The 56,470-nt window shown below is 73.9% G+C and carries 46 protein-coding genes (2 of these 46 cut by a window edge); 29 read left to right on the forward strand and 17 right to left on the reverse strand.

Annotated features, from left to right (window positions below; all coding sequences use genetic code 11):
• On the reverse strand, positions 1–1,498 hold the 5' portion of the coding sequence (recG, locus tag MFF56_RS13580) for an ATP-dependent DNA helicase RecG (protein WP_238230128.1). Its footprint begins 641 nt before the window's first position; 1,498 of the gene's 2,139 nt are visible here — the first part of the coding sequence; it begins with the start codon at positions 1,496–1,498; its stop codon lies off the left edge, out of view.
• Between the two features lie 388 nt (positions 1,499–1,886).
• On the opposite strand from recG, the gene MFF56_RS13585 reads away from it, so the two are divergent.
• The 3 genes from MFF56_RS13585 to MFF56_RS13595 all read left to right on the forward strand — a co-directional run bounded on the left by MFF56_RS13585 (position 1,887) and on the right by MFF56_RS13595 (position 7,357).
• The gene (locus MFF56_RS13585) at positions 1,887–2,180 is read left to right on the forward strand and encodes an FAD assembly factor SdhE (protein WP_066921853.1); all 294 of its coding nucleotides are present in this window, start codon (positions 1,887–1,889) and stop codon (positions 2,178–2,180) included.
• Positions 2,181–2,289: 109 nt separating this feature from the next.
• Entirely contained in the window at positions 2,290–5,886 is a 3,597-nt protein-coding gene (gene mfd / locus MFF56_RS13590) for a transcription-repair coupling factor (RefSeq protein WP_238230146.1), read from the forward strand.
• A 265-nt stretch (positions 5,887–6,151) separates the two neighbouring features.
• Entirely contained in the window at positions 6,152–7,357 is a 1,206-nt protein-coding gene (locus MFF56_RS13595) for a UbiH/UbiF family hydroxylase (protein ID WP_066918362.1), read from the forward strand.
• 128 nt (positions 7,358–7,485) lie between these two features.
• On the opposite strand, the gene MFF56_RS13600 is transcribed toward MFF56_RS13595, so the two are convergent.
• A complete protein-coding gene (locus MFF56_RS13600) occupies positions 7,486–7,830 on the reverse strand; it encodes a hypothetical protein (protein WP_066918360.1) in 345 nt (114 codons plus the stop codon).
• 352 nt (positions 7,831–8,182) lie between these two features.
• Positions 8,183–9,607 carry an AMP-binding protein gene (locus tag MFF56_RS13605; protein WP_238230129.1) on the reverse strand — a complete coding sequence of 475 codons (1,425 nt, stop codon included), beginning with the start codon at positions 9,605–9,607 and terminating at the stop codon, positions 8,183–8,185.
• Between the two features lie 371 nt (positions 9,608–9,978).
• Here MFF56_RS13605 and MFF56_RS13610 point away from each other — a divergent pair, with 371 nt between their 5' ends.
• On the forward strand, positions 9,979–10,731 hold the full coding sequence (locus MFF56_RS13610) for an invasion associated locus B family protein (protein WP_066918290.1): 753 nt from the start codon (positions 9,979–9,981) through the stop codon (positions 10,729–10,731).
• Positions 10,732–10,931: 200 nt separating this feature from the next.
• Here the strand turns inward: MFF56_RS13610 and hspQ are convergent, their stop codons facing one another.
• A complete protein-coding gene (hspQ, locus tag MFF56_RS13615) occupies positions 10,932–11,303 on the reverse strand; it encodes a heat shock protein HspQ (RefSeq protein ID WP_066918292.1) in 372 nt (123 codons plus the stop codon).
• Positions 11,304–11,524: 221 nt separating this feature from the next.
• Positions 11,525–12,574, reverse strand: a complete 1,050-nt coding sequence (locus tag MFF56_RS13620; protein WP_066918294.1) for an HpcH/HpaI aldolase/citrate lyase family protein — start codon at positions 12,572–12,574, stop codon at positions 11,525–11,527.
• Positions 12,575–12,835: 261 nt separating this feature from the next.
• Here MFF56_RS13620 and MFF56_RS13625 point away from each other — a divergent pair, with 261 nt between their 5' ends.
• A complete protein-coding gene (locus tag MFF56_RS13625; RefSeq protein ID WP_066918296.1) occupies positions 12,836–14,077 on the forward strand; it encodes a patatin-like phospholipase family protein in 1,242 nt (413 codons plus the stop codon).
• Between the two features lie 31 nt (positions 14,078–14,108).
• On the opposite strand, the gene MFF56_RS13630 is transcribed toward MFF56_RS13625, so the two are convergent.
• Both MFF56_RS13630 and MFF56_RS13635 read right to left on the reverse strand, forming a co-directional pair.
• Positions 14,109–15,065, reverse strand: coding sequence for a D-2-hydroxyacid dehydrogenase family protein (locus MFF56_RS13630; protein WP_066918298.1), 957 nt, complete (start codon positions 15,063–15,065; stop codon positions 14,109–14,111).
• A 19-nt stretch (positions 15,066–15,084) separates the two neighbouring features.
• Positions 15,085–15,513: a carboxymuconolactone decarboxylase family protein gene (locus MFF56_RS13635; protein WP_066918300.1), complete on the reverse strand. Its 429-nt coding sequence runs from the start codon at positions 15,511–15,513 to the stop codon at positions 15,085–15,087.
• Between the two features lie 125 nt (positions 15,514–15,638).
• Between MFF56_RS13635 and MFF56_RS13640 the strand changes: the two genes are divergently transcribed.
• From MFF56_RS13640 to MFF56_RS13650, 3 genes are all read left to right on the forward strand, one after another.
• Entirely contained in the window at positions 15,639–16,613 is a 975-nt protein-coding gene (locus MFF56_RS13640; RefSeq protein ID WP_066918302.1) for a quinone oxidoreductase family protein, read from the forward strand.
• Between the two features lie 106 nt (positions 16,614–16,719).
• Positions 16,720–17,346 carry a bifunctional nicotinamidase/pyrazinamidase gene (gene pncA / locus MFF56_RS13645; protein WP_066918308.1) on the forward strand — a complete coding sequence of 209 codons (627 nt, stop codon included), beginning with the start codon at positions 16,720–16,722 and terminating at the stop codon, positions 17,344–17,346.
• 81 nt (positions 17,347–17,427) lie between these two features.
• Complete coding sequence (locus MFF56_RS13650) at positions 17,428–17,628, forward strand: hypothetical protein (protein ID WP_066918304.1); 201 nt, start codon at positions 17,428–17,430, stop codon at positions 17,626–17,628.
• Positions 17,629–17,635: 7 nt separating this feature from the next.
• Here the strand turns inward: MFF56_RS13650 and rimO are convergent, their stop codons facing one another.
• The gene (gene rimO / locus MFF56_RS13655) at positions 17,636–18,976 is read right to left on the reverse strand and encodes a 30S ribosomal protein S12 methylthiotransferase RimO (protein WP_066918306.1); all 1,341 of its coding nucleotides are present in this window, start codon (positions 18,974–18,976) and stop codon (positions 17,636–17,638) included.
• Positions 18,977–19,935: 959 nt separating this feature from the next.
• On the opposite strand from rimO, the gene pabB reads away from it, so the two are divergent.
• From pabB to MFF56_RS13675, 4 genes are all read left to right on the forward strand, one after another.
• Positions 19,936–21,321 carry an aminodeoxychorismate synthase component I gene (pabB, locus tag MFF56_RS13660; protein WP_238230130.1) on the forward strand — a complete coding sequence of 462 codons (1,386 nt, stop codon included), beginning with the start codon at positions 19,936–19,938 and terminating at the stop codon, positions 21,319–21,321.
• 178 nt (positions 21,322–21,499) lie between these two features.
• On the forward strand, positions 21,500–22,111 hold the full coding sequence (locus MFF56_RS13665) for an anthranilate synthase component II (protein ID WP_066928204.1): 612 nt from the start codon (positions 21,500–21,502) through the stop codon (positions 22,109–22,111).
• Positions 22,098–22,964: an aminotransferase class IV gene (locus MFF56_RS13670; RefSeq protein ID WP_066928207.1), complete on the forward strand. Its 867-nt coding sequence runs from the start codon at positions 22,098–22,100 to the stop codon at positions 22,962–22,964. Before MFF56_RS13665 ends, MFF56_RS13670 begins: the two co-directional genes overlap by 14 nt.
• Positions 22,965–22,987: 23 nt before the next feature.
• Positions 22,988–23,392 (forward strand): DoxX family protein, encoded by a 405-nt coding sequence (locus MFF56_RS13675; RefSeq protein ID WP_066928202.1) that lies wholly within the window; start codon positions 22,988–22,990, stop codon positions 23,390–23,392.
• Positions 23,393–23,461: 69 nt separating this feature from the next.
• On the opposite strand, the gene mazG is transcribed toward MFF56_RS13675, so the two are convergent.
• Positions 23,462–24,301 carry a nucleoside triphosphate pyrophosphohydrolase gene (gene mazG / locus MFF56_RS13680; protein WP_066928200.1) on the reverse strand — a complete coding sequence of 280 codons (840 nt, stop codon included), beginning with the start codon at positions 24,299–24,301 and terminating at the stop codon, positions 23,462–23,464.
• A 628-nt stretch (positions 24,302–24,929) separates the two neighbouring features.
• On the opposite strand from mazG, the gene MFF56_RS13685 reads away from it, so the two are divergent.
• From MFF56_RS13685 to MFF56_RS13700, 4 genes are all read left to right on the forward strand, one after another.
• Complete coding sequence (locus tag MFF56_RS13685) at positions 24,930–26,036, forward strand: replication protein RepA (RefSeq protein ID WP_066928198.1); 1,107 nt, start codon at positions 24,930–24,932, stop codon at positions 26,034–26,036.
• Positions 26,037–26,256: 220 nt separating this feature from the next.
• A complete protein-coding gene (locus MFF56_RS13690) occupies positions 26,257–27,099 on the forward strand; it encodes a hypothetical protein (protein WP_066928206.1) in 843 nt (280 codons plus the stop codon).
• A gap of 391 nt (positions 27,100–27,490) precedes the next feature.
• Positions 27,491–28,021 (forward strand): Ros/MucR family transcriptional regulator, encoded by a 531-nt coding sequence (locus MFF56_RS13695; protein ID WP_238230131.1) that lies wholly within the window; start codon positions 27,491–27,493, stop codon positions 28,019–28,021.
• A 301-nt stretch (positions 28,022–28,322) separates the two neighbouring features.
• Complete coding sequence (locus tag MFF56_RS13700; RefSeq protein WP_066921443.1) at positions 28,323–29,528, forward strand: MFS transporter; 1,206 nt, start codon at positions 28,323–28,325, stop codon at positions 29,526–29,528.
• Between the two features lie 166 nt (positions 29,529–29,694).
• On the opposite strand, the gene MFF56_RS13705 is transcribed toward MFF56_RS13700, so the two are convergent.
• Entirely contained in the window at positions 29,695–34,545 is a 4,851-nt protein-coding gene (locus tag MFF56_RS13705) for an NAD-glutamate dehydrogenase (protein ID WP_066921445.1), read from the reverse strand.
• Between the two features lie 658 nt (positions 34,546–35,203).
• Between MFF56_RS13705 and MFF56_RS13710 the strand changes: the two genes are divergently transcribed.
• The 4 genes from MFF56_RS13710 (at position 35,204) to MFF56_RS13725 (ending at position 37,939) form a co-directional block, all read left to right on the forward strand.
• Positions 35,204–35,596: an MAPEG family protein gene (locus MFF56_RS13710; RefSeq protein ID WP_066924651.1), complete on the forward strand. Its 393-nt coding sequence runs from the start codon at positions 35,204–35,206 to the stop codon at positions 35,594–35,596.
• A 179-nt stretch (positions 35,597–35,775) separates the two neighbouring features.
• Positions 35,776–36,033, forward strand: a complete 258-nt coding sequence (locus MFF56_RS13715) for a hypothetical protein (RefSeq protein ID WP_066924653.1) — start codon at positions 35,776–35,778, stop codon at positions 36,031–36,033.
• A gap of 131 nt (positions 36,034–36,164) precedes the next feature.
• Positions 36,165–36,608 (forward strand): MarR family winged helix-turn-helix transcriptional regulator, encoded by a 444-nt coding sequence (locus tag MFF56_RS13720; protein WP_238230133.1) that lies wholly within the window; start codon positions 36,165–36,167, stop codon positions 36,606–36,608.
• A 38-nt stretch (positions 36,609–36,646) separates the two neighbouring features.
• Positions 36,647–37,939 (forward strand): MFS transporter, encoded by a 1,293-nt coding sequence (locus MFF56_RS13725; protein ID WP_066924858.1) that lies wholly within the window; start codon positions 36,647–36,649, stop codon positions 37,937–37,939.
• A 169-nt stretch (positions 37,940–38,108) separates the two neighbouring features.
• On the opposite strand, the gene MFF56_RS13730 is transcribed toward MFF56_RS13725, so the two are convergent.
• Positions 38,109–40,196, reverse strand: a complete 2,088-nt coding sequence (locus MFF56_RS13730; RefSeq protein WP_238230134.1) for an OPT family oligopeptide transporter — start codon at positions 40,194–40,196, stop codon at positions 38,109–38,111.
• A gap of 194 nt (positions 40,197–40,390) precedes the next feature.
• Complete coding sequence (locus MFF56_RS32115; protein WP_066923510.1) at positions 40,391–41,626, reverse strand: GGDEF domain-containing protein; 1,236 nt, start codon at positions 41,624–41,626, stop codon at positions 40,391–40,393.
• Between the two features lie 266 nt (positions 41,627–41,892).
• Here MFF56_RS32115 and MFF56_RS13740 point away from each other — a divergent pair, with 266 nt between their 5' ends.
• The 4 genes from MFF56_RS13740 (at position 41,893) to MFF56_RS13755 (ending at position 45,346) form a co-directional block, all read left to right on the forward strand.
• Positions 41,893–42,231: a hypothetical protein gene (locus tag MFF56_RS13740; protein WP_066923507.1), complete on the forward strand. Its 339-nt coding sequence runs from the start codon at positions 41,893–41,895 to the stop codon at positions 42,229–42,231.
• A gap of 76 nt (positions 42,232–42,307) precedes the next feature.
• On the forward strand, positions 42,308–43,267 hold the full coding sequence (locus tag MFF56_RS13745; protein WP_066923504.1) for an aldo/keto reductase: 960 nt from the start codon (positions 42,308–42,310) through the stop codon (positions 43,265–43,267).
• On the forward strand, positions 43,257–43,979 hold the full coding sequence (locus tag MFF56_RS13750) for an NADPH-dependent F420 reductase (RefSeq protein ID WP_066923501.1): 723 nt from the start codon (positions 43,257–43,259) through the stop codon (positions 43,977–43,979). The genes MFF56_RS13745 and MFF56_RS13750 overlap by 11 nt, the downstream gene beginning before the upstream one ends.
• 47 nt (positions 43,980–44,026) lie before the next feature.
• Positions 44,027–45,346: an NTP/NDP exchange transporter gene (locus MFF56_RS13755; protein ID WP_197430611.1), complete on the forward strand. Its 1,320-nt coding sequence runs from the start codon at positions 44,027–44,029 to the stop codon at positions 45,344–45,346.
• A gap of 314 nt (positions 45,347–45,660) precedes the next feature.
• Here MFF56_RS13755 and fliP read toward each other — a convergent pair whose 3' ends face one another.
• The 3 genes from fliP to MFF56_RS13770 form a co-directional block, all read right to left on the reverse strand.
• On the reverse strand, positions 45,661–46,458 hold the full coding sequence (fliP, locus tag MFF56_RS13760; protein ID WP_066927461.1) for a flagellar type III secretion system pore protein FliP: 798 nt from the start codon (positions 46,456–46,458) through the stop codon (positions 45,661–45,663).
• Positions 46,455–47,507 carry a flippase-like domain-containing protein gene (locus tag MFF56_RS13765; protein WP_066927463.1) on the reverse strand — a complete coding sequence of 351 codons (1,053 nt, stop codon included), beginning with the start codon at positions 47,505–47,507 and terminating at the stop codon, positions 46,455–46,457. Before MFF56_RS13765 ends, fliP begins: the two co-directional genes overlap by 4 nt.
• 68 nt (positions 47,508–47,575) lie before the next feature.
• Positions 47,576–48,073: a hypothetical protein gene (locus tag MFF56_RS13770; protein ID WP_238230135.1), complete on the reverse strand. Its 498-nt coding sequence runs from the start codon at positions 48,071–48,073 to the stop codon at positions 47,576–47,578.
• 244 nt (positions 48,074–48,317) lie between these two features.
• Here MFF56_RS13770 and MFF56_RS13775 point away from each other — a divergent pair, with 244 nt between their 5' ends.
• Positions 48,318–49,625, forward strand: a complete 1,308-nt coding sequence (locus tag MFF56_RS13775; RefSeq protein ID WP_066920804.1) for a KpsE/RkpR family capsule polysaccharide export protein — start codon at positions 48,318–48,320, stop codon at positions 49,623–49,625.
• Positions 49,626–49,667: 42 nt separating this feature from the next.
• Here MFF56_RS13775 and MFF56_RS13780 read toward each other — a convergent pair whose 3' ends face one another.
• Positions 49,668–50,531, reverse strand: coding sequence for a substrate-binding periplasmic protein (locus MFF56_RS13780; RefSeq protein ID WP_373324070.1), 864 nt, complete (start codon positions 50,529–50,531; stop codon positions 49,668–49,670).
• A gap of 5 nt (positions 50,532–50,536) precedes the next feature.
• The gene (pedF, locus tag MFF56_RS13785) at positions 50,537–50,965 is read right to left on the reverse strand and encodes a cytochrome c-550 PedF (RefSeq protein WP_066918594.1); all 429 of its coding nucleotides are present in this window, start codon (positions 50,963–50,965) and stop codon (positions 50,537–50,539) included.
• Between the two features lie 265 nt (positions 50,966–51,230).
• On the opposite strand from pedF, the gene pedA1 reads away from it, so the two are divergent.
• The 4 genes in view from pedA1 to MFF56_RS13805 are tightly spaced (each overlapping or abutting the next) and all read left to right on the forward strand, a layout consistent with a single transcriptional unit that may run on beyond the window.
• On the forward strand, positions 51,231–52,466 hold the full coding sequence (gene pedA1, locus MFF56_RS13790; RefSeq protein ID WP_156453477.1) for a lanthanide ABC transporter ABC transporter substrate-binding protein PedA1: 1,236 nt from the start codon (positions 51,231–51,233) through the stop codon (positions 52,464–52,466).
• Positions 52,463–53,467, forward strand: a complete 1,005-nt coding sequence (locus MFF56_RS13795; RefSeq protein WP_066918590.1) for a YVTN family beta-propeller repeat protein — start codon at positions 52,463–52,465, stop codon at positions 53,465–53,467. The genes pedA1 and MFF56_RS13795 overlap by 4 nt, the downstream gene beginning before the upstream one ends.
• Entirely contained in the window at positions 53,464–55,551 is a 2,088-nt protein-coding gene (locus MFF56_RS13800; protein ID WP_238230136.1) for a 4Fe-4S binding protein, read from the forward strand. The genes MFF56_RS13795 and MFF56_RS13800 overlap by 4 nt, the downstream gene beginning before the upstream one ends.
• A protein-coding gene (locus MFF56_RS13805; protein WP_066918358.1) for an FAD:protein FMN transferase crosses the window boundary here: on the forward strand, positions 55,548–56,470 show its 5' portion. It continues 58 nt past the right edge of the window; the window shows 923 of its 981 coding nt (coding positions 1–923); it begins with the start codon at positions 55,548–55,550; its stop codon lies off the right edge, out of view. Before MFF56_RS13800 ends, MFF56_RS13805 begins: the two co-directional genes overlap by 4 nt.

Below are 56,470 nucleotides of genomic sequence, written 5' to 3' on the forward strand. Positions count from 1 at the left end.
TCCAGTAGGCGCGCTCGCCCCGCTCGAAGGCGCGCCCGAGCCCGGCCACCACCTCCTCGATCCGGTCGACGGAGAGCGTCACGGTCTTGATCGGCTGGCGGCCCGCGGGCTTCTCGTCGAGGACCGAGACGTCCATGTCGCCGAAGAAGGTGAGCGCGAGGGTCCGCGGGATCGGCGTCGCGGTCATCACCAGGAAGTCGACCGCCTCGCCCTTGGCGCCGAGCGCGAGGCGCTGGTGCACGCCGAAGCGGTGCTGCTCGTCCACCACCGCGAGGCCGAGATCGCGGAACACCACCGCCTCCTGGAACAGCGCGTGGGTGCCGACCAGCACGTCGATCTCGCCCGCCGCGAGGTCCTTGAGCGTGGCGCGGCGCTCGGCCGCCCGGTCGCGGCCGGTGATCAGGCGCAGCCGCAAGGGGCCGGCGAGGGGCGCCAGGCGCTCGTAGTGCTGGCGGGCCAGGATCTCGGTGGGCGCCATCAGGGCGGCCTGCCGCCCGGCCTCGACGGCCGACGCCATGGCGAGCAGCGCCACCGCGGTCTTGCCCGAGCCGACATCGCCCTGGAGCAGGCGCAGCATGCGCCGGTCGGCGGCCAGATCCGCGCGGATCTCGGCGACCGCGCGGGCCTGCGCCCCGGTGAGCCCGAAGGGCAGGCCGGCCTCGATATCCGCGCTCAGGCGCCCGTCGCCCGCGTTGACGCGGCCGGCCTTGCGGCGCTGGCGGGCGCGCAGCAGCGCCAGCGCCAGCTGCGAGGCCAGGAGTTCGTCGTAGGCCAGTCGCCGCCGGGTCGGCGTGGAGGGTGGCGGCTGGAGCGGGTCGGTAGCCTTCGGGGGCGCTTCTCTCGGCCGGTGCTCGGCCGAGAGCGCCTCGGCGAAGGGCGGCCAGGTGTTGCGGGCGAGCCAGGCGGGGTCCTGCCACTCGGGCAGGACCGGCAGGCGCTCCAGGGCGGCCACCGCCAGCTTGCCGATGGCCCGCGAGGTCAGGCCTTCGGTCGCGCCGTAGATCGGCTCGACCGGGGGGAGGGCGGCCAGGCCCTCCGCGTCCATGATGCGGGCGGGGTGGACCATCTGGCGGTGCCCGTCCCAGAGCTCGATCTTGCCCGAGACGTAGCGGTGGCTCCCCAGCGGCAGCATCTTGGCGATGCGGGGCGCGGGCATGCCGAAGAACACCAGGGTGATGTCGCCGCTCTGGTCCTCGGCCAGCACCCGGTGCGGGCGCCGCCCGGCGCCGGGCTGGGGCGGGCGGTGCTCCACCACGGTGACGCCGAGCGTCACCGGCTCGCCCGGCGGCGCCTCGGCGATCGAGCCCTTCATCTGCCGCGACACGCCCCCGTAGGGCAGGTGGAACAAGAGATCGACGATGCGGGCGGGCTGCTCCGGCGTGCCGAGCAGCCGCTCGATCATCGGCGCCATCTTGGGGCCCACACCGGGCAGGCCGCGGGCCGGGGCGAAGAGCGGGTCGAGCAGGCTCGGGCGCAGATCGGGCGTGTCGTCGGTCATCGAGCGGGAAGGGTAGGGCGGGGGTGTTACGATCCGGTCTTACGGGCCGGTCTCGCGATCCGACACAGCACGCCATAGCGGCACAAACGCGACGCGCCCCCTCTCCCATAGGGAGAGGGTTGGGGTGAGGGGTATGCCGTCCCAGACTGCGCACGTGGTCGACGCGCGTTCAGCTCAGCGTCTTACTCTGAAACCTCATACCCCTCACCCGGCTTTCTGCGAAAGCAGACCTCTCCCTATGGGAGAGGGGACCCGCGCTTTCTCGGACAGCGCGGCGAGGCGGCACGGCGCGCAGCGCTGCCCCGTCCCGGTGCCGACGCGTCGCGCTCGCATCTGGCGGCCGGAGACTCTACATGAGCGGGCGACCACCATTGCCCAGGATCGTCCGATGTCCGGCACCACCCGCTCCAGCGCGGATCTCGACCCGCGCCGCCGCCGCACCCTCTACCGCGCCTGGCACCGGGGCATCCGCGAGATGGACCTGATCATGGGCCGCTTCGCCGACGCGGAGATCGGCACGCTCTCGGACGAGGAGCTGACCGCGTTCGAGGCGCTGATCGAGGTGCCGGACCGCGACCTGTTCGGCTGGCTCACCGGCGAGAGCGCGGTGCCGGAGAACTACGACACCGCGGTCTACCGGCGCCTCAAGGCGTTCCACAAGCACGACGCGCCGATCCACTGATCGGGCGCGACCGACGACGGCGCGCGGCCCCGGCTGCGCGCTCCCTCCCCCTCTGCGGGGGAGGGAGACGGCGCGGGTCTTGAAGAACAGAATCGACAGCACGATCCAGATGGCTAAACCCCAGCCCAAGCCCCCGGCACCCGCACCGAAGCCGCAGGTCGCGCGCTTCGCCCTGCCGAAATCCGCGCCGCTCACCAAGGCGATCGACGCCCTCAAGGCCGGCGACAGCCCGGTCCTGGCGGGCGTGCCCGAGGGCTTCGACGCCCTCGTGGTGGCCGACCTCGCCCGCGCCCTGTCGCGCGGGCACGAGGGCCCGGCGGTGCTGGTCCACGTGGCGCGCGATTCCGGGCGCTCGGCGGCCTTCGCGAGCGCGCTGCGCTTCGTCGCCCCCGAGATCGAGGCGATGAGCGTGCCGGCCTGGGACTGCCAGCCCTACGACCGCACCTCCCCGACCGCCGCCGTCTCGGCCCAGCGCATGACCGCGCTCTCGCGCCTCACCCGGTCGCGCTCCACGGAAGAAGCGCCCCGCATCCTCCTCACCACGGTCAACGCCCTGGTGCAGCGCGTGCCCCCGCGCGACCGCATCGCGGTCGAGACCTTCTCGGCGGCGATCGGCAACGTCGTGTCGATGGACAAGGTGGTGGCCTGGGTCGAGGCCAACGGCTTCCTGCGCACGGGGACGGTGCGCGACACCGGCGAGTACGCGGTGCGCGGCGGCATCCTCGACCTCTCGCCGCCGGGGCTGCCGAACCCGATCCGCCTCGACTTCTTCGGCGACACGCTGGAATCGATCCGCGCCTTCGATCCGGAGACGCAGCGTACGGTGGGGCAATTGCGCTCCCTCGACCTCGTGCCGATGAGCGAGGTGCAGCTCACCACCGAGACGATCCGGCGCTTCCGCCAGGGCTACATCACCAGCTTCGGCGCGGTGACCCGCGACGACCGCCTCTACGAGACGGTGAGCGAGGGCCGCCGCTACAGCGGCCTCGAACACTGGATGCCGCTCTTCTACGACAAGCTCGACACCCTGTTCGACTACGTGCCGGGCGTGCCGCTCGTCTTCGACCCGCAGGTCGAGGACGCGGTGTCCGAGCGCATCGCCCTGGTGCAGGACTACTTCCAGGCCCGCGAATCGGCGCTCAAGACCCCGCAGGCGGGCGTCGCGCCCTACAAGCCGCTGCCGCCGCGCGCGCTCTACCTCACCCCGAACGAGTGGAAGGAGCGGGTCGGCACCGCCCGCACCGTCCAGCTCAGCCCGTTCTCGGAGCCCGAATCCGCGTCCCGCGCGGTGATCGATTGCGGGGCCAGGGCGGGCCGCAACTTCGCGCCCGAGCGCCAGAGCGAGTCGGCGAGCGTGTTCGACGCGGCGGTGGCCCATATCCGCGAGCTGCAGGGATCCGGGCATCACGTGATCCTGGGCGCGTGGTCCGACGGCTCGCGCGACCGGCTCTGCGGCGTGCTCAGCGACCACGGCTTCCGCAAGCCCGTGGCGATCACCCGGCTCACCGATGTCTACGCGCTCAAGCGCGGCACCGACGCGGCGGTCGCGGTCTGGGGCCTGGAAGCCGGCTTCGTCGCGGGCGAGCTCGCGGTGGTCTCCGAGGGCGACATCCTGGGCGACCGGCTGGTGCGCCAGAAGCGCAAGGCCAAGCGGCCGCAGGACGTGATTCTGGAGGTGCAGGCGCTCCAGCCCGGCGACCTCGTGGTCCATGCCGACCACGGCATCGGCCGCTTCGTCGGCCTCAAGACCATCACGGCGGCGGGCGCCCCGCACGATTGCCTGGAGCTGCAGTACACCGGCGGCCTGCTGCTGCTGCCGGTCGAGAACATCGAGCTGCTGACCCGCTACGGCTCGGAGGATTCGGAGGTTGCGCTCGACCGCCTCGGCGGCGGCGCGTGGCAGGCCCGCAAGGCCAAGATGAAGCGCCGCATCCTCGAGATGGCGGGCGAGCTGATCAAGGTCGCCGCGCAGCGCTTCGTGCGGCAGGCGCCGCGCCTGCATCCGCCGGACGGGCTCTACGGCGAGTTCGCGGCGCGCTTCCCCTACGACGAGACCGAGGATCAGGCCAACGCCATCGACGCGGTGCTCACCGACCTCAACGCCGGCCGGCCGATGGACCGGCTGGTCTGCGGCGATGTCGGCTTCGGCAAGACCGAGGTGGCGCTCCGCGCGGCCTTCGCGGCCGCCATCTCCGGCAAGCAGGTGGCGGTGGTGGTGCCCACTACGCTCCTCGCCCGCCAGCACTACCGGACGTTCGCCGAGCGCTTCAAAGGGCTGCCCGTCCAGGTGGCCCAGCTCTCGCGCTTCGTCTCCGCGGGCGAGCTGAAGCAGACCCGGGCGGGGCTGGCGCAGGGCACGGTGGACATCGTGGTCGGCACCCACGCGGTGCTCGCGAAGAACATCGCCTTCAAGGACCTCGGCCTGATCATCGTAGACGAGGAGCAGCATTTCGGCGTGGCCCACAAGGAGCGGCTGAAGACGCTCCAGGCCGACGTGCACGTGCTCACCCTCTCGGCGACCCCGATCCCCCGCACGCTCCAGCTCGCCATGACGGGCGTGCGCGAACTCTCGATCATCGCCACGCCCCCGGTCGACCGGCTGGTGGTGCGCAGCTTCGTGACGCCGTTCGACCCGCTGACCATCCGCGAGGCGCTGCTGCGCGAGCGCTACCGCGGCGGCCAGGCCTTCTACGTCGTCCCTCGGATCGAGGATCTGGCGGACGTGAAGAAGTTCCTCGACGCGGAGATGCCCGAGATCAAGGTCGCGGTGGCCCACGGCCAGATGGCGGCGGGGCAGCTGGAGGACGTGATGACGGCCTTCTACGAGGGCAAGTTCGACGTGCTGCTCTCGACCACGATCGTGGAATCGGGCCTCGACATCCCGACCGCCAACACCCTGATCGTGCACCGGGCCGACATGTTCGGCCTCTCGCAGCTCTACCAGCTCAGGGGCCGCGTCGGGCGGTCGAAGGCGCGCGCCTACGCGCTGTTCACGACGCCGGCCAACCGCACGCTCACCGCCCAGGCCGAGCAGCGCCTGAAGGTGCTGCAGAGCCTCGACACGCTCGGCGCGGGCTTCCAGCTGGCAAGCCACGACCTCGACATCCGCGGGGCCGGCAACCTCTTGGGCGACGCGCAGTCCGGCCACATCAAGGAGGTCGGCTACGAACTCTACCAGCAGATGCTGGAGGACGCGGTGATGGCGCTCAAGGCCGGCATCGAGGACGTGCCGGAGGAGGCGTGGTCGCCGACCATCGCGCTGGGCGCGCCCGTCACCATCCCCGAGACCTACGTGGAGGATCTGGGCGTGCGCCTCGCCCTCTACCGGCGGCTCGCGACCATCGAGAACGACGCCGAGATGGAGAGCTTCGGGGCCGAGCTGATCGACCGGTTCGGGCCGCTGCCGCCGGAGGTGGAGCAGCTCCTCAAGATCGGCACGATCAAGCTGCTCTGCATGGCGGCCAACGTCGAGAAGGTGGAGGCCGGGCCGAAGGGCGTGGTGGTCCACTTCCGCGAACGGAGCTTCGCCAACCCGCAGGGGCTGGTGGCGCTGGTGGCCGAGCAGGGCTCCTTCGCCAAGGTGCGGCCCGACATGAGCGTGGTCTTCATCCGCGAGCTCACCACGATCCCGGCCCGCCTGAAGACCGCGACCGAGGTGCTGCGCAGCCTCGCCGGCATCGCCCGCAAGGCGAAGAAGGCGGCGTAGCGAGTCCTGGGATCCCCAAGGGACGAGTCCCTTTCGGCGCCTAAAGGCGCTGCAGGCGGGGTCCCGGGGGGTGCAGCCCCGGATTTGATCTCTGCCCCCGGCTCTGCCGGGGGCAGAGATCAACGGCAGGGCTCTGCCCTGCACCCGCCAAAGGTCTCGACCTTTGGAATCCAGGACCGCCGCGGCATCGGCGCACCCGCGACGGACCCGGTACGCGGTCCTATCTGACAGTGTAAGACGCCGCTTACCGCCGGAGGCCCAGCCCGTGACCGATACCCGCACCGAGGTCGCCGTCGTCGGCGCGGGCGCCGCCGGGCTCGCCGCCGCGCTGGCGCTGGCGCAGGCCGGCGTCTCGACCGCCCTCGTCGGCCGGCACGCCCCCGTGGCGGACGGGCGCACCGTGGCGCTCCTCGACGGCTCGGTGCGCTTCCTCGACGCGCTCGGCGCCTGGGGCCCGCTCGCCCCCCAGGCCGCGCCGCTCGCCGTGCTGCAGATCGTGGACGATACCGGCAGCCTGTTCCGCCCGCCGCCCGCCCGCTTCCACGCCACCGAGATCGGGCTCGACGCCTTCGGCTGGAACGTCGAGAGCGCCGGCCTCGTCGAGTCGCTCCGCGCCCGCGCCCGGGAGACGCCGAACCTCGCGCTGATCGAGCAGGACGCGGACATCTGCCGGGCCGGCGAGGCCGAGGCCCGCCTGACGCTGGCAGGCGGCGGCGCGGTCGCGGCCCGCCTCGTGGTGGCCGCGGACGGCGCCCGCTCGCGCCTGCGCGTGGGCAGCGGCATCGCCGTGCGCGACTGGTCCTACCCCCAGGCGGCGCTCACCACGATCCTGGCCCACGAGCGGCCGCACCGGGACGTCTCGACCGAGTTCCACACAAGGCAGGGACCCTTCACCCTGGTACCCCTGCCGGGCGGGCACCGCTCCAGCCTCGTCTGGGTCACGGATACCGAGCGGGCCGAGGCGCTCTCGGCGCTGGACGAGGCGGGCCTCGCCGCCGCGATCGAGGCCCAGGCCAAGGGCATGCTCGGGCGGATGCGGATCGACGGGCCGCGCGGCCGGGTACCGATGCGGGGGCTCTCGGTGGCGAGCCCGGTGGCCCACCGCCTCGCGCTGATCGGGGAGGCGGCCCACGTCTTCCCGCCGATCGGCGCCCAGGGGCTGAACCTCGGGATGCGCGACGCCGCCGCCCTGCGGGACGCCGTGTGCCGGGCCGTCGCGGACGGGCGCGACCCGGGCTCGCGCGCCGCGCTCGCCGGATTCGCCCGCGACCGCCGCCGCGACGCCGCCTTGCGCACCGCGGCCGTGAACGGGCTCAACCGCAGCCTGCTCTCGGCGCTGGCGCCGGTCGATGCGCTGCGCGGCCTCGGCCTCGTCGCCATGCAGGCGGTCGGTCCCTTGCGCCGCGCCGTGATGCGCGAGGGCGTGCTGCCGCGATTCGGTGTGCCGGAGCTGATGCGGGCCCGACGCTGAACCCGGCCGGTTGCGTGCGCGCCGTCACCGCGCGGCGATGCGGCGACCTGTAGGCGAGGGGGGAGAGGGTGTCGCGCGGATGCCATCATCCGCGCCTAGACATCGGGATGGGGAACGAATCGGGCGCCCTAGCGCTCCGGCTCCTGCAGCACGTAGGCGCCGATGCGGCTCTGGAGATCGACGGGGCCGCCGGACCCGCGGGTGCGGCTCGCGTCGATGTCGATGATCGGAATGCCGCGGTCGCGCAGTTGGTGACGCAGGCGCTCGGCGCGGCGCCGGTACTCGGCATCGCGGCTGGAGGAGGCCTGGAGCAGGACGGCGGCCGGCCGCGCGATCACCGCGAGGACGTCGTCGGCCGCCTCGAGCGAGGCCGTGACGCTGGCGTAGCCGAGCTCGGCCAGTTCGCCGGCGAGTGAGTGGTCGACGGCGCGGACGCCGTCATCGACCACCAGCACTTGTTGCAGCGCACCCATAAGCTTGAGCGGTATCCTATCGTGCGCCTCGTGGGAAGAGGCCCGCGGCGTTAACTTGCGGCAACGCGATTTGGTTCGCCGGCAAGTTTGCAGTGCGAAGATAGGGCGGCCCGCCTGAGCCGCACATGAACCGCGCGCGAAAAATCCGCCCGCGCGCTCGCGCGGAGCACGAGCCCGCGCGCGCAACGCCCTGAAAAGGCACGACACGCCGCCCTTCGGGGGCCGGCACGGGCGGCCGGCCGGACGCGGCGCGGCCCCGACCGCCTCCCTCGACCGGGCCCGATCGGGCTCATCCGAAAAAGTCGGCGTCCCCGGTCCGGGCCGGCATCGGTCGTCGGACCGGAACCTGGCTTCAGCCCGGCATCGGTTGGTCGGCCGGCACCGGCTGGTCGGCCGGCACGAGGCCGGTGGCCGTCCCGGCCAGCAGGGTGGCGCGGTAGGGGGCCGGGCGCCACGCCTCCGCCCCGGGCAGGGCGGGCATCCCGTCGCGGATCGGGCCGGCCCGGCAGGCGGCGCCGCGCAGGCTCAGGCTGCCGTCCGCGCCGCAGCGCAGCTCCATCAGCCCGGCGGGCAGCGCCGTGCCGGCGGGATCGGCGAGCGCCAGGGCGATGTCGTCGGCCCCGCGGGCGCGGCTCAGCAGGGCCTCCTCGTCGAGGGCGAGCGCGTCGACGATGCGGGGCCCGTCGAGACGGCCGGTCCGGAGCTGGCGCGCGGTCAGCCGGGCCGGGGCCCGGTGGGCGAGCGTCAGCGCGCGCAGGCCGCCGAGGGGCAGTTCGTGCAGGACGCTCTCCAGGAAGGCGGGCGCGACCAGATGCAGCCCCCGGGGCTCGGCCGCGGTGAGCGCCCCCCGCAGGGCGGCGGCGTCGAGCACCGGCATGCAGGCGAGCGTCGCGCCCGCGACCAGGGCGGCCCCGAGCCCGGTCGCGAGGCCGCGCAGGTCGTCGGGCGGGAGCAGAGTGAGCAGGCGCTCGCCCGGGCCGATCCGGGCGGCGTCGAGGTGCAGGGCCGCCGCCGCGAGCAGCGCCTCGCCGGGGCGGTAGACGGGCCGCGCGGGATCGCGCCCGGCGAAGCTCACGAGGCCGCGGGCGGGGGGCGGCGCCTCGGCCGGGCCGGTTCCGCGCTCCAGCGCCAGGGCGTCGAGGTTGATCACCCCGTCGGGCACGTCGGGACCGAAGGCGGCCAGATAGCGCAGGGCGAAGTGCTGCAGGGCGACCCGGCACAGGATCTCGGCGGGGCGGCGGCCGCCGAGCCGGGCCTGGGTCAGCACGGCCGGGATCCCGGCGGCCTCCACGGCGGCCAGCACCTGGGCCTCCTCCCAGGCGGCGGGCATCGGGCAGGGCACGTGGCCGGCGGCCTCCACGGCGAGGTGGGCGACGAGGGACTCGCTGCTGCCCGCGAACCAGAGGCCGACCCGGCTGCCCGGCGCGAGGCGCCAGGCGCGGATGCCGCGGGCGAGGCGGGCGACGATCTCGGCCGCGGCGCCGTAGGTCCAGCTCATCCCGGGCCGGCCGCTCCAGCCGGGCTTGTCGCCGAGGTCCACGAAGGCGGGGCGGGCCGGGTGGGCGGCGGCGGTGGCGCGCAGCAGCCCCGCGAGGCCGGAGCCGGCCAAGGGGGCGGAGCCGGCCAAGGGGGCGGAGCCGGCCAAGGGGCCGGAGCCGGCCAAGGGGGCGGAGCCGGCCAAGGGGCCGGCGAGGAGGGCGCCGGACGCCGGCTCCCGTCCGGCCGCCGGATCGGGCGGGGACGTCTCGCGCCGGAACGCCGTGGCCTGCGCCTGCACCTGTCGTCTCCCTCGGGGGCGCGACGGGGCCGCCGCGAGTTGCCATCGATGCCCCGGCATGGTTAACGGCGCGCTAACGCGCCGACGCGGCCCCGGACTCACCCGATCTCCGGTGCCGCGTCGCCGGTGTCATGCCTTCGCCTCAATCGGCGGGAAAGCAGGCCGCCCGGTCGCCCCGGGTCGGGCTTGCGGGCCCGCCGGGCCGGGCGCGACGCGCATCGCGCCGGACGGTTCCCGCGCCGGGGCGCGGACGGGAGCCGGACCGGCGCCCGCCGCGACGCCGCGAAGGTCCACGGTCCTGCGTCACGATGGGCCTCGTCGTCCGGCGAGGCGCGCACCAGCCAAGCGAAACCCAGAGGGGTCTGAAGACGATGCCGTTCGCCACCCGTCCTGCGCATCTGATGCGCGCCGCCGCCATCGTCGCGATCGCGGGCCTCGCCGGGCCGGCGTTCGCCCAGCCGAAGAAGCCGGCGGCGGCCCCCGCCCCCGCCGCCCCGGCGCCGACCGCGCCCACCAACCAGACGGCGCAGCCCCAGGGCAACGGCCCGCAGATCATCAACGTGAAGTCGGAGCCGGGCCAGGCCGACTGGACCAAGGTCTGCGGCAAGGACCAGGGCTCGGGCACCGACATCTGCTACACCACTCGCGACTTCGTCTCCGACCAGGGCCAGCCGGTGCTGGCCGCCGCCGTCTACGAGATGAAGAACCCGCAGACGAAGCAGGAGGTGCGCGTGGTGCGCTTCCTGCTGCCGCTGGGCCTGCTCCTGCAGCCGGGCATCCGCTTCAACGTGGACGGCCAGCAGGCGACCCCGGGCAAGTTCGCGGTCTGCTTCCCGAACGGCTGCTTCGCCGAGGCCGGCGCCGTCGAGGCGGGCCTGATCGGCGCGATGAAGAAGGGCACGACCCTCAACGTCTCGGTGCAGAACCAGACCCAGCGCGAGGTCACCTTCGCGGTGCCGCTGGCGGGCTTCGGCAAGGCCTTCGACGGCCCGGCCATGGACCCGAAGGTGCTCGAGGAGCAGCAGAAGAAGCTCCAGGCCGAGCTGGAGAAGCGCTCCGAGGAGATGCGCAAGAAGCTCGAGGCCGAGAAGGGCCCCGCCGCGGCCGCCGCGCCGAAGCCCTGAGGGTTTCCGGACGGGACGCCCCCGCCCGCGCGGGGACTGAGATCGATGGCGACAGGGAAAGGCCGGGCGGGTGCCCGGCCTTTTCTCGTCACGCCGGGCTTCCGGATGCCCGCTTCGAATGAAGCGGCTTCCCCCTCTCCCCGCGCGCGGGGAGAGGGGGTCCGCGGCGCGCATCGCTCCCGACTTGGGTCCGAGAAAACTCAGTTCGGCGCCCGGTCCCGCACCCGGTACGTCCCGGTGTCGTCGCGCACGAACATCTCGCCGATCCCGGCGTGGCGCAGCGCCTCGCCGGAGGTGTCGGGCAGGAGGTTCTGCTCCGAGACATAGGCGACGTACTCGGTCTCCGCGTTCTCGGCGAGCAGGTGGTAGAAGGGCTGGTCCTTGCGCGGCCGCACCGCCTCGGGGATGGCGAGCCACCATTCCTCGGTGTTGTCGAAGACCGGATCGACGTCGAACACGATGCCGCGGAACGGGTAGATCCGGTGGCGCACGACCGCGCCGATGCCGAACTTCGCCGTGCGGAAGCCGGGCGCTGCCGGGGCCTGATCCGTGTTCGTGTCCTGATGCGTCATGCAGCGTCAGATAGGCGCAAGCCCCCGCCCTGTCATCGGGCGCCGTGGCCGCATCGCGGATGGTCATCGGGGATGTGGTCATGGATCCCGAAGGTCCGGGACCTTCGGCGGGTCCGGGCAAGGTTCGCGATCCTGGCCCCGGTCGTCCGGCGAAGCCGATCCGGGGCTCCGCCCCAACACCCCGCCGAAGGGCCCGGAGGCCCTTCGGGATCCCCGGGATGTCAGTCCAGCTTGTAGATCGCGGCGAGCTCCGGGTCCTTGGCGGCGACGAGCCGGGCGAGGTCCACGATCACCTTGGCCTGCTTCCAGGTGGCGTCGTCCTGCATCTTGCCGTCGAGCATCACCGCGCCGGTGCCGTCGGGCATGGCCGCGACGATGCGGGCCGCGAAGGCCACCTCGTCGGGATCGGGCGCGAAGACCCGCTTGGCGATGGCGACCTGGCTCGGATGCAGCGTCCAGGCGCCCGCGCAGCCCATCAGGAAGGCGTTGCGGAACTGCACCTCGCAGGCCGCCCCGTCCGAGAAGTCGCCGAAGGGCCCGTAGAAGGCCTTGATGCCGTTGGCCATGCAGGCATCCACCATCCGGGCGATGGTGTAGTGCCAGAGATCCTGCTGGGCGGAGACGCGCGCGGCCTCGCCCGCCGGGTCGGCGATGACCCGGTACTCGGGATGGCCGCCGCCGACCCGGGTGGTCTTCATGCCGCGGGACGCGGCGAGGTCGGCCGGCCCCAGGCTCATGCCGTGCATGCGCGGCGAGGCCGCCGCGATGGCGTCCACGTTGGCCACGCCCTCGGCCGTCTCCAGGATCGCGTGGACCAGGATGGGCTTGGCGACCCCGTGGCGCGCCTCGAGCTGGGCGAGCAGCTGGTCGATGTAGTGGATGTCCCAGGGCCCCTCGACCTTGGGCACCATCACCACGTCGAGCTTGGACCCCACCTCGGAGACGATCTCGAACAGGTCGTCGAGAATCCAGGGGGAGTTGAGGGCGTTGATGCGGGTCCAGAGGCCGGTGCCGGTGGCGGCGAAGTCGGTCGCCCGCGCCATCGCCACGAAGCCTTTGCGGGCGGCCTCCTTCTGGTCCATCGGCACCGCGTCCTCGAGGTTGCCCAGCACCACGTCCACGCTGCCTGCGAGTTCCGGCACCCGGGCGCGGACCTTCTCGACGTGGGGCGGCACGAAGTGGATCATCCGCTCGAGCCGGACCGGCAGGTCCCGGAACGGGGCCGGCGCGCCGGTGGCGAGCGGCTGGAAGAAGCGGCGCGGCAGTTTCATGGGTCGTCCCTCCCGAAGTCTTCTGTGTCCCCGTTATGGCGAGGCTTCGGCCGAGGTAAAGCCGTCCCTTCGTCCTGTCCTCGGGCGGGTCCGGCGCGGGGCCGCCGAAGGTCCCTCAAAGGTCCCTCAAGCGGCGGCGCACGGGCGGTCGCGGTGCCTGTCGGCACAGCAATGCGGCATCGGGGGCGGAAGGATCGGAACTTGACAATAGTCTTGGCGTTCTTCGTGCGAGGCGGGCACTTCTGATACGGGACACGAGCCATGTCCGGACTGACACGGCGGCCCATCGCGGCGCTCGCGGCGGCATGCATGCTGTCCGCTGCTTTTCCCGATCTGTCCCTGGCCGGACCGAATACAGCCAAGGTTGCCGAAAAGCCCGTCGAGAAGCCTGGCACGCGCGCGGCCTTCACGGCCGAAGACATGGCCGCGGCCCGGCCTGCCGGGCTCGACCGCCCGGTGCGGATCCCGGGCGACGAGCCGGCGGCCTTCCAGGCGCTGATCGACGACGCCCCCGCGGCGGCCGAGCCCTGGCTGGTGCTCTCGGGCGGCGGCGAGGACGGCGCCTTCGCGGCCGGGCTGCTCGCCGGCTGGAGCGCGGCCGGCACCCGGCCGGATTTCGGGGTGATCACCGGCGTCAGCACCGGCGCGCTGATCGCGCCCTTCGCCTTCGTCGGCCGGCCCGGCGACGCCCCCCTGCGCGAGGCCTACACCACCATCACGGCGGCCGACGTGTTCGAGTTCGGCGGCTCCGACGTGGCGCTCACCGACACCTGGCCGCTCAAGCGGCGCATCGACCGGGCGGTGACGCCGGCGCTCCTGCAGGCGGTCGCGGCCGAGCACGCCAAGGGGCGGCGGCTTCTGGTGGCCACCACCGAGATCGACAGCGGCCGCCCGGTCCTCTGGGACCTCGGCGCGATCGCGGCCTCGGCCGGGCCGAAGGGCGCCGACCCGAAGGCGCTCGGCCTGTTCCGGTCGATCGTGCTGGCCTCCTCGGCGGTGCCGGGGGTGTTCCCGCCGGTCGCGATCGACGCCACCCTGGCCGACGGGCGCGCCATCCGGGAGCTGCACGCGGACGGCGGCACCACGGCGCCGTTCTACCTCGCGCCGAAGCGGGCGCTGACCGCGGCGCTCACCGGCGCGCAGCTCGTGCGCATCCCGGCCCGCACGGTCTACGTGGTGGTCAACAACAGCACCCGGCCGCATTTCGAGATGGCGCGCCCGACCACCCTCTCGGTGCTCGGCCGGGCGATGTCGGCGGCGATCAAGGCGCAGTTGCAGGACGCGCTCGCGCTCTCGGGCGCCTTCGGCCGCCGCGAGGGCCTCGATCTGCAGGTCGCCGAGATCGACGGCCGCTTCACCGCGACCGCGCCGGGCCCGTTCGACCAGCGCTACATGCAGGCGCTCTACGCCCACGGCGAGAAGCTCGGCCGCGCGGGCGACGCCTTCACCGGGCAGGCAGGCCCCGGCGGCCAGGGCGAGCCGCAGACCCTGGCGCGGCGGTAAGGCGAGGCGCGCGCGGAGGGCGGGCGCCGATCTAGGCCAGCACCCGCACCGGCGCGCCGGCGAGCCAGGCCTCGATATCCTCGACCGCTTCCGAGAAGTAGGTCCGGTAATTGGCCGCGCTGACGTAGCCGAGATGGGGCAGCGCCAGCACGTTCGGCAGGGTGCGGAACGGGCTGTCGGCGGGCAGCGGCTCGGTCTCGAACACGTCGAGTCCCGCCCCCGCGATGCGGTTCTGGCTGAGCGCGGTGACGAGGGCCGCCTGATCGACGAGGCCGGCGCGTGCGGTGTTCACCAGGAAGGCGGTGGGCTTCATCCGGGCCAGATCCTCCGCCCCGATGAGGCCGCGCGTGGCCTCCGACAGCACGAGGTGGAGCGTGACGACGTCGCTCTCCGCCAGCAGGGCCGCCTTGGAGGGCGCGCGCCGCACGCCCGCCGCTTCGGCCCGCGCGTCGTCGAGGTTCGGGCTCCAGGCCGCGACCTCCATGTCGAAGGCCCGCGCCACCCGGGCGATCCGGGTGCCGATCTTGCCGAGCCCGACGATGCCGAGCCGGGCGCCCGCCAGATCCGTGCCGACGCTCGCCTGCCAGGGCCCGCCCGCCCGCAAGGCCGCGCTCTCCGGCGCGACCCGGCGGGCGAGCCCGAGGATCAGCGCCCAGGTCAGCTCGGCCGGGGGCGCCGGGTGGCTCGCCGTGCCGCAGACCGTGACGCCCTGCCGCTTCGCCGCCGCGAGGTCGATGGCGGCGTTGCGCATGCCGCTGGTGACGAGCAGCCGCAGGGTCGGCAGCCGCGCCAGCAGCGAGGCCGGGAAGGGCGTGCGCTCGCGCATGATCACCAGGATCTCGGCGCCTCCGATCCGCTCCACGAGCGCGTCCGGGTCGGCGAGCGTCTCGTGCAGGGCCGTCACGCCGACGCGGCCGGCGAGCCGGTCCCAGGCGGCGAAATGCCGGGCCGCGTCCTGGTAGTCGTCGAGGATCAGGCAGGTCTTCATGCGGGCCGCTCCCGGGCGATCACTCGGCCGCCGGCGCGGCGGGGGTCTCGGCAGGGGACTCGGCGGAGATGGCGCCTTCCTTCACCAGCACCTCGTGGGCGGCCTTGAAGGCCTCCAGCCCCGCGGGGATGCCGCAATAGGCGGTCGCGTGCAGGAGCGCCGCCTTGATCTCCTCGACCGTGACCCCGTTGGTGAGCGCGCCCTTGACGTGGAGCTTCAGCTCGGCCGGCTTGCCGAGCGCGGTCAGCATCGCGAGGTTGAGGAGCGAGCGCGTCCGGCGGTCGAGCGTGGGGTCGCCCCAGGCCCAGCCCCAGGCCCAGCTCGTGGTGGCGCGCTGGAAGGCCATCATGAAGGGGTCGGCCTTCGCCAGCGACGCATCGACGTAGTCCGCGCCCAGCACCGCCCGGCGGATCGGCAGGCCCTTCTCGAACAGCGCCTCGTCGGACATCGTCGTCTCCCCGGTTCCGTATCGGTCTTGCCCGTATCGGTCTTGCCGCCTTCCCTAACACCATTGCGCCGGGCGCGGCGTCCGTTATCTCGGGCGCGGGGGAAACTTCATCCGAGGACGAGACGATGCCCAAGGCGATCCGGGTTCACGAATACGGCGGCCCCGAGGTGATGGCCTACGAGGATGTCGAGCGGCGCGAGCCCGGTCCCGGCCAGATCCGCGTGAAGCTCACGGCCATCGGCGTGAACTTCATCGACATCTACTTCCGCTCCGGCGCCTACAAGGCGGCCCAGCTTCCCTTCACCCCCGGCAAGGAGGGCGCGGGCACCGTCGACGCGGTGGGCGAGGGCGTCACCGGATTCAAGGTCGGCGACCGGGTCGCCACGGCCTCGGCCGAGGGCAGCTACGCCGAGGAGATGATCGTGCCGGCCGCCGGCTGCGTTCAGATCCCGGAGGGCGTGGACGACGCCACCGCTGCCGCGATGATGCTGAAAGGTCTCACCGCCGAGTACCTGCTCCACCGCACCTACCGGGTGAAGGCCGGCGACACGATCCTGTTCCACGCGGCCGCCGGCGGCGTCGGCCTCATCGCCTGCCAGTGGGCCAAGCACCTCGGCGCCACCGTGATCGGCACCGCGGGCTCGGCCGAGAAGGCGGAGCTCGCCCGCAAGCACGGCTGCGACCACGTCATCCTCTACCGCGAGGAGGACGTGGCCAAGCGGGTGCGCGAGATCACGGGGGGCAAGGGCGTGCCGGTGGTCTACGACGGCGTCGGCCAGGCGACCCTGATGGGCTCGCTGGACAGCCTCGCGCCGCTCGGCCTGCTCGCGAGCTTCGGCTCGGCCTCGGGCGCGATCCAGGGCCTCGACCTGGGACTGCTCGCCCCGCGCGGCTCGCTCTACGTGACGCGGCCGACGCTCTTCACCTTCGCCAGCCAGCGCCCGGTGCTGGAGGAGATGGCCCGGAACCTGTTCGGCGTCGTGGCGAGCGGGGCCGTGAAGATCCCGGTCCACGCCAAGCGCCCTCTCGCCGAGGCCCAGGCCGTGCACCGCGATCTCGCCGGCCGCGAGACCACCGGCGCGACCGTGATGCTGCCCTGATCCGGCGAACCCGGGATCCTTGGATTCCGGGTCAAGATCCCGGGCTCTGCCCGGACCCGCCCGAGGGCTCGGCCCTTGGGTATCCAGGACTTGGGGGAGTCCCATGCTGAGCGTGCGCGAGACCGACGTCCTGCTCGTCGTGGACGTGCAGGTGGATTTCCTCCCCGGTGGCGCCCTGGCGGTCCCCGAGGGCGACGCCGTCGTCGAACCCTGCAACGCGCTGCTGGCACGCTTTCCCCACGCGGTGCTGACGCAGGACTGGCACCCGGCCGGCCACGCCTCCTTCCACACCAGCCATCCGGACCAAGAGCCCTTCGGCACGGTGGCGATGCCCTACGGCCCGCAGGTGCTCTGGCCGGAGCACTGCGTGCAGGACACGCCCGGCGTCGCCTTCGCGCCCGGCCTCGACATCGCCCGTGCCGAACTCGTCATCCGCAAGGGCTACACCCAGGCGATCGACAGCTACTCGGCCTTCCTGGAAGCCGACCGCACCACCCGCACCGGGCTCGCCGGCTACCTGCGCGAGCGCGGCTTCACCCGGGTCGTGCTCTGTGGTCTCGCCACCGATTTCTGCGTCGCCTGGAGCGCGCTCGACGCCCGCGCCGCCGGGTTCGAGGCCGTGGTGGTGGCGGACGCCGTGCGGGGCATCGACCGGGACGGCTCGGTCGCGGCCGCCTGGGCCCGGATGGGGCAGGCCGGCATCGGGCGCGTGCGGCTCGCCGACATCGCCTGAGCCGATCGGGGCGAACGGCCGCAGCGCCGTGACCGCCCCGCGCGCACCGCGTTGACCCCGGCAACCGACAATGGAGGCCGCATGTCGACCAAGCACGCCAAGACCGAGACCCCGAGCGACGCCGACCTCAAGGGCAATCCCGGGATCGGAGCCTCGAAGGGCATGACGGGCCGCGACCCGGAGGACCTGGAGGCGGATTCGACCTTCGAGGGCGATGTCGAGAACGAGACCACCCGCGAGGGCGGCGTCGACCCGAACCACCGCCCGCGCAAGAACGCCTGAGCGCGCGTCAGACCACGCTGCCGCGCAGGTCGTAGGCGCCCGCGTCCTCGATCTTCACCGTGACGATGTCGCCCGGGCGGACCGGGCGGCGGAAGCTGGCGTGCACGCTGCCGTCGATCTCGGGCGCGTCGTACTTGGTGCGCCCGACCGCCACGTTGCCGCCGACCGAGTCGATGATCACGGGTAGGCGCCGGCCGACCTTGGCCTTCTGCAGCCGCAGGGCCACGCCCTGCTGCGCCTCCATGAAGCGGCGCTTGCGCTCCTGCTGAACCTCCGGCGGCACCGCCTCTGCAAGGTGGTTGGCGGGTGCGCCCTTCACGGGCTCGTAGGTGAAGCAGCCGACGCGCTCGAGCTTCGCCTCGCGGATCCAGCCGAGCAGTTCCTCGAACTCGGCCTCGGTCTCGCCGGGAAAACCCACAATGAAGGTCGAGCGGATGGCCAGATCCGGGCAGGTCTCGCGCCAGCGCCGGATGCGCTCCAACTGCTTCTCCTGGTTGCCGGGCCGGCGCATGCGCTTGAGCACCGAGGGGCTCGCGTGCTGGAGCGGCATGTCGAGGTAGGGGAGGATCTTGCCCTCGGCCATCAGCGGGATGACCTCGTCCACGTGCGGGTAGGGGTAGACGTAGTGGAGCCGCACCCAGGCGCCGAGCTCGCCGAGTTCCTTGGCGAGGTCGTAGAAGCGGGCCCGCACCTCCCGGTCGCGCCAGGGGCTCGTGGCGTAGCGGGTGTCGATCCCGTAGGCGCTGGTGTCCTGCGAGACGACGAGGAGTTCCTTCACGCCGGCCTTCACCAGCTTCTCGGCCTCGCGCAGCACGTCGCCGGCCGGGCGGCTGACGAGGTCGCCGCGAAGCGAGGGGATGATGCAGAAGGTGCAGCGGTTGTTGCAGCCCTCCGAGATCTTCAGATACGCGTAGTGCCGCGGCGTGAGCTTGACCCCCTGCGGCGGGATCAGGTCGAGGAACGGGTCGTGGGCCGGCGGCACCGCCTCATGCACGGCGGCCACCACCGACTCGTAGGCCTGCGGGCCGGTGACGGCCAGGAGGTTCGGGTACTTCTCGCGGATCTCGTCCGGTTGCGCGCCCATGCAGCCGGTGACGATGACCCGGCCGTTCTCGGCCATCGCGTCGCCGATCGCCTGCAGCGATTCGGCCTTCGCCGAATCGAGGAAGCCGCAGGTGTTGACGATGACGACGTCCGCCCCGTCGTGCTTGCGCGCCAGCTCGTACCCTTCCGCGCGCAGGTGGGTGAGGATCCGCTCGGAATCGACCAGCGCCTTCGGGCAGCCCAGCGACACGAAGGAGATCCGTGGCGCGCTGGCCTTCGGTGAGGGGGCAGGGGAGGCGGTCATGGCTCGTCCAAAACGGCGCCGCGGCCTCGCAAGGCTCCCGAAGGCCCGCGCCGCGCGCTGATCGCGTGAAATCTGGAATCGTTCGCCCCTATACAGGCATCGCGCGCGCGTTGCGAGCCCGGACCGACGGCGGGGCTCCCATGCAGGGCGGGCGGTCCATGCGCTCCCTCCCCACTCTGCTGGGGAGGGAGAGTGCGGAGGGGTTCCCGCATACGATACGGCCACACGGCAGCCCTCCTCGCATCTCTACAACTTTAAAATATTCCTATTCTATGCTGATTTGCCGTGCCCTGGCCGCGGCGCGTCCTGAGACGCATCGGGGCGCTTTCCCGGTCAGCCGCCGGGGCGCGGCGTGCGGTCAGGCCGGTGCCCGCGTCTGCCGTCGGCTGCGGCAGCCCCGGACGCGGGACCGACATGCCGCCGGCACGGACCGGGCAGCGCGCGGGCGCGGAAATGCCCCGGTCGCCGACCCCGCGCGATCCTCGGATCGCCTTCCGGGCGGTGGGCTGAAGCCTACGGCGCCGATCCACTACGGGACGGTGCACGACGCAAGCTCGCCCGCAAGCGGCGAGGGTTCTTCCCGGGGCGCCTCCACGAGGCGCACCGGCCCAGACCTCCTCTCAGCTTGGCGTAGATCGGACCCCGGCGTAACGGACACCGCGACGCGCATACGGATGGAGCGCTCGACCGGGTGCACATCCGCGGGACGCCGGGCGGCCGGCCTTTGTGCAACGTTGCGTCAGGGCCTCGCGGCGTCCCGCGTCCCCCCGATCCGACGATCTTGGGCCACGCCCCCGGCACCTTGCGCGGGGCCGTTTCCGCGCGTCCGGTCTCCGCGCCGACAGGGCAGGGCGGCTCCGTGCCCGCTTCCCCCGCGGCACCGCCTGTGCGAGGCGTGTCCCGGCGGATGCCGGACGCCAGAGGCCGGCCAGGCCCCCCGGAGACGAGACGCGACGCCCATGTGGACCCGTGAGATCCCGTTCTGCGATCCCGCCGCGGCGGCGGCGCGGCTGCGGCACCTGCCGGGGCTCGCCTTCCTCGACAGCGCGATGCCGCACGCCACGCTCGGCCGGCACTCGATCGTCGCCGCCGACCCGTTCGGGCGCTTCCGTTTTCGCGATGGCCGCGCCACCCTCGACGGGCGCCCGGTGCCGGGCGGCCCGATCGAGGCCCTGCGCGCCGCGCTCGCGCCCTGGCGGACCGACCCCGCCGACGAGATCTTCCCGGGCGGGGCGATCGGCTACTTCGCCTACGATCTGGGGCAGGCGCTGGAGCGCGTGGCGCGGCCCGCCCGCCGGGCCGGGCTCACCGACGACATCGCCTTCAACCTCTACGACACGGCGCTCGTCGTCGATCACGCGGCCGGCACCTGCCGGCTCGTCGCCACGGGCTTCCCGGAGACGGACGGCGCCGCCCGCGCGGCCCGCGCCGAGGCCCGGCTCGCCGCCTTCGCGGCGCTGCTGGGGCAGGGGGGGCCGGACCCTGTGCCCCCCTGCCCCGTCCCGGCCCTCGACTGGCGCTCGAACTTCACCCGGGCCGGCTACGAGGCGGCGGTGGAGCGGGTGCGGGACTACATCCGGGCCGGCGACATCTACCAGGCCAACATCGCCCAGCGCTTCAGCGCGGAGCTGCCGGCGGGCTTCGACGGCTTCGCGCTCTACCGCGCCTTGCGGGCGGCGAACCCTGCGACCTTCGGGGCCTACCTCGCCTTCGAGGGACTCACCGTGGCCTCCAGCTCGCCCGAGCGCTTCCTGAAGCTCGCCGGTCGCCGCGTCGAGACCCGGCCGATCAAGGGCACGGCCCGGCGCCTGCCCGACCCGGAGGCCGACCGGGCGGCGGCCGAGGCGCTCCAGCGGAACCCGAAGGAGCGGGCCGAGAACATCATGATCGTGGACCTCCTGCGCAACGACCTGTCGCGGGTCTGCGAGGCCCACAGCGTGCGGGTCCCGACCTTGTGCGGGCTGGAAACCTACGCGGGCGTTCACCATCTGGTCTCGGTGGTCACGGGCACGCTGCGGGAGGGCCTCGACGCCCTCGACCTCGTGGCCGCCACCTTCCCGGGCGGCTCGATCACCGGGGCCCCGAAGATCCGCGCCATGGACATCATCACCGAGATCGAGGGCGACGCGCGCGAGCTCTATTGCGGCGCCATCGGCCGGATCGGCTTCGACGGGGCGCTCGACACCGCGATCGCCATCCGCACCGTGGTGATGGACGCGCGCACGGCCGTGCTCCAGGCGGGCGGCGGCATCACCCTCCTGTCGGAACCCGGTCCGGAATACGACGAGACCCTGGCCAAGGCCGCCCGGGTGTTCGAGGCCTTCGGGGGGAGGGCGCCGGCGTGACGGCTGCGGTCATGGGATCCCCAAGGGCCGAGGTCCTTGGGCGGGGTCCCGGGGCAGCGCCCCGGGTTGGCCCCTCCGACCCGGCACAGCCGGGACGGAGGAGCCAAATGCAGGGTTCCACCCTGCACCCGCCAAAGGTCTCGACCTTTGGAATCCACGACACGCGCGGTTCCCGCCCATGATCCTCGTGCTCGACAACTACGACTCGTTCGTCTTCAACGTCGTCCGCTACATCGAGGAACTTGGCGAGAGCGTGCGGGTCGTGCGCAACGACGCCCTCGACGTCGCCGGGATCCGCGCGCTCGCGCCCGACGCCCTCGTGGTCTCCCCCGGCCCCTGCACGCCCGCGGAGGCCGGGATCTCGCTGCCGGCGATCCGCGAACTCTCCGGCAGCCTGCCGATCCTCGGCGTCTGCCTCGGGCACCAGGCGATCGGCGCGGCCTTCGGCGGCAGCGTCGAGCGGGCGATCCGGCCGCTGCACGGGCAGGCGACCCCGGTCGATCACGGGGGGCAGCGCCTGTTCCGCGGCCTGCCCGCCCCGATGCAGGTCGGGCGCTACCATTCCCTGGTGGTCCGGCCCGAGCCCGGCATGGAGCGCCACCTCGCGGTCGACGCCCTCTCCTCGGAGGGCGAGGTGATGGCCCTCTCCCACCGCGAGCACCCGACCTACGGCATCCAGTTCCACCCGGAATCGGTGCTGACCGAGGGCGGCCACGCCCTCTTCGCGAACTTCCTGGACCTCGCCCGCGCCTGGGCGAAGGATCGGCGGAGCGATGATGCTGTGGCTTGACGGGCGCCTCGGCGCGGAGACGGTCGCGCCCTTCGACCTCACCGACCGGGGCTTGAGCCTCGGCGACGCGGTGTTCGACACCGCGCTCGCCCTCGACGGCCGGGTCGCCTTCGCGGACGCCCATCTCGACCGCCTCGTCGCGGGCGCGGAGACGCTGGGCTTCTCCGTCGATCCCGACAGGGCGAGGGCGGCCCTGCGGGCGCTGGCCGCGACAGGCCCGCGCCTCGCCATCCGCACCACCGCGACCCGGGGCACCGGCCCGCGCGGCTTGAAGCCCCCGGCCGAGCCGCGCCCCGTCCTCTACGCCACCGCGGCGCCGAGCGCGGCGGCGCTCGCCTTCGCGCCCCTGAGCCTCTGGGTGACCGGGATCGCCCGCAACGAGACCTCGCCGGTCTCGCACCTCAAGACGCCGGGCTATCTCGACGCGGTGCTGGCCGCCCGCGACGCCGCGGCGGCCGGCTTCGACGAGGCGCTGTTCCGCAACACGCGCGGGCGGGTCGCCTGCGCCGGCACCGGCAACCTGTTCGGGATCCTCGGGGACCGCCTCGTTACGCCACCCCTCGCCGACGGCGTCCTGCCGGGCATCGTGCGGGCCGAGGTGCTGGGCCTGGCCGGTGGGGTGGGCCTGCACCCCGAGGAGCGCTCCCTCGCACTGCCCGAGCTGCTGGCGGCGGACGCGGTCTTCCTGACGAACTCGCTGCGGCTGATCGCGCCGGTGCGGGCGGTCGGCGAGACGCGGTTCGCGAGCGCGGGGCATCCGGGCCTCGCGCGCCTCGTCGCGGCCCTGACCGATCGGGTGGCCGCGTCCTGCGGCGTGCCGACATCGCGCGTGGCCGAGGCCGGCGGACCATGAGGCCGGCGGGGCAGGGGCGCGCGATGGCGGACGGGCGCTTCCGGCTGCGCCTCGCCCTCGCCGGCCTCTATGCCGGGATCGGCGCCGTGCATCTGGCCCGGCCGGACCTGCTGATGCCGATCATGCCGGCTTCCGTGCCGGAGCCCCGGCTCGTCATCCTGGCGACGGGCCTGTGCGAGATCGCGGGCGCCGCGGCGCTCCTCGGCCAGCGCTTCCGCCGGGCCGCAGCGATCGGGCTCGCCCTCTACGCGGTCTGCGTCTACCCGGCGAACCTGAAGCATGCCCTTGAGGGCATCAGCGTCCCGGGCATCCCGGATTCCTGGTGGTATCACGGGCCGCGGCTGGCCTTTCAGCCGGTCCTGGTCTGGGCCGCGCTCTGGGCCGGCGGCCTCGTCGATTGGCCGATCAAGGGTTCTCCAAGGGCCTGAGGCCCTTGGGCGGGGCCCGGGGCTCTGCCCTGCACCCGCCAAAGGTCTCGACCTTTGGAATCCACGACCTCAGCCGCGCTCGGCCCGCTTCACCGCGACCCAGGCCGCCTCCATGGCGGCGAGGTCGCTCCCCGCGAGCGCGGCGCCCGAGGCCCGCAACTCCTCGGCCATGGCGGTGAAGCGGCGCTCGAACTTGGCGGTGCCGGCCCGCAGCGCCGCCTCCGGATCGACCCCCGCATGGCGGGCGAGGTTGGCCACAGAGAACAGGAGGTCGCCGATCTCCTCCGCGAGCTCCGCTCGGTCGCCGTTGGCCAGCGCCTCCGCCACCTCGTCGGTCTCCTCGCGGACCTTGTCGATCACCTGCGCGGCCTCCGCCCAGTCGAAACCGTAGGCAGCGGCCTTGCGGGAGATCTTCTCGGCGCGGGCGAGGGCCGGCAGCGCCAGCGCCACCCCGGCCAGGGGCGGGGGTTCGGCCGCGCCGGCCTCCGGCGCGCGGGCCGCCTTCTCGGCCCGCTCCCGCACCTTGATCGCCTCCCACAGCGCCTGGACCGCCTCAGGGTCGCGGGCGGGCGCGCCCTCGGGCAGCAGGCGCCCTGCCCCGTCGAAGACGTGCGGGTGGCGCCGGATCAGCTTGGCGACGATCGCCCCGGCCACGTCGTCGAACCCGAAGGCGCCGGCCTCCTCGGCCATGCGGGCGTGGAACACGACCTGCAGCAGCAGGTCTCCGAGCTCGTCGCGCAGGTCGTCCATGTCGCCGCGCTCGATGGCGTCGGCCACCTCGTAGGCCTCCTCCAGCGTGTAGGGCGCGATGGTCGCGGATGTCTGGGCGACGTCCCAGGGGCAGCCGCGCCTCGGATCGCGCAGCTCGGCCATCAGCCGCAGCAGGGTCCGCATCGGCGTCTCGGTCATCGGGAAGGGCTCCGGATCGCGGTGGGAAAAGGGGCTCGGGATGGGGACAAGCCCGTCTTATTCCCTGAATTCCATTGGGAGAAAGACGGGATCGGGGTCGTTCTCCGAAGCGAACGACGGGCCGGACCCCTTAGGAGAAGTATCAGGAAGGATTCTCAGAGAGTCAGTTCTGCAGGTTATATGGGGTGGCAGATTTCGCTTGCGCCAGAGAGGGTTGAGGCCGGTCCGCGCATCCGACTCTGCGCGGATGCGTATCCGATTCTGCGTGCCTCCGTATCGGATTCTGCGCGGTCGTGCCGGGGTGGCGTATCGGAGTCTGCGCGGTCCCGCATGCGATTCGGCGTGGATGGCGCTCCCGGGCGGTGCAGAACGGGGACAAGGCGGGCGCTCCGGGGCGTATCGAACTCTGCGCGGTCCGGACAGGCCGGCCGGCCCCCGTATCGAACTCTGCGTGCGCACCGTCCGGCCCGGACGGGGAGGGGGGCGGAACGCGTGGATTGCCGGGACAACCCGCCCGGCCCCGCGATTCGTCCGAGACTCGCGGGGACCGAATCGTGCGATGCAGGTTCGTTACGGCAGGGCTCCCCTGCCCTCCGACGATCCCCCGGCGACGCGACAGACCTCCACAGTGACGGGCATCGAGCAGAAACTGGCCCTGATCCGCGACGCCGACCTCCTGCAGGAGGTCGAGGCGGCCCGCGGCGGCTTTCTGTTCGCCCAGATCGTCGAGCACATCCTGCACCGCCAGCGCGAGCGCGACGCGGCCCGCACCGTGGAGGCGGCCCGCGAGCAGGCCCGCGCCCGCATGGGCCGCGACCAGCGCCGCCGCGACGCGGTGCGCCTCGTCATCGAGAACGAGCCCGCGGCGCCCGAGAACCTCCAGCACATCCACTCGGTGCTGGCGCTCTGCGGCCTGCCCTACCGGGATCCCGGCGGGGCCCGCGAGTTCAGCCGCACCTACGGCCGCAACTCGCTGAGCCTGGTGGCCGGGCGCCTCAAGGACCCGCTCACGGGCGCCTGGGAACCGCAAGGGCTGCCCTACGGCCCGAAGGCGCGCCTCGTGCTGCTCCACCTCTGCACCGAGGCCGTGCGCCAGCGCAGCCCCACCGTGGAGGTCGCCGACTCGCTCTCGGGCTTCATGCGCGAGATGGGCTTCGCGGTCACCGGCGGCGAGCGCGGCACCATCCGGCAGTTCAAGGAGCAGGTCCACCGGCTCGCCGCCTGCTCGATGCAGATCGGCCTCTGGGACGGGCAGGGGCAGGCCAGCACCCTCAACGTGCCGCCCTTCCGCAGCCTCGACCTCTGGCGGGGGCAGGGCGGCGGGGAGGGGCCCGCATGGTCCCGCACCGTCCAGTTCCACCAGGAGTTCTACGACACGCTGGTGCGCCACGCGCTGCCCGTCGACGTGCGGGCGGCGCGCGCCTTCTCGGGCTCGGCGCGCAAGCTCGACCTGCTGTTCTGGCTCGGCTACCGCCTGCGCGCCCTGCCCCGGCCGCTGCGGCTGACCTGGGAGAACCTGCACGGCCAGTTCGGGGCCGAGAACGCCAGCATCCGCAGCTTCCGCCAGGCCTTCCGGGCCGACCTCGCCCATCTCTGCGAGGTCTTCCCGAAGCTGCCGGCCAGCCTCGACGACCACGGCCTGCTGCTGCAGCCGGCCGATCCCGGCGCCCTGCTGGTGCCGCCGAAGCAGGGAACACGGAACGGAACGAGCAAGGGAATGAAGCTCCGCGCCTGATCGGTTCGGTATATTCCATTCATTCCGAAACTCGTTCCCTCGGCACGGAAAGGCGCCCGGCCGCCTCGCGGTAACGGGGCGACGCCGCGAGGCGCACCGCGTCGGTATTCCGGGGCTCCCTGCATTCCCACGATGCGCAAAATTCCGTGCGACGCCATCTTCCATTGGAAAGACCGGTCCGCTAGACTGACGGAACAGAATATTCCATTGGATGCGGCGCATGGTTCCGTCAGAGGCCGAGATCGAGGCGCGGCTCGCCGATCTGCGCCGCCGCCGCGAGGCGATCGACCGCGAGATCGCCGACCACCTGCTCTACCTCGAACTCGGCCGGCGCCTCCGGGCCGGTGCCGCGGCAGGGGACATGGCGGGAGGTTCGGCGGGAGGTTCGGCAGGGGGGCCGGCGGCCGATCGCGTGCCGGTCCCCGGCCCCGAGGCGCCGGGCCGGGCGGAGGCGGCAGACGCCGCGGCGGCCAGGGATGCCTTGGCCAGGGATGCCTGGACCAGGGAGGCCGCGGCCGGGCCGGACGGCCGGGCCCCGGCGGGGTCGTGGCCGGGCTCCGGGACGGGGGGCGGGCCACGGTTCGGCCAGGATCCTGACCAGGATCCCGGGCAGGATCCCGGCCTTGCCGGCCATCGCTTCGCCCCGCACGGTCGCGCACCGGGCACCGGGCAGAGCGGGGGGCCGGGCGGCGTTGACGGGGATGCGCGGAGCCGGGCCGTGCCGGCCTCGCGCCCGTCGCCGCGGGACACGGCCGCGCCGGCGGCGCCCCACCCCGGGTCGGAGGGGCCGCCGCCCCCGGTCCCCTTCGACGAGGATCCGGCGGCCGCCCGGCGCTACGGCCGGGCGCTCGTCGAGGCGGCCGTGGGGGTGCTCGCCGCGGCGGGCCGGCCGATGCATGCGGGCGAGATCCTGGAGCACCTCGTGGCGCGCGGCTTCGGCGTGCCGGGCCAGGATCCGGTCGCCGCCCTCAATACCCGCCTGTGGAAGCGCTCGGGCCCCGGCGGCCCCCTGCGCCGCCTCGGCGAGGCCGTCTACGACCGCGCCGGCCCCTCGAGCCCGTGAGGTCGCGGACCGCCGGGGTCCGGCCCGGGGCGAATGAAACTTCTGCGTTGATGCTCTCGAATACTCAACCAGCGGTCGAATAATCGGCGCCGGCCGGGCCGCGGACGGAGCGGGTCCGCGCTCATGATTTGCGGATTTCGCCGTGCGATCAGAGGCTTGTAATGAACCGGCCGTTTACCCGCCGGGGTTGGAGTGCCGTGTTCCAGACGCTTTAACGTTGTGCACAATCAGAGCATGAGCCAATCATCTTCCGAATTTGAGCGGATTGTGTCCGCATTGGGGGCGTCGAACCACAGAAAATGTCGCCTGTTTCGAAACAGGCAGCAATAAACCCTCTTGACCAAGACAGGCGTGGAATCGATCTTCCCGGCCGAGCGTAGAGGGTCCGGCAATGGATGAGGTCATGGACGAGCAGCACTCCGATCACATCGGTCTCGCGGTCGAGATCGTCGCGGCGTACGTGGCGAACAACTCGATCCCGCCCGGCGATCTGCAGGGATTGATCACCTCCGTGCACGGCGCCCTCGTCGGATTGTCGCGGCGCGCCGACGGCGATGCACCGGCCGTCGAGAAGCTGACGCCGGCCCAGATCCGCAAGTCGATCACCAACGACAACCTGATCAGCTTCGAGGACGGCAAGCCCTACAAGACGCTGCGCCGCCACCTCACCCTGCGCGGGCTGACGCCCGAGGCCTACCGCGAGAAGTGGGGCCTGCCGCGGGACTACCCGATGACCGCCCCGAGCTACTCGGCCCAGCGCTCGGAGCTCGCCCGGGCCCTCGGTCTCGGCCAGCAGCGCCGCAAGTCGCGCGGGGTGGTCGCCGCGGTCGAGGCCGAGCCGGAACCCGCCCTACCGCCCGAGGAGCTGGCCGCCGAGAAGCCGGCCCGCGGCCGCCGCCGCAAGGCCGAGGCCGCCGAGTAGCGGTTCCGGAGGGCGCGGAAGGAGCGGCGATCCGATGTCCGATCGGGCCGCCCTCCTGGCCATCCTGGGCGCCGTTCTCCTCGGCGCGATGAGCCCGGGGCCGAGGGGCGCGCGCCGCCTCTGATCGCGCCGGGCCGCACCGGCGTCGATCCGTCCCCCTGCCGTCCCCCTGCCGTCAGCCCTGTCCGTCGCGCAGGTCCGCATCCCGCCGCGGGCGGTGGCACGCGGCGCGCAGGTCGCCATGCTCTGTGCATCCCGCACTGCAAAACCCGCCCCGCGCGGGTTCACCCGGATGCCCCGCATGGCTTCTTCCCCGGCCGCTTCCCCAGTCGCCGGCCGCTCGGCCGCCCGCCCCATCCTGGCGCTCGCCGCCGCCGCCTTCGGCATCGGCACCACCGAGTTCGTCATCATGGGCCTTCTGCCCGAGGTGGCGGGCGATCTCGGCGTCGGCATCCCGCAGGCGGGCCACCTCGTCTCGGCCTACGCGCTCGGCGTGGTGGTCGGCGCCCCGATCGTGGCGGTGGCCACCGCGGGCCTGCCGCGCAAGGCCGCGCTGCTCGCGCTGATGCTGACCTTCCTCGCAGGCAACCTCGCCTGCGCGCTCGCCCCCTCCTACGGCCTGCTGATGCTGGCGCGGATCGCCACCGCCTTCGCGCACGGGGCCTTCTTCGGCATCGGCGCGGTGGTGGCGCGCGACCTCGTGCCCCGGGAGCGGCGCACCCAGGCGGTCTCGCTGATGTTCGCCGGGCTGACGCTCGCCAACGTGCTGGGCGTGCCCTTCGGCACGGCGCTCGGCCAAGCGCTCGGCTGGCGCGCCACCTTCTGGGCGGTGGTCGGCATCGGGGTGGCGGCGCTCGCCGCCATCCAGGCCTTCGTGCCGGGCGGGCTGCCGGGGCAGCGCGGCGGCATCCTGCGCGAGTTCCGGGCGCTGACCCGCTGGCCGGTCGTCGTGCCGATGCTGGTCTCGATGCTGGCCTCCGTGAGCCTGTTCGTCCTGTTCACCTACATCACGCCCTTCCTCACGGGGGTCTCGGGCTTCAGCCCCGGGGCGGTGACGGGGGTGCTGTTCGCCACCGGGATCGGGCTCACCCTCGGCAACCTCGCGGGCGGGCGGCTGGCCGACCGCAACCTGCCGGCGACGGTGCTGGGCGGCTTCCTGGGCGTGGCCGCCGCGCTGGCCCTGCTCGCGGCCCTCGGGCCCCACAAGGTGCCGGCGGTGGCCCTGCTGGTGCTGTGGAGCGGGCTCGCCTTCGCGCTGGTCTCGCCGCTGCAGGTCTGGGTGGTGGAGGCGGCGCGCGAGGCCCCGAACCTCGCCTCGACCCTGAACCAGGGCGCGTTCAACCTGGGCAACGCGCTGGGCGCGTGGCTCGGCGGCACGGCGCTGACGCTGGGGGCGGGCTACCGCGCCCTGCCGCTCGTCGCGGCCGCGGTGGCGCTCCTGGGCCTCGCGCTCACGCTCGCGGCCCTGCGCGGGCGCGCCGGCGCGGCCCTGCCGCAGGCCACCTGAATCCGGGGATCCCCAAGGGTGTCACACCCTTGGGCGGGGGGCCGGGGCGCGCAGCCCCGGGATTCGGCTCCCTCGTCCTGGCTCTGCCAGGGCGAGGGAGCCGACGGGAGGGCTCCGCCCTGCACCCGCCAAAGGTCTCGACCTTTGGAATCCGGGACCTGCCGGCTCAGGTCCGCGCGAGGTCGCCGAGCAGCCCGGCCGCGACGCTCGCCTTCGCCACCGTGAGCCCCGAGGCGGCGATGCCGGAGACCGCCTCGCGGATGCGGGCGAGGCCGGGGCCCCGGGCCGCGATCCAGGCCTCGACCGCCTCCGGGCCTGAGCCGCCGTCGCCCACCACCTCGGCGGTCAGCGCCCGGTGGGCGCGGGCGATGCCCGCCACCGCCCGCTCCAGCGCGACCCGGTCGAAGGTGTCGGAGACCGGCGCCGCCCTGGCCTCCGCGGCGAGGTCGCCCAGGCGGAACGCCCGCTCCAGGGCGAAATGCGTCGCGGCGATCTCCGCCACCGGCCGCCCGCTGGTCTCGGCGACCCGCACGATGTCGGGCGCGGCCGTGAGCCGGCCGAGCGCCGCGAGCCGGCCCGCGGCGGCCTCGCCGACGCCGAGGCCCGCGAGCTCCGCCCGGCGCGCCTCCAGCGCCGCGCGGGCCTCCGCGTCGAGCACCGCGGGGAGGGCTGCGACCAGCGCGCTCACCCCGTCGCGGTAGCGCGCCACCACCGGAGCGATCCCGCCCGAGAGGTCGATCTCGCGCAGGAACCACGTGATGCGCCCGGTGAGCAGGTCCTGCACCGCCGCGTAGAGGTCGAGCTGGGCCGCGCCCGGGATGCGGCCGGCCAGCCCGTCGATGGCCGCGTTCAGCTCCATCAGCCCGAAGGCGTCGCGGGTCACCGCGTAGGCCCGGGCGATTCCCGCGGGCTCCGCCCCCGCCTCGTCGGCGAGCCGCGTGACCAGCGAGATCCCGCCCCGGTTGACGATGATGTTGGAGAGCGCCGTCGCGATGATCTCGCGCCGCAGCCGGTGCCCCTTCACGGCGTCGGGGAATTTCTCGCGCAAGGCCCCGGGGAAGTAGCGCTGCAGCTCCCGCTCGAAATAGGGGTCGTTCACCGCGGGGCCCGCCAGCAGCGCGTCGTAGAGGGCGAGCTTGGCGTAGGCGAGCAGCACCGCATATTCGGGCCGGGTCAGGCCCTCGCCCCGGCGCAGGCGCTCGGCCAGCGTCGCGTCGTCGGGCAGGAACTCGACCGCGCGGTCGAGGCGCCCCTCCGCCTCCAGCACCTGCATGGTGCGGGCGGCGAAGGCCGCCTCGCCCGCGCCCCGCCGCTCGGCGAGCGAGAGGGCGAGCGTCTGCAATGCGTTGTTGCGCAGCACCAGGCGCGCGACCTCGTCGGTCATCGCGGCCAAGAGCCGGTTGCGGTCCTCGGGCCCCAGGCGCCCGTCGCGCTCGGGGGTCATCAGGGCGATCTTGATGTTCACCTCGACGTCCGAGGTGTTCACGCCCGCCGAGTTGTCGATCGCGTCGGTGTTGAGCCGCACGCCCGCGCGCGCCGCCTCGATGCGCCCGCGCTGGGTGAGGCCCAGGTTGGCGCCCTCGCCGACGACCTTCGCGCGCAGCTCCGCGCCGGTGATGCGCACCGCGTCGTTCGCCCGGTCGCCCGCATCCGCGTCGGTCTCCGCCCCCGCGCGCACGTAGGTGCCGATGCCGCCGAACCAGAGCAGGTCGACGGGCGCGCGCAGGATCGCCTGCATCACCTCCGCCGGCGCGGCCTCGGCCCGGTCGATGTCGAGCACCCGGCGGATCTCCGGGGAGAGCGGGATCGCCTTCAGGCTGCGGGAGAACACGCCCCCGCCCCGCGAGATCAGGCCGCGGTCGTAGTCGGCCCAGGAGGAGCGGGGCAGGCCGAACAGGCGCTGGCGCTCGGAGAAGCTCGCGGCCGGGTCCGGATCGGGGTCGAGGAAGATGTCGCGGTGGTCGAAGGCCGCCACCAGCCTGAGGCTTGCCGAGAGCAGCATGCCGTTGCCGAAGACGTCGCCCGACATGTCGCCGACGCCCGCCACCGTCACCGGATCGGCCTGGACGTCCACGTCCATCTCGCGGAAGTGGCGGCGCACCGCCTCCCAGGCGCCGCGGGCCGTGATGCCCATGCCCTTGTGGTCGTAGCCCTGGCTGCCGCCCGACGCGAAGGCGTCGCCGAGCCAGTGGCCGCGCGCGATCGAGAGCGCGTTGGCGATGTCCGAGAAGGTCGCGGTGCCCTTATCCGCCGCCACCACCAGGTAGGCGTCGTCCGGGTCCTGCCGCACGGTGTTCTCGGGCGGCACGATCCGCCCGTCCACGATGTTGTCGGTGAGTTCCAGGAGCGCCCGGATGAAGACCCGGTAGCTCTCGGTGCCTTCCGCCAGCCAGGCTTGCCGGTCGGAGGCCGGCGGCAGGCGCTTCGGGAAGAAGCCGCCCTTGGCGCCCACCGGCACGATCACCGCGTTCTTCACCTGCTGGGCCTTCACCAGCCCCAGGATCTCGGTGCGGAAGTCCTCCGGCCGGTCGGACCAGCGCAGGCCGCCGCGGGCGACGTAGCCGTAGCGCAGGTGCACGCCCTCGACGCGGGGGGAATAGACGAAGATCTCGAAGAAGGGCCGGGGCAGCGGCATGTTGGCCACCGCCGCGCAGGCGAACTTGAAGCTGATCGTCTCGCGGGGCGCTCCGTCCGGCCCGGCCTGGTAGAGGTTGGTGCGCACGGCCGCCTCGACGAGGTTGACGAAGCGGCGCAGGATCCGGTCCTCGTCGAGGCTCGTCACCGCGGCGAGGCGCGCCTCCAGCTCCTCGCGCAGGGCGCGCTGGGCCGCCTCGCGGTCCCCCGCGAGCCCGGGATCGAAGCGGGCGCGGAACAGGGCGACGACGCCGCGCGCGATCTCGGGATGGCGGCTGAGCGTCGCCGCGAGGTAGTCCTGGCCGTAGCGGATGCGCAGCTGGCGGAGATACCGCCCGAGCGCGCGCAGCAGCGCCGCCTCGCGCCAGGGCAGCGCGGCCTCCAGCACCAGCCGGTTGTAGGCGTCGGACTCGGCCCGGCCCTCGCCGACCGCGATCAGCGCCTCCTCCAGCGGGCGCTCGAGCGCGGCGAAATCGACCGCGGCGCCGGAGGCCCGCTCCAAGAGCATGTCGTGCAGCCAGACGCGGGCCCCGTCCGGCGCGGTGACCCGGTAGGTGCGCTCGTCGATCACCCGGAAGCCCATGTTCTCCAGGGCCGGCACCCGGTCGGAGAGGGCGAGCGCGGCGCCGCGGGAGAACACCTTGAGGCGGACCTGGGAATCCGGGTCGGTCTCGCGCCGGCCGAGGTCGGCGGCGCGGGGATTGGCCTCGGAGAGCCGTTCCAGGATGGCGATGTCCGAGACCGCGACCTCGGGCGAAAAATTCTCCCGGTAGGCCGCCCCGAAGGCCTCCGCGTAGGCCCCGAACAGGCGCCGGGCCTCCGCGCCGTCGCGGGCCTCGGCGAGCGCGGCGCGCAGCCCGTCCGCCCAGGTCCGCACCAGCGCGCCGACGCCCGCCTCCAGCACGCTCGGGTCGCGCTCGGGCGCGCCCTCGGAGAGCCCGACGACGACGTGGAGCCGGGCGAGCGGCCCCTCCGGCATGTCGGCGTAGGAGGCCGAGAGGCGGCCCCCGTAGGCCTGCGCGAGGTAGGCGCCGATGCGGGCGCGCACGCGGGTGTCGTAGCGGTCCTTCGGCACGTAGACGAGGAGCGAGACGAAGCGGCCGAAGCGGTCGATGCGCGAGAGCACCCGCACCCGCGGCCGGTCGGCGAGGTCCGTGATCGCGAGCGCGAAGCGGGTCAGGCGCTCCACGTCGATCTGGTAGAGGTCGTCGCGCGGGTAGGTCTCCAGCACCGCGATCAGGCCGCGGCCGGCATGGCTCGTCGGGTCGAGCCCGGCGCGCGCCACCACCGCCGCCACCTTGCGGCGCAGCACCGGCACCTCGCGGGCCGGCGCCGTGTAGGCGGAGGCGGTGAACAGGCCCACCACCCGCAGCTCGCCCGCCAGCGCGCCCGAGTCCGAGAACAGCTTGATGCCGACGTAGTCGAGATGGGCGGCGCGGTGGACGCGCGACTTGACGCTGGCCTTCGAGATGATCAGCGCCTGCGGCTCGGCCAGGAAGGCGCGGATCTCGGGGCTGAGGCCGACGAGCTCGCGGCCGCGCCGCAGCACGGCGAGCGCGGGGTCGCGCAGCACGCCGAGGCTCTCCCCCTCGGCCGCGTCCTCCTCCAGTCCGTGCTCGCGCAGGCCCAGCACCGTGAAATGCCCGTCGAGCAGCCACCACAGGAAGGCGCGGGCCTCGTCGATCTCGTCCGCGGGCAGCGGCGTGGGGCCCTCGCCGTAGGAGGCGGCCAGCGCCTCCAGGCGGGCCAGCATGGCGGGCCGGTCGGCATCCGCCACCGCGACGTCGGCGAAGGTCGCCGCGAGCCCGGCCTCCAGCCGGCGGCGCGGCTCGCCCTCCAGGCGGTCGAGATGGATCTGGATCAGGCTCTCGCGGGCGAGGTCGCCGGCCGCCTCCGCGGTGGTCTCGCCGACGACGCGCAGGAGGGCGCCCGCGCCGTCGCGCTCGACCCCGAGGATCGGGTGGGCGACGAGGAGCGGCACCAGTCCCTGGCCGGTCATCTCGGCGAGGCAGGAATCGAGCAGGAAGGGCCGGTTGTCGTTGACGGCCTCGACGAGGGTCAGGTCGCGCGGCCGCCCGTCCCGGGTGACGGTGACGTCGTGCAGCCGCACGCTCGCCGGCTCGCCCGGCCGGTGCGGCTCGGCCAGGTGCGCGCGGGCGCGGGCGGCGAGGTCGGCCAGCGCCTCGGCGGGGTAGGGGCCGAGATCCTCGGGCGGCACCCGCCCGAACAGGTCGCGCACGAAGCCGCCCGGCTCGCCCCGCCCGGCGGCCGTCTCGGCGGCGGCCGCGATCAGGTCGGAGCGGGCGGATTTGGCCGCGGCGCTGGCGAGCGCGGTGGCGGTCTCCAGGGCGGGCTCCGAAGCGGGGTCCGGATGGGTGTCCATGGCCATGGAATCTCTCCCGAATCGGCAGCAGCCTCGGGCCTAGCTAGGGCCAGGGGGGCACCGAAGTCGACCGCGGCGCGGGCCGCGCCCTGACGGACGGTGCGGGCTGACACAAGCGGCGGACACGTTCCCGTGCGGCCCCTCGCCGGCGCGGACCGCGCGGGGAACGTCCCCGACCGGTCCCGGGTTGGGCCCGGATTCCCGTTCGGAGACGCGTTGCGGGCCCGGGCCCGGGCCACGAGCCAAGAGCCACGGGCCGCGCAGCCTCGCCTCGGGGCCAGGGCGATCGCATATGCCGAGCGAGCCTAACCCCGGTCAGGCGCGGGTCCCCTCTCCCATAGGGAGAGGTCTGCTTTCGCAGAAAGCCGGGTGAGGGGTATGAGGCTTCCGGATAAACGCGGTGCTGAACGCGCGTTGATGGCGTGAGCTGTCCTGATACGTCATACCCCTCACCCCAACCCTCTCCCTGCGGGAGAGGGGGCGCGGCGCGGTTCCAGTGGCGATCGAGGAGACGACCCCCGCCATATGCGATCGCCCTGCCTCGGGGCGGGGCCATCTCGTTCGCTCCCGCGCGGGCCAGCTCCCGGGCGGGCGGCGCCCTGCCGCGGCGGCCGGCCGGGGCGCCGACATCCTGCGCCGCCCCAGGAGGACCCTCCGCGTGACCTATCCGACCACCACGGCCTTCTTCGCCGGCCTGTTCGCCCTCGTCTATCTCGGCCTCGCCGCCTGGGTGGTGGCCGGCCGCGTCTCCGGCAACACGCTGTTCGGCAACGGCGGCGACGCCCTGACCCGGCGCGTGCGCTCCCACGCCAACTTCGGCGAGTACGTGCCGTTCGCGCTCGTCCTGATCGGGCTCTACGAGGCGGGCGGGGGCGCGCACGGGCTCGTCACGGGCCTCCTCGTCGTGCTGCTGGTCGCCCGCCTCGCGCACCCGGTCGGCATGCTGGCGCCCCCGAACACGCCGCAGCAATTCGCCTGCCGGGGCGGCGGTACCATCGCGACCTTCGGCGTCCTGGCCGTGGCCGCGGTCGCGCTGCTCCTGCGGGGGTGAGGCGGGACCGGGAAGCCGCGGCCGCGGGGCGGTCCGCGGCCGGTGCGACGCCGGGTTTTACAGTCGTTCGCATGTGCGATGCAGCACATGGAGACAGGAACGCAGTCTTCGCGGGCCCGTTGTGTGGCCATGACAGGCCCGGATAGCCGGGTCCGCGAGACGAGAAGGCCAGACAGACCATGAAGACCCGTATCGCCGCCGCATGCGCCGCCCTCGCCCTGGCGGCCGCCCCGGTCTCCGCCATGGCCTACGATTACGGGGCGCGCTACACCGGCTACGCCCCCTACGAGATGGGCTATGTCGGCGCCCCTCTCGGTGTGCACGACACGCCCTTCTACGAGGGCTGCCCGATGGACTCGGCCGCGGAGGGCAACGCCAACCAGCAGACCCGCCCGGTCAAGCAGTACGGCCAGACCACGGGCGGCTACCGCTGCTGAGGCCGGCACGGAAGCCCTAGCCGGGGTCCCACCGGACCCGCGCCACCGACCGGAAGGCCGCCGCAGGGCGGCCTTCCCGCGTTCGGGCCCGCCCCTTGCCGCCGCCGGCATGCGGGTATATGCCCGCATCCATGTCCGCTAGACCGGGCGATCCGCCCGAAGATCCGCCTCGAGAGTCCCCCTGTACCTGCACGGCCCTGCGCCGGGCCGCCCGCGCGGCCACCGCCGCCTACGACGCGGCGCTGGCGCCCGTGGGCCTGCGGGTGACGCAGTTCGCGATCCTGCGCATCCTGGCCCGGCTCGGGCCGCTGCCGGTGAGCCGGCTCGCCGAGGAGGCCGCGCTCGACCGCTCCACCATGGGGCGCAACCTCGACCCGCTGGAGCGGCGCGGCCTGGTGGCCCTCGCGCCCGACCCGCGGGACGGGCGCGCCCGCGTGGCGGCGCTGACCGGGGCCGGGGAGGCGGCGATCGCGGCCGCCCTGCCGCACTGGCGCGCCGTGGAGGCCCGGCTCGGGGCGCGGCTGGCGCCCGGCGCGCTCGCGGCCCTGGTCGCCGCGCTCCCGGCGCAACCGTGATACTTCGCTTGATCCCCCGGAAGACGAGAGCCCGACCCATGGCGGTGCAGCATCCGACCCGCGGCCCGGCAGATCTGCCGCACCGCCTGCACTACGCCTGGGTGGTGGCGGGGGTGACCTTCGTGGTGCTGCTGATCGGCGCCGGGATCCGGGCGACGCCCGGCATCCTGATCGTGCCGCTGGAGCGCGAGTTCGGCTGGTCGACGGCCACGATCGCCGGGGCGGTGGCGGTCAACATCTTCCTGTACGGCATGATCGGCCCCTTCGCGGTGGCGATCATCGAGCGCTTCGGCCTGCGCCGCTCGGTCTGCGCCGCGCTCCTCGTGCTCGCCGCGGGCACCGCCGCGACGGTGTTCATGCGGGCCTCCTGGCAGATGGTGGCGCTCTGGGGCGTGCTGGTGGGCTCAGGCAGCGGCATGGTGGCCAACGTGCTGGGCGCGACGGTGGCCGGGCGCTGGTTCGGGCGCCACCGCGGCCTCGTGGTGGGGCTGCTGACCGCCAGCAGCGCCACGGGCCAGCTCGTCTTCCTGCCGCTCTTGGCCCACATCGTGGTCGATCACGGCTGGCGCGCGGTGGCGCTGACGGTGGCCGCGACCGCGCTCGGCCTCGTGCCGCTGGTGGCGCTGCTGATGCGCGACCGCCCGGCCGACCTCGGCCTGCCGCGCTACGGCGAGCGCGCGCTCCAGCCGGCCCCGAAGGGGGGCGTCAACCCGGCCCGGCGGGCGCTGCAGGGGCTGGCAGCGGGCGCGCGCAGCCGCGACTTCTGGCTCTTGGCCGGCACCTTCTTCGTCTGCGGCGCCTCGACCAACGGGCTCGTCGGCACCCACCTGATCCCGGCCTGCCTCGACCGCGGCATCCCGGAGGTGACGGCGGCCTCGATGCTGGCGCTCATGGGGATCTGCGACCTGCTCGGCACCACGGCGTCCGGCTGGCTCACCGACCGGGTCGATCCCCGCAAGCTGCTGGCGTGGTACTACGGCCTGCGCGGGCTCTCGCTCGTCTTCCTGCCCCAGGCCTTCGACGGCAGCCTCTACGGCCTCTCGCTCTTCGCGGTGTTCTACGGGCTCGACTGGATCGCCACCGTGCCGCCGACCGTGGCGCTCGCCGGCCGCGCCTTCGGCGAGGAGAACGCCGCGCTGATGTTCGGCTGGATCGCGGCGGCCCACCAGATCGGCGCGGCCTGCGCCGCCTGGGCGGCGGGCCTCGTCCGCACCGGCACGGGCGACTACGCCTCGGCCTTCGTGGCGGCGGGCTTCCTCTGCCTCGTCGCCGCCGCGATGGCGATGCTGATCGGCCGCGACGCCCCTCGCGCCGAGCCGGTGCCGGCCTGAAGGTCGGGGATCCCCAAGGGTGTCACACCCTTGGGCGGGGTCCGGGGCGCGCAGCCCCGGGTTTGATCTCCGCCCCCGGCTTCGCCGGGGGCGGAGATCAACAGCAGGGTTCCACCCTGCACCCGCCAAAGGTCTCGACCTTTGGAATCCGGGACCTTTCGGGACCGCCTCAGCCCGGCGCCCGGGCCGTCAGCCGGTAGAACGCCCCGAGGCCGATACCGAACACCGCGAGCCCGAGCCAGGTCGCGGCCGGCCCCTCGAAGCCCAGCGCCAGCACGCCCGAGCGGCCCGAGAGCCAGTCGGCCCCGGCGAGCAGCACCCCGACGCAGCTCTCGCCGACCAGGAACCCCGAGGCCAGCAGCACGCCGCGCCGCCGCGCCGCCTCGACCGCGCCCGCCCGCTCCGCCTCCGGGGTGCGGCGGCGCAAATGCCGCTCGGCGAGCCAGCCCAGGATGCCGCCCAGCGCGATCGTCATCTCGACGCTGAGCGGCAGGTACATGCCGATGCCCACGGTCAGCGCCGGGAAGGTCAGCCCGCGCCGCCGCAGCCGCGCCTCCAGCACCACCAGCACGGCCCCGAGGCCGATCCCGATCAGCACCATGGTCCAGGGCAGGGTGCCGCCGACGATGCCCGTCGCGATCTGCGTCACCAGCGCCGCCTGCGGCACCGCCATGGCGGAATCCGCGCTCATCCCCTCCCGCGGCAGGGCGCCCGCGAAGCCGTAGGCCTCGTAGAGCAGGGCCATCAGCGGCGCGATCACCGCCGAGCCCACCACCACGCCGACGATGAGCACCACCTGCTGGCGCCAGGGCGTGGCATCGACGAGCTGGCCGGTCTTGAGGTCCTGCAGGTTGTCGTTGGCGATCGACGCCGTGGTGACGATGACCGCCGCCACCAGGAGGGCGGCGGCCACCACGAAGCGCTCGCCCTCCGGGCCCGCCGCCCGGCCGAGCAGCAGCGGCAGCAGCAGCGCCGCCGCCATGGTGGTGAGGATGCCGATCCCCGAGATCGGGCTCGACGAGGAGCCGAGGAGGCCGGCGAGATAGCCGCAGGCCGCCGCCATCAGGAAGCCGAAGACCAGCACGAACAGGGTGAGCACGCCGACCAGCACCGGCAGCATCCCGCCGAGCCCGGCCGCCGCCGCGAAGTGCCAGACGAGGCCCGCCAGCGGCAGGCTCAGGGCGAGCGCCCCCCCGGCGATCCAGGGCAGCGGCAGGTCGCGCTCCTGGCGGGGCAGCCGGCGCATGGCGTGCTCGCCCCCGGCCGAGCGCGCGCTCGCCAGCGCCGCGCGCACGCTGCCGAGGATCGGCCCGGCGAGCGAGCCCACCGTCCAGAGCCCGCCCACCGCGATGATGCCGGCCCCGATCAACCGGACCTGATCGGCCCAGACCGCCTGCGCCGCCTCGGCCGGGGCGCCGCCATGCTCGCCGAGCGCGGTCAGCACCGGCACCGCGATGCCCCAGGCGATGACCACGCCGGTGAGCACCGCGAGGCAGGCCCCGATGCCCACGAGGTAGCCGACGCCGACGAGCGCCAGCGAGAAGCCGGTGCCGAGCCCGAACACGGCCCCGCCCGCGACCAGCGCGCCCCGCACGCCCTCGGCCAGCACCTTCAGCCCGTTGGTGGCCAAGCTCACCAGCCCGGCGGCGGCGGCGGCGGCGAGCAGCGTGGCGAGCCCGCGCTCGCCGCCCGCGGGCCTGCCCCGGCCCTCCTCCCCAGCGTGCTCCCCACCGTGCTCTCCAGCGTGCTCCTGGCCGGTGCGCAGCACCTCGGCGGCCGCGACGCCCTCCGGGTAGGGCAGGCTCTCGCCCATCACGAGGGCGCGCCGCAGCGGGATCGAGAAGGCGACGCCGAGAAGCCCGCCGATCAGCGTGATCCCGGCCGTCTCCCAGAACGGGAAGCCGTGCCAGTGCCCGATCAGGACGAGGCCCGGCAGCACGAGGATGACGTTGCAGAGCGTGCCCGCGGCGGAGGCCTGCGTCTGCACGATGTTGTTCTCGAGGATCCCGGCGCCGCCGAGCAGGCGCAGGCAGCCCATCGAGATCATCGCGGCGGGGATCGAGGACGAGAAGGTCATCCCCGTCTTCAGGCCCATGTAGACGTTGGCCGCCATGAACACGACGGTGATGGCCGCGCCGAGCGCGAGGCCCCGGGCGGTGATCTCGGCGGCGTCCCGGTGCGGGGCGAGTCCCCGGGACCCGGCTTCTAGCCTCGGGCCCTGGGCTCCGCGGGGGGCGGTCGGCGTCGGCTGGTCCATCGCGCTCCGGACGGGCAGGGCGCCCAGCGGGCGAACGGCGGTGGGCGGGACGCCCGGGACATCCCGGGCGCCTTCCGAGGTCCAACCGGCAGGCGCCGGGCGCGTTCCGCCGAGCTAAGGCGCGCCCCCGCTCACCGGTCCGGGGCGCGCCCGCTCATCCCGGGGCGCGCCCGCTCATTTCGGGGCGGGCCCGCTCATCCGCGCGCGACGCGCGGCGCGGGAGCCGCCTCCTGGGGCCGCGCCGGCATGTCGCCGGGGTCGCACGCGGTGCTGCGCCGGGCGTCGCGCCATGTGCCGCGGCCCCCAGACTTGGCCGCGTAGAGCGCGACGTCGGCCGCGACCTGCAGGTCCTGCAGGCTCCGCCCGTCGCGCGGGAAGCGGGCGAGGCCGAGGCTGGCGCCTGCCCGGACCGTCCGCCCGCCGAGGCCGAACGGCGCGGCGAGGTCGCGCACGATCCGCTCCGCGAGCGCGGCATCCGCCTCGCCCATCCGGGGGCGGAAGATCAGCGCGGCGAACTCGTCGCCGCCGAGGCGGGCGGCGACGTCCTCCGGGCCCAGGGCGGCGCGGAGCCGGGCCGCCACCTCGACCAGCACGGCGTCGCCCGCGGCGTGGCCGTGGGTGTCGTTGATCGCCTTGAAGCGGTCGAGGTCGATCAGCATCGCGGTCAGCTCGCCCTCGCCCCGGGCCGCCCGCGCCAGCCTGTCCTCGAAGGCCCGCCGGTAGGCGCAGCGGTTGGCCAGGTCCGTCAGGGGATCGTGGTTGGCGGCGTGGTCGAGCTGCCGCAGCGCCGCGGTGGCCGCGACGTTGGCGCGCTGGAGCGAGGCGGCCAGATGGTCCGCCTCGTGCCGCAGCCGCGCGGCCGCCACGTAGTTGCGCTCCCCCCGGCCCGAGGCGCGCACCATCAGGAGGGTCAGGAGCAGCAGGTTGACGCCCATGATCTGCGCCTGCGTCGAGCCGCTGGTCAGGTAGATGACGATCAGGATGGCGCTGTTCGGCAGGACGAAGGCGAGCGTCGAGACGCGGTTGGTGACGCTCTGGACGACCGCGCCCGCGTTGATGCCGCAGAAGGTGAGGCCCGTCGCGATGTTGTAGGCCTGGCCGGCCTGGGCGCAGGCGACGAGGGCCCAGGCCCAGCACAGGCCCGAGACCAGCGCCCCGATCCACGCATGGGCCAGGACCCGGTCCGGCGCCGTGTCGAGGAGGCCGCGTCTCCGCACGGCCCGGGCGATCCAGAGGCGCGCGAGGTTGATGGCCGCGTTGAGCGCCAACCAGCCCACGAGGATGCCCGGCGCCACGTCCCCCCACATCATGGCGCAGAAGGAGAGCGAGACGAAGACGTTCGCCCCGAGCGTCAGGGGCAGGCTCGCCAGGAGGGCGTCGAGCTGGTCTCGCTTGATCAGGCGTTCGACCTCGTCTGGTTGTATTGTCATTTTGATGCAACCGATCAACGAAGACTGTGATCGCGCGCCGCGCTCTCGTCGATGGGTGAGGATGTCGCGTTAAGATCCTGCTTATGGCGCCGCCCGGCGGCTTTCATGGGGCGACGATCATCGACGTGCGCGGTATGCCTGCGCGCCTCCGTCCGCCGCGCCCGGTGCCCGGGGTCCGGGACGGTGGGTTCCATCGCCGGCCCGCGGCTCGACGGCCGGCCCCCGAGCCTGTAGGCCCGGGCGGCATCGTTGCCGGAGGCCCCCCGATGAAGCAGCGCGACGCCATCATCGCCTGGACCCCCGCCCGCTGGGCCGAGCTGCGGCCCGAGACCGCGGGCCAGGTCGCGGTGCTGCCCCTGTCGGAGGCGGCAGGCGCGGCCAAGCGCTACATGATGCGCGCGGGCGCCAGCTCCTCGGCCCTGCAGGCGATGTCCGAGGAGGCCCGCATCGCCCGCCTGTTCATCGACTTCCAGACGCTGGTGGTGCGCGACGGGCTCGATCCGCAGGCGGTGCACCGGGCCTTCCTGGCCATCGACGAGTACCGCTTCCGCATCGCCCCGGACACGGAGGGCGCGGAGTTCGAGGACCCGCCCGAGGAGGATTGAGCGGCGCGCCTCCCCTTCGCCCCGGACGGACACGCCCTAGTTGAGCCGGGCCGAAGCCTGATCCGGGAGGCCCGCGATGAGACCCGAGACGCCCCGTCCCCTCTCCCGCCGCGCGCTGCTGGCCGCCGGCGCCCTGGCGCCGCTGCTCGCACCGGCCCTGGCCGCGTCTCCGGCCCGCGCGGCCGGGGACGCCCGGGATGCCGAGGGCGCCCTGATCCGCCGGCCGATCCCGAAGAGCGGCGAGACGCTGCCGGCGATGGGCATCGGCACCTCGCGCCGCTACGAGGTCGAGCCCACCCCCGACAAGGTGGCGCCGCTCGAGGCGGCGGTGCGCCGCTTCGTCGAACTCGGGGGCTCGGTGATCGACACCGCCCCGAGCTACGGCACCGCCGAGGACGTGCTGGGGAGGATCTTCGCCAAGGGCGACCTGCGCGAGAAGGTGTTCCTGGCGAGCAAGGTCAGCGCCTCCGGCGCCGAGGGCGGCCGGGCCGAGATCCAGCGCTCGTTCGAGCGGATGGGCGTCGACGTGATCGACCTGATCGCGGTCCACAACCTCATCGACACCGGGACCAACCTCGCCACCCTGCGCGACCTGAAGGCGCGGAGGAAGATCCGCTACGTCGGCGTCACGGTCTGGCGCGACGGGCAGTTCGACGGGCTCGAACCGGTGCTCAGGACCGAGCCCCTCGACTTCGTGCAGGTGAACTACGCGGTCGACAACCGGGCGGCGGCCGAGCGGGTGCTGCCGCTCGCCGCCGACAAGGGCGTCGCCGTGATGGTCAACGTGCCGTTCGGGCGCGACCGGCTGTTCAAGGCGGTGCAGGGCAAGCCGGTGCCGGACTTCGCCAGGGCCTTCGGCTGCGAGACCTGGCCGCAATTCTTCCTGAAATACGTCCTCGGCCACCCGGCCGTGACCTGCCCGATCCCCGGCATGGCGAAGGTGTCCTACGTCGAGGACAACTGCGCCGCCGCCCGCGGGCGCCTGCCGGACGCCGCCGAGCGTCGCCAGATGGAGGCCTTCATCGATGCGCTCTGACCGCACCCGCCGCGCCGCGCTGGCTCTCGGCCTCGCGCTGGCCCTCGCCGGCCCCGCCGCGGCCGAGCCCGGGAAGACGGCCGACCACATCAAGATCGCCGTGATCGGCGGCGGCAACATCGGCGGCACGATCGGCCCGCTCTGGGCCCGGGCCGGGCACGCGGTGACGTTCGCCTCGCGCCATCCGGAAGCGCTGAAGCCGCTCGCCGAATCCGTGGGCGCCCGCACCGGCACGCCCGAGGAGGCGGTGGCCGCCAGCGACGTCGTGTTCCTGGCCGTGCCCTACCGGGCCTATCCGGATCTCGCCAGGAGCATCGGCCCGGCGCTGAAGGGCAAGGTGGTGCTGGACGCCGGCAACGCCACCAAGGCGCGCGACGGCGAGCTCTACGACGCGGTCCAGGCCGAGGGCATCGGCGCGACCTCGGCGAAGTTCTTCCCCGGGGCCCGGCTCGTGCGCGCCTTCAACGCGGCGAACTACCGGGTCTTCGCCAAGAACGCGGCGGGGCGCGAAGGAGGGCGGATGGCGATCCCGATCGCGGGCGACGACCCGGCGGCGCTGAAGGTCGCCGAGGGGCTGGTGCGCGACGCGGGCTTCGAGCCGGTGGTGGTGGGCGGCCTCGCCGACGCCTCCAAGTTCGCGATGGGCTCGCCCGGCTTCGGCCACGACCTCACCGCGCCGGACTTGCGCACGAAGCTCGGGCTGGCGCGGTGAGCCCCGCGCACTCTCCCTCCCCCGCAGAGGGGAGAGGGAGGGCGCCCGTGTCCGACGCCCGCCCCGTCCTCGCCCGCCTGATCGACGTCCGCCCCGGCGAGGGAAGGGTGCTGGCCTGGGCCTGGGCCTACATCTTCGCGATCCTGGCCGCCTACTACGTGCTGCGGCCGATCCGCGACCAGATGGGGGTGGCCGGCGGGATCGAGAACCTGCCCTGGCTGTTCACCGCCACGCTGGTCGGCATGCTGGCGCTCAACCTGCCCTTCGCGTGGCTGGTCAAGCGCCTGCCCCGCGCCCGCTTCGTGCCGCTGACCTACCGGTTCTTCGCCAGCCACATCCTGCTCTTCGCGCTCTTCCTCTACGGGGCGCCCCCGGACTGGGACGTCTGGATCGGGCGGGTGTTCTTCGTCTGGCTGTCGATCTTCAACCTGTTCGTGGTCTCGATCTTCTGGGCGACGATCGTGGATGTGTTCTCGACGCGCCAGGGCAAGCGCCTGTTCGGCTTCATCGCTGCGGGCGCCACGCTCGGCGCCATCGCGGGCTCCAGCCTGACCGCCGGCCTCGCCCGCACGGTGCCGACCTGGGGCCTGATGCTCGGGGCCGTGGCGCTGCTGGAGGTCGCCGTGTTCGCCATGCGCGGGCTCGCCCGCCACGCCGAGGGGCTGCACCGCCTCCCGTCCGAGGCGGCGGCGCGGGCCGCGCCGATCGGCGGCAGCGTCTTCGCGGGGATCACCCGGACGCTGGCCTCGCCCTACCTCCTGAACATCGGCCTGTTCCTGCTCCTGTTCTCGATCACCTCGACGGTCCTGTATTTCGAGCAGGCGGGCATCGCCAAGCGCAGCTTCCCCGACCGCGCCGCGCAGACGGCCTTCTTCGCGAGCGTCGATCTCGCGGTGAACGTGCTGACGCTCGGCGTGCAGCTCTTCCTCACGGGGCGGATCACCCGGGCGATCGGCGTCGGGCCGACGCTCGCGATCCTGCCGGCCTTGAGCGTGCTGGGCTTCGCGGCGCTCGCGGTCTCGCCCACCATCGCGGCGATCGTGGCCTTCCAGGTGCTGCGGCGCGCCGGCAACTTCGCGATCAGCCGGCCGGTGCGCGAGGTGCTGTTCACGGTGGTGCCGCGCGAGGACCGCTACAAGGCCAAGAGCTTCATCGACACGGTGGTCTACCGCCTGGGCGACCAAGTGGGCGCGTGGTCCTACGCGGGGATCGGGGCGCTCGGCCTCGGGGCGACGGCGGCGGCGGTGGTGTCGGTCCCGCTCTCGGCCGCCTGGCTCGCCAACAGCCTCTGGCTCGGCCGCGAGCAGGTCCGGCGCGCGCGCGCGGACGAGGAGGCGACGCCGGACGGGCACGGGGCGGGGATCTGAAACCGTTTCCGGTTCATCGGTTCGGTTTGAGGCATCGTCCCAGGACGAAGCGCGGGTCCCCTCTCCCATAGGGAGAGGTCTGCTTTCGCAGAAAGCCGGGTGAGGGGTATGAGGCTTCCAGGTAGGGCTCGACCTGAACGCGCGTCGATGGCGTGCTCCGTCCTGTGAGGTCATACCCCTCACCCCAACCCTCTCCCTATGGGAGAGGGGGTGCGGCGCGGTTCACCGCGCGCGGCCGAACCGGTCGACCGGGGGCCGTATGAAACCGCCTCCGGATGGCGGCCCCAGCGCTGCCTCGGGCGCCGCCCCGCGCCCTAGCCCCCGTAGCTCTGCACCAGCGAGCCCGCCACCAGCCCCCAGCCGTCGACCAGCACGAAGAAGATCAGCTTGAACGGCAAGGCGACGCTCGCCGGCGGCACCATCATCATGCCCACCGCCATCAGCACCGAGGCCACCACGAGGTCGATGATCAGGAAGGGGATGAACAGCAGGAAGCCGATCTCGAAGGCCCGGCGCAGCTCCGAGATCATGAAGGCGGGCGTGACGATCTCCAGCCCGACCTGCTCCGGCCCGGCGGGGACCGGCGCCTTGGCGATGTCGAGGAAGAGCTTCAGGTCCTTCTCGCGCACGTTCTTGAGCATGAAGGTCTTGAACGGGGCGGACGCCCGCTCGAAGGCCTGTCCCTGCGTGATCTGGCCGGCGATCAGCGGCTCGATCCCGGCGCGGTAGGCCTCGCGGCCGGTCGGCGCCATCACGAAGGCGGTGAGGAAGAGCGCGAGGCTGATGATCACCGCGGTCGGCGGCGCGGTCTGGGTGCCGAGCGCCGAGCGCAGCAGCGAGAGCACCACCACGATCCGGGTGAAGGCGGTGGCCATCACCAGCACGGAGGGCGCCAGCGCCAGCACCGTGATGAGCGCGACGAGCTGCAGCGCCCGCTCGGTGACGCCGCCGGAGCCGAGATCGACCGTCACGCTCTGCGCCGCGGCGGGCGCGACGCCCAGACCGGCCAGGAGACCGGCCAGGAGAACGGCCAGGAGACCGGCCGGGAGAAGGCCGGCCAGGAGTGGGACGGCGCTCCGGCCGAGGGGCGACACACCTGTCTTCCGGGTCATGCGCGTCCGTCCGCCCCCGGCGGCCGCACGCTCGCGCGCCGCGCCTCGATGTTCTGCCAGACGAGCAGCGCGGGCAGGCCCAGCGCCACGTCCGGCACCCGCTTGGCGAGCGAGAGCGCGATCGCCGTGTGCGCGTCGATGCCGAACAGGGCGCAGACCACCACGAAGCCGCCCTCCTGCACCCCGAGCCCGCTCGGCACCGGGAAGGCCGCCGACTTGATCGCCTGGCTCAGCGCCTCGATCACCACCACCTCGGCGAGGCTCGCCTCGACGCCGATGCAGGCGAGCGCGATCCAGATCTCGGCCGCGCCCAGCGTCCAGGCCGCGAGGTGCAGCGCGACCGCCTCGGCGAGCCGGCCCCGGCGTCCGCCGTGCCAGACCGCGTCGAGGGCGGCCTGCACGGTGCTGCGCCCCTCCCGGCGCGGCTCGGCCTCGCGCACGAAGCGGCGGGAGAGGGCGGCGATCCGCTCCTCGATGACGCGCGCCGCGCCCGTGCGCTGCACGGCGAAGAAGGCGGCGAGCACCAGCGCCGCGACGGAGAGCGCCCTGAGCATCCAGCGGGCGAGGTCGGCGGCCGCCTCCCCCTCCATGCGCGAGAGCAGCGCGGCGCCGATCCCGGCGAAGAGCGCCTGGGTGCCGACCTGGATCAGCATGTCGGCGAGAATCGAGGCGGCGGCGAGCGCGCCCGCCACGCCCCAGAAGGTGAGGAGGCGCCCGCCCAGCACGTCGCCGCCGATCGAGGCCACGGGCAGGAGCACGTTGATGCCCTCGCGCACGTAGCGCAGCACCACGAAGGGGCCGATGCCCGGGGTGCCCAGGCCGTCGAGGATGCGCGCCCAGGCGAGCCCGCACAGGAACACGATGAGCGCCCGCACCAGCACGATGCCGACGAGCCCCAGGACCCCGATGCGCGCGAAGGCGGCCCCGATCGCCGCGAGGTCGTTCGTCGCCACGAGCCAGGCGGCGAGCCCCAGGCCCGCGAGCGTGCCGATGAGCGGCAGGCGGCGCAGCAGGGCCCGGCCGAGCCCCTGTCGGGCGGCGGCGGTCACGGCGCGCTCCGGTGGGGCCGGTCAGGGCGGCCCGTCTGTCTCGGGGAGGCGGTCACGGCGGCGCTCGCTCACGCGGGGGCGCCGCGATCCGTCGCGGACGCGTCCCCCGGAGGCGCGCCTAGCGTCGCATTGGGGCCGAAATCGGGGCCGAAATCGGGGCCGGCCACCGGGAAGGCGCCCGCCTTCCGCGGATCGACCAGAAGCACCCGCCCGGCCGCCACGCTGGCGCCGGTGGCGATGGCCAGCATCCGCTTGGGGCAGGGCCCGAGGCAGCCGCTCTCGACGATCCGGGGCTTGCGCCCCTTCCGGCCCGTCCCCGCCCGCGCCGCGCGGCGGCCCGCCTCGTAACCCGCCTCGTAACCCGCTCTGGCGAGCGCCCGCGCCTGCCGCTTCGTGAGGCCCTGGCGCCGGGCGCATTTGCGGCAGACCAGCACCACCTCGGCGAACTTCGCCTTCGCGGTCCGGACCTTCGCGGCCGAGACTTCGACGGCGGGGACTTCGACGGCAGGAACTTCGACGGCAGGAATTTCGGCGGCGGGGATCTGGCCCGATCGGGTCTCGCTCATCGCGCGGGGGTACAGCGCACCGGCCGCGGAGCGCAACGGCCACGTCGCCGCCCCCGGCCTCCCCCGGCCGCCCCCGGCCGGCCGCGTGGTCAGCCCCGGGCAGGCCGCGCGCCTTAAAAAGGGCCGAAAAGCGCAGGACTTCCCGGAGCGGACGATCGCGGCGGCGCGCATCCGCGGCGGCCCCGTCCGCACGTGGCCCCATCCGCGCCGGACCATCGCGGCGGCACCAGGACACATCACCCGCATGAGCGTCGACGAGGTCAAGCAGGGCGAGCGGATCCGCGGGCTCGTGGATTTCGCGCAGCGCTCGCTGACGGAGCTGCGCCGCGGCGCGGAGACGATCGAGCCGATCCCCACGAAGCGCGGCCGCGCCCTGGTGCAGCAGGCGCGCGCACGCCTCGCCTGGACGCGCCTGCCCGGCCTCAGGCCGCCGGACACCCGCCCCGTCAGCTACACCCGCATGCTGCTCTGGCGCTTCGGCCTGTTCGTGGCGCTGCCGACCGCGGTGGTCGGCCTCTACCTCTTCGTCTTCGCCTCGAACCAGTACATCGCCGAGGCGAAGTTCGCGGTGCGCGGCAACGTCGAGCCGATGGAGCACTCGAACCTCGGCGAGTTCAGCGCGCTGATCCAGAAGCACAACAGCCAGGACAGCTACATCGTCCGCGACTTCATCCGCAGCCAGACGCTGGTCTCGGCGCTGGAGAAGAGCGTCGGCCTGTCGAAGATCTTCTCGCGCGGCGAGGCCGACTTCTGGGCCCGCTACAGCGACCCGCAGCCGGTCGAGGTGCTGACCAAGTACTGGCGCCGGCAGGTCGAGGCGCATATCGACGCGATCTCGGGCGTGATCCAGCTCACGGTGCGGACCTTCACGCCGCAGGACTCGCTCACCATCGCGCAGGAGGTCATCACCCGCGCCGAGCGCCTGATCAACGAGATCTCGAGCCGGGCCCAGGCCGACATGCTGGTCCAGTCCCAGAAGGACGCCGACGTGGCGCAGGCCCGGCTGCGCGAGGCGCATCTCGCCCTCCAGCGCTTCCGCAACAGCTGGGGCATCATCGACCCGGTGAAGGCCGCGGAATCGACGATGACGACGATGCTCACGCTGCGCCGCGACAAGATCAAGGCCGAGAACGACCTCCAGGTGCTGCGCGCCTCGAACCTCGACGAGAAGTCGCGCTCGATCCAGGTGCTGGTGGCCAACGTGGCGGCCATCGACCAGCAGATGCGCGACCTCCAGGGCCAGCTCACCCGCGACGTCGGCCAGTCCGGCTCGCCCACCATGGCCAACGCGCTCTTGGAATACGAGGGCCTGATGGTGGAGCGCACCATCGCCGAGAAGCTGCACGAATCGGCCAGCAACCTGCTCGACCGCGCCCGGGTTTCGGCGGGCAAGCAGCACATCTTCCTGGCGGTGATCGAGCAGCCGGCGCTGCCGACCGACAGCCTCTACCCGCACCGGGGCCGCGCCCTGTTCGTGACCTTCTTCTGCTGCGTGCTGGTGTTCTGCTCGTTCTCGCTGATCCTCAGCGGCATCCGCGACCAGCGGGTCTGAGGCGCGCTCCCCCTGCGGGGGGGGGGGAGGGGCGGGCCCGCCTCAGAAGCCGCTCGGCGGGCTGTCCGTGACGCCGTGGCGGGCGCAGATCGCCCGGAGGCCGCCGCCCTCGATGAGGGCCGCCAGCGCGTCGCCGACCGCGTAGGCGAGGTCGCGCGAATCGGTGCGCACCGCCCCGCCGAGGTCCCAGCGCGACTTCACGAGGCCGCCGAGCGCGATCTCGGTGAGCGCGACGTCGTCGCGGCCCGCCTGTCCCGCGGCGAACAGCGCGCCCTCGATGCCCGCCCGGGTGCCGGCCAGGATCGGCGCCTCGCCGCCCAGGAAGGCGCGGGCCGCCTCCTCCTGGTTGCGGAAGTGCTTCAGGTTCGGGCGGTAGCGCCCGCCCTCGGCGGTGAGCAGCTGCATGTCGGAGGCGCTCGCGCCCTCGACGGCGACCGCGTGCGCGCCGATGTCGGCGAAGCTCTCGAACCCCTCCAGCACCCCGCGCCGCCACGCGAAGGCGAGGCGCTGGGCGAAGTAGGGCCGCACCAGGAAGACCTGCTCGTTGCGCAGCGCCAGCATCTTGTCGTTGGGCACGTGCAGCATCAGGTCGGCGAGCGGGCTCCCCGCGAGGTCGCCGCGCCAGAGGTTGAGGCGGAAATCGCCGTCCACGTTCTCGCCCGCATCGACGAGGCGGAGATCCAGCCCGACCTTCAGCGCGCCGGCCACCGCCTCGGCGACCTCGACGTCGATGCCGACCGGCTTGCCCCCGCGCAGCTCCGAGAAGGGCGCGTTCTCGGCGTAGAGCGCGACGCGCAGCGTGCCGGACGACGCGACGTCGTCGAGCGGCCGGGCGGAGGCTGGCGGGGAGGCGGGGAGGGCGGCGAGGCCGCCGAGCCCCGCCAGCAGCGCGCGTCGCGTGAGCACGATCCCTACTCTTCGTGCTTGGCTTCGATGTAGGTCCGGATCGCCCACATGGCTTCCTGCGAGAGGATGCCGTCGAAGGCCGGCATCTTGGTCACGCCGTTGATCACGGCCCCGTGCTTCATGCGCTCGACGAAGTACTCGTCGCCCTCCTTGCCGACCGGCAGGTAGCGCAGGTCGGGGGCCAGCCCGCCGGAGATCAGCTGCAGGCCGTGGCAGCGGGCGCAGTTCTGGTTGTAGCCGGAATCGCCGACCGCGACCGCCTTCTGGTTGCCCCGGTAGGGGTTCTCGGCCTTCCACTCGGAGCCCAGCGCCTCGAGCCCGGCGGTGTCGACGGGCTGGGGCTGCACGTCGCCGTGAGCGAGCGCGCCGAGCACGAGGCCGCCGAGCGCGAGGCCGAGCAGGGCGCCGCCCGTCAGCCGGAGCCGTCTGGTCATCACCGTTTCCTCCGAAAACACCTTCATCCGCGCGCTCCTCTGCCCGGGGCGAGCGGCCCCGGCCGGCGCGCGGCGTCTTGGCGGGAGAGAGACCCGCATCAGGGAAAAACGGTAGCAAGCCCGGGCGGGGCGCCCCATTGTGCTTTGGTACGACGCGCGCCACCCCGCTCGGACTGCCGCGTCTCGGACCTTGGTCCAATACCGGGCGGTGCGGGCCCGCCTATGCTCGGTCCCGAGGACAGGGATGGAAACGAGCCGGGGCAGGATGCCGACACGCTCCGATCTCGCCGGGGGCGGACGGGCGCGCGTGGCCGCGGCGCTGGCGCTGGCCGCGCTGCTCGGGCCGGCGCACGCCGCGCCCGAAGGGGGCGCGCCGACACAGGCGCGGCAGCCGACGCCGCTGGCGATCCACTACATCGAGCGCCGGGTCGAGCGACCGAAACCCCTCAACAACGAGCCCCCGGTGCCGGACGACGAGGGCCGCGCCGGGGCGCAGCTCGGCCTCGCCGACGGCAACGCCACCGGCCGCTTCGTCGGCCTGCGCTTCAGCCTGAGGACCAGCGTGGTCGAGCCGGGGGCCGACCTGCGCGCGGCCCTCACGGAGGGGGAGGGCGCCCGCTTCCTCGTGGTCAACGCGCCGGCCGCCGACCTGCTGGCGCTCGCCGACATGCCCGAGACCCGCGACGCGGTGATCCTCAACGTCGGCGCGCCGGACGTCGCCTTGCGCGACCGCGACTGCCGGGCGCGGCTGCTGCACGTGCTGCCGTCGCGCGACATGCTGGCCGACGCGCTGGTGCAGCTCCTCGCCCACAAGCGCTGGACCCGGATCCTGCTGGTGCAGGGGCCGGGCGCCGGGGACGCGGCCTATGCCGAGGCCCTGCGCCGCAGCGCCCGCAAGTTCGGGGCGCGGATCGTGGCCGAATCCAGCTTCGACGCCCGCGGCGCGGACCTGCGCGATTCGGCGCTTCGCGAGTTCGCCCTCGTCACCCGCGGCCCCGAGCACGACGTGGTGGCGGTGGCCGACGAGGCCGGGGAGTTCGGGCCGAACCTCGTCTACAACACGGCCTCGCCCCGGCCCGTCGTCGGCACGCAGGGGCTCTCACCCGCCGCCTGGGGGCGCCCGGTCGAGGCCTGGGCCGCCGTGCAGCTGCAGGCGCGCTTCGCCAAGCTGGCGCAGCGCCCGATGGGCCCGGTCGACTGGGCCGGCTGGATGGCGGTGCACGCGGTGACGGAGGCCGCGACGCAGCTCAAGTCCGCCGACCCGGAGGCGGTGCGCCGGCTGCTCCTGTCGGACAGGTTCGAGGTCGGCGGCTTCAAGGGCCGGGCCCTGAGCTTCCGCGCCTGGAACGGGCAGTTGCGCCAGCCGGTCTTCGTGCTCTGGCCCGGCGCCGTGGTGGCGGCCGCCCCGGTCGAGGGCTTCCTGCACCGGCGCACCGAACTCGACACGCTCGGGCTCGACGCGCCCGAGAGCGCCTGCCGCGCCTTCGGAGGCTCCCGATGATCCGCCCCGCCCTGCTCGTCCTCGCCCTCCTCGCCGGCCCGGCGCGCGCCGAGGAGATCTTCGTCTCGAACGAGCGCGACAACACCGTCTCGGTGATCGACAGCCGCGACTGGAGCGTCGCCCGCACCTTCCCGGTCGGCCGGCGCCCGCGCGGCCTCACCTTCTCGCCGGACGGGCGCCGGCTCTACGTCTGCGCGAGCGATTCGGACGCCGTGCAGGTGATCGACCCCGACACCGGCCGCCTCCTGCACGACCTGCCCTCGGGCGAGGACCCGGAGCAGTTCGCGCTGGCGCCGGACGGGCGCACCCTGTTCATCGCCAACGAGAACAACGCCACCACGACGGTGGTCGATGCCGAGGCGCGCCGGGTGCTCGCCCAGATCGACGTCGGCATCGAGCCCGAGGGCATGGCGGTGAGCCCGGACGGGGCGCTCGCGGTGACGACCTCCGAGACCACCAACATGGTGCACTGGATCGACGCGCGGACGCTCCAGGCGATCGACGCCACGCCCGTCGGCCAGCGCCCGCGCCACGCGGAGTTCACCCGGGACGGCCGGACGCTCTGGGTCTCCTCCGAGATCGGCGGCACGGTCTCGGTGATCGACGTGGCGACCCGGCAGGTGGTCGAGACGATCGCGTTCGAGATCAAGGGCATCTCGGCCGACCGCATCCAGCCGGTCGGCATCGCGCTCACGGAGGACGGCGCCACCGCCTTCGTGGCGCTCGGGCCCTCCGACCGGGTCGCGGCGATCGACACGCGCACCCGCACGGTCACGGCCTACATCCTGGTCGGGCGCCGGGTCTGGCACGTGGCGATGCTGCCGGGCGGGCGGGAACTCGTCACCACCAACGGCGTCTCGGGCGACGTCACGGTGATCGACGCCGCCGCGCTCAAGGCCGTGCGCAGCGTGAAGGTCGGGCGCTATCCCTGGGGGGCGGCGGTGCGGCCCGCACCGGGCGCCGCGCGCCCCGAGGGGCGCGCGGCCGGGGGCGGGGAGTGAGGGCGTCCGCGGCGACCATCCTCGCCCTCCTCCTCACCCTCCTCACCCCCGCCCGCGCCGGCAGCCTCGACCGCGCCGGCATCGAGCGCCACTTCCCAGCCCCGCTCGTCGTCGGCGAGCGCGACGACAAGCTCCCCGTCTGGCCGATCCTGAAGCAGGAGGCCGGGGCCTACGAACTCTTCGCCTACGCCTTCGAGTCGATCGACTTCGCGGCGATCCCGGGCTTCGGCGGCGTCGCTCCCAACCTCCTGATCGCGCTGGCGCCCGACGGCACCTTCCGGGACGCGCGGGTGCTCGCCCACCACGAGCCGGTCTTCCTCGAGGGGCTGGGCTCCGAGCCGCTCTTCGCCTTCGTCGAGCAATATGTCGGGCTCTCGGCCCGGCGGGCGATCCGGGTCGGGCGGCCGAACGCGCGGGCGGGCGGCGCCCCGCCCCAGACCACGGTCGACGGCATCAGCATGGCCACCGCCTCGACCCGGGTGATCAACGAGACGATGCTCTCGGCCGCGCTCGCGGTCGCCCGGGCCAAGCTCGGCTTCGGCGCCGGCGCGGTCGGCCTGAAGGTCGAGCCGCGGCCCGAGGCCGAGGCGCTCGACGTCGCGGAGCTGGAGCGCCGCGGCTGGCTCCTGCGCTTCACCCTGTCCCAGGAGGCGGCCGACCGGGCCTTCGCGGGCACCGGGCTGGAGGATGCCGATCCGGGCCGAGGGGCTCCGTCCGAGCCCTTCGCCGACCTCAGGATCGCCTATCTCAACGTGCCGACGATCGGCCGCGCGGTTCTGGGGGAGGCGGCCTACGGGCGGCTGATGCGGGAGCTCGCGGGCGACCACGCCGTGCTGGTGGCGAGCGCCGGCCGCTGGAGCCCGATCCCGGACGACTTCGTGCTCGGCTCGATCCCCGAAGCCTTGAGCGTGCAGCAGGGCGGCCTCGCGCTCGCCGCCCGGGACATGGCCTGGGAACGGCGCGACCTCGCCCCCGGCTTGCCGCCCGGTCCCTGGACGCTGCTCCGCATCGGCGAGGCGGCGGGCTTCGACCCCTCCGCCCCCTGGACGCTCGCCCTGAAGCTCACCCGCCAGCGCGGCCAGATCTTTCCCGAGACGGTCACCCGCGAGGTCGGCGCCCAGTACCGCCTGCCGCCGGACCTGTTCGTGCGGCAGGCGCCCGATACCGGCCCGCACTGGAGCGACGGCTGGCGGGCGCGGGCGCCGGAGCTCGCGATCATCGCGGCGGCGCTCGCGCTCCTCGTGCCGGTCCTGGCGCGCCAGCGCGGCCTCGTGGCCCGGGCCCGGCCCTTCGGGCGCTTCCGGCTGGCCTATCTCGCCTTCACCCTGGGCTTCGTCGGCTGGTACGCGCAGGCGCAGCTCTCGGTGGTGACGCTGGCCGGGCTGGCGCGCGCCGCCGCGGGCCGGGGCGACCTCACCTTCCTGCTCTACGACCCGCCCTCGCTGCTGCTCTGGGGCTTCGTGCTCGCCACGCTCCTCGTCTGGGGGCGGGGCACCTTCTGCGGCTGGCTCTGCCCGTTCGGGGCCCTGCAGGAACTGGCCGCGCGGCTGGCCGCCCCCTTGCGCATCCGCCAGATCGCCGTGCCGCCGCGCCTCGACCGGCACTTGCGGAACCTGAAATACGCGGTGCTGGCCGCGATCCTGGCGACGGCCGCCGCGGGCTCCCCGGCGACCGACGCCCTCGCGGAGGTCGAGCCCTTCAAGACGGCCATCACCCTGTACTTCTGGCGCAGCCTCCCCTTCGTGCTCTACGGGGCCGGGCTGATCGTCCTCAACCTCTTCGTCTACAAGGGCTTCTGCCGCTACCTCTGCCCGCTCGGCGCGGGCCTGGCCGTGCTCGGGCGGCTGCGCCTGCTCGACTGGATCCCGCGCCGGCCGGAATGCGGCAGCCCCTGCCAGCTCTGCCGGGTGCGCTGCCGCTACGGCGCGATCGATGCGCGGGGACGGATCGACTACCCCGAGTGCTTCCAGTGCATGGATTGCGTCACCATCGTGCACGACCCGGGACAGTGCGTGCCGCAGGTCCTGGCGCGGCGCCGCCGGCCGGCCGCCGCCGCTCCCACCAAGCGCGCGGAGGTCGCGTGAGCCCACGTTCGCCCCTCGCCCGCCGACGCCTGCTGATCGGCGGCCTCGGCGGTCTGGCGGCGCTCGCCGCCGGGCCCGCGGCCCTGCGGGCGATGGCCCGGACCCGAGGCCTGCGCACGGCCACGCGGGCCGGGCTCGCCTTCGGCACGACCGTCTCGCTCACCCTGGTCCACGCCGAGGCCGCCGCGATCGAGGCGGGGTTTCGCGCGGGCTTCGCGGCGATCCGCGCGGTCGAGGCGGCCGGCAGCCTGTACCGGCCGGACAGCGCGCTCGCCCGGCTCAACCGGGACGGGCTCCTCGCCGAGCCCGACCCGCTGCTCGCCGAGATGCTGGGCTTCGCCCTCGACCTCGCGGCGGCGAGCGGGGGCGCCTTCGATCCCACCGTGCAACCCCTCTGGACCCTCTGGGCGGCGGCCGCCGCGCGGGGCGAGCGTCCCGGCGCGGCCGCGCTCGCGGACACCCTCGGGCGCGTCGGCTGGCGCGCCGTGGCCCGGTCCGAGGCGGAGATCCGGCTGCGGCCCGGCAGCGCGCTCACCCTCAACGGCCTGCTGCAGGGCTACGCCGCCGACCGCGTGATGGGCGCGCTCGGGGCCTGCGGCATCGCGCACGCCTTCGTGGATACCGGCGAGTTCGGGGCGCGGGGGGCGCACGCGGACGGCGCGCCCTGGCGGCTCGGGCTGGCGGGGCCGCGCCGGGGCGACCCGCTCGCGGGGGTGATCGCGCCCTTCACGGGCTTCGCGGCGACCTCGGGGGACGACGCCACCGCCTTCTCGGCGGACCGGCGCGACCACCACATCTTCGATCCCGCCACCGGCACCTCGCCGCCCGCGCTCTCGGCCGTGACGGTGACGGCCCCGAGCGGGCTCCTGGCCGACGCCCTCTCCACGGCGGCCTTCGTGCTGGGCGAGGCGGCGGGCGC

It is taken from the genome of Methylobacterium hispanicum (assembly GCF_022179285.1).
In the GTDB taxonomy this organism is placed as follows: domain Bacteria; phylum Pseudomonadota; class Alphaproteobacteria; order Rhizobiales; family Beijerinckiaceae; genus Methylobacterium; species Methylobacterium hispanicum.

Excerpts from the sequence above, each read along its gene's own strand:
- MFF56_RS13585 (WP_066921853.1), top strand. The coding sequence starts at position 1,887 with ATGTCCGGCACCACCCGCTCCAGCGCGGATCTCGACCCGCGCCGCCGC.
- mfd (WP_238230146.1), top strand. The coding sequence starts at position 2,290 with ATGGCTAAACCCCAGCCCAAGCCCCCGGCACCCGCACCGAAGCCGCAG.
- MFF56_RS13600 (WP_066918360.1), bottom strand. The coding sequence starts at position 7,830 with ATGGGTGCGCTGCAACAAGTGCTGGTGGTCGATGACGGCGTCCGCGCC.
- MFF56_RS13610 (WP_066918290.1), top strand. The coding sequence starts at position 9,979 with ATGCCGTTCGCCACCCGTCCTGCGCATCTGATGCGCGCCGCCGCCATC.
- hspQ (WP_066918292.1), bottom strand. The coding sequence starts at position 11,303 with ATGACGCATCAGGACACGAACACGGATCAGGCCCCGGCAGCGCCCGGC.
- MFF56_RS13620 (WP_066918294.1), bottom strand. The coding sequence starts at position 12,574 with ATGAAACTGCCGCGCCGCTTCTTCCAGCCGCTCGCCACCGGCGCGCCG.
- MFF56_RS13625 (WP_066918296.1), top strand. The coding sequence starts at position 12,836 with ATGTCCGGACTGACACGGCGGCCCATCGCGGCGCTCGCGGCGGCATGC.
- MFF56_RS13630 (WP_066918298.1), bottom strand. The coding sequence starts at position 15,065 with ATGAAGACCTGCCTGATCCTCGACGACTACCAGGACGCGGCCCGGCAT.
- MFF56_RS13635 (WP_066918300.1), bottom strand. The coding sequence starts at position 15,513 with ATGTCCGACGAGGCGCTGTTCGAGAAGGGCCTGCCGATCCGCCGGGCG.
- MFF56_RS13640 (WP_066918302.1), top strand. The coding sequence starts at position 15,639 with ATGCCCAAGGCGATCCGGGTTCACGAATACGGCGGCCCCGAGGTGATG.
- MFF56_RS13650 (WP_066918304.1), top strand. The coding sequence starts at position 17,428 with ATGTCGACCAAGCACGCCAAGACCGAGACCCCGAGCGACGCCGACCTC.
- rimO (WP_066918306.1), bottom strand. The coding sequence starts at position 18,976 with ATGACCGCCTCCCCTGCCCCCTCACCGAAGGCCAGCGCGCCACGGATC.
- pabB (WP_238230130.1), top strand. The coding sequence starts at position 19,936 with ATGTGGACCCGTGAGATCCCGTTCTGCGATCCCGCCGCGGCGGCGGCG.
- MFF56_RS13665 (WP_066928204.1), top strand. The coding sequence starts at position 21,500 with ATGATCCTCGTGCTCGACAACTACGACTCGTTCGTCTTCAACGTCGTC.
- MFF56_RS13670 (WP_066928207.1), top strand. The coding sequence starts at position 22,098 with ATGCTGTGGCTTGACGGGCGCCTCGGCGCGGAGACGGTCGCGCCCTTC.
- MFF56_RS13675 (WP_066928202.1), top strand. The coding sequence starts at position 22,988 with ATGGCGGACGGGCGCTTCCGGCTGCGCCTCGCCCTCGCCGGCCTCTAT.
- mazG (WP_066928200.1), bottom strand. The coding sequence starts at position 24,301 with ATGACCGAGACGCCGATGCGGACCCTGCTGCGGCTGATGGCCGAGCTG.
- MFF56_RS13690 (WP_066928206.1), top strand. The coding sequence starts at position 26,257 with ATGGTTCCGTCAGAGGCCGAGATCGAGGCGCGGCTCGCCGATCTGCGC.
- MFF56_RS13695 (WP_238230131.1), top strand. The coding sequence starts at position 27,491 with ATGGATGAGGTCATGGACGAGCAGCACTCCGATCACATCGGTCTCGCG.
- MFF56_RS13700 (WP_066921443.1), top strand. The coding sequence starts at position 28,323 with ATGGCTTCTTCCCCGGCCGCTTCCCCAGTCGCCGGCCGCTCGGCCGCC.
- MFF56_RS13705 (WP_066921445.1), bottom strand. The coding sequence starts at position 34,545 with ATGGACACCCATCCGGACCCCGCTTCGGAGCCCGCCCTGGAGACCGCC.
- MFF56_RS13715 (WP_066924653.1), top strand. The coding sequence starts at position 35,776 with ATGAAGACCCGTATCGCCGCCGCATGCGCCGCCCTCGCCCTGGCGGCC.
- MFF56_RS13720 (WP_238230133.1), top strand. The coding sequence starts at position 36,165 with ATGTCCGCTAGACCGGGCGATCCGCCCGAAGATCCGCCTCGAGAGTCC.
- MFF56_RS13725 (WP_066924858.1), top strand. The coding sequence starts at position 36,647 with ATGGCGGTGCAGCATCCGACCCGCGGCCCGGCAGATCTGCCGCACCGC.
- MFF56_RS13730 (WP_238230134.1), bottom strand. The coding sequence starts at position 40,196 with ATGGACCAGCCGACGCCGACCGCCCCCCGCGGAGCCCAGGGCCCGAGG.
- MFF56_RS32115 (WP_066923510.1), bottom strand. The coding sequence starts at position 41,626 with ATGACAATACAACCAGACGAGGTCGAACGCCTGATCAAGCGAGACCAG.
- MFF56_RS13740 (WP_066923507.1), top strand. The coding sequence starts at position 41,893 with ATGAAGCAGCGCGACGCCATCATCGCCTGGACCCCCGCCCGCTGGGCC.
- MFF56_RS13745 (WP_066923504.1), top strand. The coding sequence starts at position 42,308 with ATGAGACCCGAGACGCCCCGTCCCCTCTCCCGCCGCGCGCTGCTGGCC.
- MFF56_RS13750 (WP_066923501.1), top strand. The coding sequence starts at position 43,257 with ATGCGCTCTGACCGCACCCGCCGCGCCGCGCTGGCTCTCGGCCTCGCG.
- fliP (WP_066927461.1), bottom strand. The coding sequence starts at position 46,458 with ATGACCCGGAAGACAGGTGTGTCGCCCCTCGGCCGGAGCGCCGTCCCA.
- MFF56_RS13770 (WP_238230135.1), bottom strand. The coding sequence starts at position 48,073 with ATGAGCGAGACCCGATCGGGCCAGATCCCCGCCGCCGAAATTCCTGCC.
- MFF56_RS13775 (WP_066920804.1), top strand. The coding sequence starts at position 48,318 with ATGAGCGTCGACGAGGTCAAGCAGGGCGAGCGGATCCGCGGGCTCGTG.
- pedF (WP_066918594.1), bottom strand. The coding sequence starts at position 50,965 with ATGACCAGACGGCTCCGGCTGACGGGCGGCGCCCTGCTCGGCCTCGCG.
- pedA1 (WP_156453477.1), top strand. The coding sequence starts at position 51,231 with ATGCCGACACGCTCCGATCTCGCCGGGGGCGGACGGGCGCGCGTGGCC.
- MFF56_RS13795 (WP_066918590.1), top strand. The coding sequence starts at position 52,463 with ATGATCCGCCCCGCCCTGCTCGTCCTCGCCCTCCTCGCCGGCCCGGCG.